Source organism: Pseudomonas sp. FW305-3-2-15-C-LB1, from assembly GCF_058787615.1.
The window spans coordinates 1-56,804 of the sequence record NZ_JBYSZX010000023.1; the positions used below are offsets into that span (position 1 = coordinate 1).

47 protein-coding genes and 2 pseudogenes (1 of these 49 running past the window's edge) are annotated in these 56,804 nt (G+C 62.8%); 26 read left to right on the forward strand and 23 right to left on the reverse strand.

From position 1 onward, the window contains the following. The first annotated feature begins 211 nt into the window (after positions 1 to 211). From AC3WP7_RS27780 to AC3WP7_RS27795, 4 genes are all read left to right on the forward strand, one after another. Positions 212 to 802, forward strand: coding sequence for an antibiotic biosynthesis monooxygenase (locus tag AC3WP7_RS27780; RefSeq protein ID WP_092245696.1), 591 nt, complete (start codon positions 212 to 214; stop codon positions 800 to 802). Continuing rightward, positions 799 to 2,637 (forward strand): amidohydrolase, encoded by a 1,839-nt coding sequence (locus AC3WP7_RS27785; protein ID WP_092245694.1) that lies wholly within the window; start codon positions 799 to 801, stop codon positions 2,635 to 2,637. The genes AC3WP7_RS27780 and AC3WP7_RS27785 overlap by 4 nt, the downstream gene beginning before the upstream one ends. Before the next feature lie 29 nt (positions 2,638 to 2,666). Continuing rightward, a complete protein-coding gene (ycaC, locus tag AC3WP7_RS27790) occupies positions 2,667 to 3,281 on the forward strand; it encodes an isochorismate family cysteine hydrolase YcaC (protein ID WP_071490108.1) in 615 nt (204 codons plus the stop codon). 192 nt (positions 3,282 to 3,473) lie between these two features. Then, a complete protein-coding gene (locus AC3WP7_RS27795) occupies positions 3,474 to 4,355 on the forward strand; it encodes a LysR family transcriptional regulator (protein ID WP_058425557.1) in 882 nt (293 codons plus the stop codon). Here the strand turns inward: AC3WP7_RS27795 and AC3WP7_RS27800 are convergent. Further along, entirely contained in the window at positions 4,342 to 5,379 is a 1,038-nt protein-coding gene (locus AC3WP7_RS27800; protein WP_102593299.1) for an AraC family transcriptional regulator, read from the reverse strand. The genes AC3WP7_RS27795 and AC3WP7_RS27800 overlap by 14 nt on opposite strands. 1 nt (position 5,380) lies before the next feature. Beyond that, positions 5,381 to 6,295, reverse strand: coding sequence for a GGDEF domain-containing protein (locus tag AC3WP7_RS27805; RefSeq protein WP_092245688.1), 915 nt, complete (start codon positions 6,293 to 6,295; stop codon positions 5,381 to 5,383). Positions 6,296 to 6,675: 380 nt separating this feature from the next. Here AC3WP7_RS27805 and AC3WP7_RS27810 point away from each other — a divergent pair, with 380 nt between their 5' ends. From AC3WP7_RS27810 to AC3WP7_RS27830, 5 genes are all read left to right on the forward strand, one after another. Then, positions 6,676 to 9,189 (forward strand): TonB-dependent receptor, encoded by a 2,514-nt coding sequence (locus tag AC3WP7_RS27810; protein ID WP_093126836.1) that lies wholly within the window; start codon positions 6,676 to 6,678, stop codon positions 9,187 to 9,189. 145 nt (positions 9,190 to 9,334) lie between these two features. Further along, complete coding sequence (locus AC3WP7_RS27815) at positions 9,335 to 11,197, forward strand: phytase (RefSeq protein ID WP_092245683.1); 1,863 nt, start codon at positions 9,335 to 9,337, stop codon at positions 11,195 to 11,197. 47 nt (positions 11,198 to 11,244) lie between these two features. After that, entirely contained in the window at positions 11,245 to 11,937 is a 693-nt protein-coding gene (gene tolQ / locus AC3WP7_RS27820; RefSeq protein WP_092245680.1) for a protein TolQ, read from the forward strand. A gap of 14 nt (positions 11,938 to 11,951) precedes the next feature. After that, positions 11,952 to 12,398 carry a protein TolR gene (gene tolR / locus AC3WP7_RS27825; RefSeq protein ID WP_102593218.1) on the forward strand — a complete coding sequence of 149 codons (447 nt, stop codon included), beginning with the start codon at positions 11,952 to 11,954 and terminating at the stop codon, positions 12,396 to 12,398. Next, complete coding sequence (locus AC3WP7_RS27830; protein WP_102593217.1) at positions 12,395 to 13,186, forward strand: energy transducer TonB; 792 nt, start codon at positions 12,395 to 12,397, stop codon at positions 13,184 to 13,186. The genes tolR and AC3WP7_RS27830 overlap by 4 nt, the downstream gene beginning before the upstream one ends. Positions 13,187 to 13,193: 7 nt before the next feature. Here the strand turns inward: AC3WP7_RS27830 and AC3WP7_RS27835 are convergent, their stop codons facing one another. The 8 genes from AC3WP7_RS27835 to AC3WP7_RS27870 form a co-directional block, all read right to left on the reverse strand. After that, positions 13,194 to 14,135, reverse strand: a complete 942-nt coding sequence (locus AC3WP7_RS27835; RefSeq protein ID WP_071490100.1) for a D-isomer specific 2-hydroxyacid dehydrogenase family protein — start codon at positions 14,133 to 14,135, stop codon at positions 13,194 to 13,196. Then, positions 14,132 to 15,310 (reverse strand): acyl-CoA dehydrogenase family protein, encoded by a 1,179-nt coding sequence (locus AC3WP7_RS27840; protein WP_102593216.1) that lies wholly within the window; start codon positions 15,308 to 15,310, stop codon positions 14,132 to 14,134. Before AC3WP7_RS27840 ends, AC3WP7_RS27835 begins: the two co-directional genes overlap by 4 nt. Beyond that, a complete protein-coding gene (locus AC3WP7_RS27845; RefSeq protein WP_102593215.1) occupies positions 15,307 to 16,656 on the reverse strand; it encodes an LLM class flavin-dependent oxidoreductase in 1,350 nt (449 codons plus the stop codon). Before AC3WP7_RS27845 ends, AC3WP7_RS27840 begins: the two co-directional genes overlap by 4 nt. 12 nt (positions 16,657 to 16,668) lie before the next feature. Then, positions 16,669 to 17,643 carry an ABC transporter substrate-binding protein gene (locus tag AC3WP7_RS27850; RefSeq protein WP_092245671.1) on the reverse strand — a complete coding sequence of 325 codons (975 nt, stop codon included), beginning with the start codon at positions 17,641 to 17,643 and terminating at the stop codon, positions 16,669 to 16,671. Positions 17,644 to 17,793: 150 nt separating this feature from the next. Next, positions 17,794 to 18,519, reverse strand: coding sequence for a hypothetical protein (locus AC3WP7_RS27855; RefSeq protein WP_093528677.1), 726 nt, complete (start codon positions 18,517 to 18,519; stop codon positions 17,794 to 17,796). A 9-nt stretch (positions 18,520 to 18,528) separates the two neighbouring features. After that, positions 18,529 to 19,410 carry a hypothetical protein gene (locus AC3WP7_RS27860; RefSeq protein WP_139216861.1) on the reverse strand — a complete coding sequence of 294 codons (882 nt, stop codon included), beginning with the start codon at positions 19,408 to 19,410 and terminating at the stop codon, positions 18,529 to 18,531. Between the two features lie 331 nt (positions 19,411 to 19,741). Continuing rightward, positions 19,742 to 21,325 carry a rhodanese-related sulfurtransferase gene (locus AC3WP7_RS27865; RefSeq protein WP_092245663.1) on the reverse strand — a complete coding sequence of 528 codons (1,584 nt, stop codon included), beginning with the start codon at positions 21,323 to 21,325 and terminating at the stop codon, positions 19,742 to 19,744. Then, positions 21,322 to 21,933, reverse strand: coding sequence for a cysteine dioxygenase family protein (locus AC3WP7_RS27870; RefSeq protein ID WP_092245660.1), 612 nt, complete (start codon positions 21,931 to 21,933; stop codon positions 21,322 to 21,324). Before AC3WP7_RS27870 ends, AC3WP7_RS27865 begins: the two co-directional genes overlap by 4 nt. 217 nt (positions 21,934 to 22,150) lie before the next feature. On the opposite strand from AC3WP7_RS27870, the gene AC3WP7_RS27875 reads away from it, so the two are divergent. Then, complete coding sequence (locus AC3WP7_RS27875; RefSeq protein WP_071490094.1) at positions 22,151 to 23,056, forward strand: LysR family transcriptional regulator; 906 nt, start codon at positions 22,151 to 22,153, stop codon at positions 23,054 to 23,056. Between the two features lie 107 nt (positions 23,057 to 23,163). After that, positions 23,164 to 23,961 carry a class II aldolase/adducin family protein gene (locus tag AC3WP7_RS27880; RefSeq protein WP_102593214.1) on the forward strand — a complete coding sequence of 266 codons (798 nt, stop codon included), beginning with the start codon at positions 23,164 to 23,166 and terminating at the stop codon, positions 23,959 to 23,961. Positions 23,962 to 24,074: 113 nt separating this feature from the next. Here AC3WP7_RS27880 and AC3WP7_RS27885 read toward each other — a convergent pair whose 3' ends face one another. From AC3WP7_RS27885 to AC3WP7_RS27895, 3 genes are all read right to left on the reverse strand, one after another. After that, positions 24,075 to 25,157: an LLM class flavin-dependent oxidoreductase gene (locus tag AC3WP7_RS27885; protein ID WP_092245654.1), complete on the reverse strand. Its 1,083-nt coding sequence runs from the start codon at positions 25,155 to 25,157 to the stop codon at positions 24,075 to 24,077. Positions 25,158 to 25,531: 374 nt separating this feature from the next. Continuing rightward, on the reverse strand, positions 25,532 to 25,840 hold the full coding sequence (locus tag AC3WP7_RS27890) for a hypothetical protein (protein ID WP_093513644.1): 309 nt from the start codon (positions 25,838 to 25,840) through the stop codon (positions 25,532 to 25,534). Positions 25,841 to 25,986: 146 nt separating this feature from the next. After that, positions 25,987 to 26,709 carry a pirin family protein gene (locus AC3WP7_RS27895; RefSeq protein ID WP_071490090.1) on the reverse strand — a complete coding sequence of 241 codons (723 nt, stop codon included), beginning with the start codon at positions 26,707 to 26,709 and terminating at the stop codon, positions 25,987 to 25,989. Between the two features lie 180 nt (positions 26,710 to 26,889). Between AC3WP7_RS27895 and AC3WP7_RS27900 the strand changes: the two genes are divergently transcribed. Continuing rightward, complete coding sequence (locus AC3WP7_RS27900; protein WP_093513641.1) at positions 26,890 to 27,840, forward strand: GlxA family transcriptional regulator; 951 nt, start codon at positions 26,890 to 26,892, stop codon at positions 27,838 to 27,840. Between the two features lie 149 nt (positions 27,841 to 27,989). Further along, positions 27,990 to 29,459 carry an ATP-binding protein gene (locus AC3WP7_RS27905; RefSeq protein WP_102592853.1) on the forward strand — a complete coding sequence of 490 codons (1,470 nt, stop codon included), beginning with the start codon at positions 27,990 to 27,992 and terminating at the stop codon, positions 29,457 to 29,459. Here AC3WP7_RS27905 and AC3WP7_RS27910 read toward each other — a convergent pair. Beyond that, positions 29,406 to 32,168: an ATP-binding protein gene (locus AC3WP7_RS27910; RefSeq protein ID WP_092245641.1), complete on the reverse strand. Its 2,763-nt coding sequence runs from the start codon at positions 32,166 to 32,168 to the stop codon at positions 29,406 to 29,408. The genes AC3WP7_RS27905 and AC3WP7_RS27910 overlap by 54 nt on opposite strands. A gap of 58 nt (positions 32,169 to 32,226) precedes the next feature. Next, on the reverse strand, positions 32,227 to 32,625 hold the full coding sequence (locus AC3WP7_RS27915) for a helix-turn-helix domain-containing protein (RefSeq protein ID WP_093126882.1): 399 nt from the start codon (positions 32,623 to 32,625) through the stop codon (positions 32,227 to 32,229). A 204-nt stretch (positions 32,626 to 32,829) separates the two neighbouring features. Here AC3WP7_RS27915 and AC3WP7_RS27920 point away from each other — a divergent pair, with 204 nt between their 5' ends. Further along, positions 32,830 to 33,738: a LysR family transcriptional regulator gene (locus tag AC3WP7_RS27920; protein WP_102592869.1), complete on the forward strand. Its 909-nt coding sequence runs from the start codon at positions 32,830 to 32,832 to the stop codon at positions 33,736 to 33,738. Positions 33,739 to 34,428: 690 nt separating this feature from the next. Further along, a complete protein-coding gene (locus tag AC3WP7_RS27925; RefSeq protein ID WP_092245633.1) occupies positions 34,429 to 34,866 on the forward strand; it encodes a carboxymuconolactone decarboxylase family protein in 438 nt (145 codons plus the stop codon). Between the two features lie 4 nt (positions 34,867 to 34,870). On the opposite strand, the gene AC3WP7_RS27930 is transcribed toward AC3WP7_RS27925, so the two are convergent. Next, positions 34,871 to 35,641 carry an AraC family transcriptional regulator gene (locus tag AC3WP7_RS27930; RefSeq protein ID WP_092245630.1) on the reverse strand — a complete coding sequence of 257 codons (771 nt, stop codon included), beginning with the start codon at positions 35,639 to 35,641 and terminating at the stop codon, positions 34,871 to 34,873. A gap of 99 nt (positions 35,642 to 35,740) precedes the next feature. Between AC3WP7_RS27930 and AC3WP7_RS27935 the strand changes: the two genes are divergently transcribed. Then, complete coding sequence (locus AC3WP7_RS27935; protein ID WP_102592855.1) at positions 35,741 to 36,871, forward strand: MFS transporter; 1,131 nt, start codon at positions 35,741 to 35,743, stop codon at positions 36,869 to 36,871. On the opposite strand, the gene AC3WP7_RS27940 is transcribed toward AC3WP7_RS27935, so the two are convergent. Beyond that, entirely contained in the window at positions 36,861 to 39,014 is a 2,154-nt protein-coding gene (locus AC3WP7_RS27940; protein ID WP_102592856.1) for a TonB-dependent siderophore receptor, read from the reverse strand. The genes AC3WP7_RS27935 and AC3WP7_RS27940 overlap by 11 nt on opposite strands. A 184-nt stretch (positions 39,015 to 39,198) precedes the next feature. Here AC3WP7_RS27940 and AC3WP7_RS27945 point away from each other — a divergent pair, with 184 nt between their 5' ends. After that, positions 39,199 to 39,978 carry an acetoin reductase gene (locus tag AC3WP7_RS27945; RefSeq protein WP_058425756.1) on the forward strand — a complete coding sequence of 260 codons (780 nt, stop codon included), beginning with the start codon at positions 39,199 to 39,201 and terminating at the stop codon, positions 39,976 to 39,978. Positions 39,979 to 40,046: 68 nt separating this feature from the next. On the opposite strand, the gene AC3WP7_RS27950 is transcribed toward AC3WP7_RS27945, so the two are convergent. Beyond that, positions 40,047 to 41,909, reverse strand: coding sequence for a sigma-54-dependent Fis family transcriptional regulator (locus AC3WP7_RS27950; protein ID WP_102592857.1), 1,863 nt, complete (start codon positions 41,907 to 41,909; stop codon positions 40,047 to 40,049). 298 nt (positions 41,910 to 42,207) lie between these two features. Here AC3WP7_RS27950 and AC3WP7_RS27955 point away from each other — a divergent pair, with 298 nt between their 5' ends. Genes AC3WP7_RS27955 through AC3WP7_RS27965 form a run of 3 tightly spaced genes read left to right on the forward strand, consistent with a single transcriptional unit; the run spans position 42,208 to position 45,331 of the window. After that, complete coding sequence (locus AC3WP7_RS27955) at positions 42,208 to 43,188, forward strand: thiamine pyrophosphate-dependent dehydrogenase E1 component subunit alpha (protein ID WP_078048017.1); 981 nt, start codon at positions 42,208 to 42,210, stop codon at positions 43,186 to 43,188. A 23-nt stretch (positions 43,189 to 43,211) separates the two neighbouring features. Next, entirely contained in the window at positions 43,212 to 44,231 is a 1,020-nt protein-coding gene (locus tag AC3WP7_RS27960; RefSeq protein WP_071490080.1) for an alpha-ketoacid dehydrogenase subunit beta, read from the forward strand. Next, entirely contained in the window at positions 44,228 to 45,331 is a 1,104-nt protein-coding gene (locus AC3WP7_RS27965) for an acetoin dehydrogenase dihydrolipoyllysine-residue acetyltransferase subunit (protein WP_102592858.1), read from the forward strand. Before AC3WP7_RS27960 ends, AC3WP7_RS27965 begins: the two co-directional genes overlap by 4 nt. Positions 45,332 to 45,447: 116 nt before the next feature. Here AC3WP7_RS27965 and AC3WP7_RS27970 read toward each other — a convergent pair whose 3' ends face one another. Continuing rightward, a complete protein-coding gene (locus tag AC3WP7_RS27970; RefSeq protein WP_093126920.1) occupies positions 45,448 to 46,335 on the reverse strand; it encodes a helix-turn-helix domain-containing protein in 888 nt (295 codons plus the stop codon). 139 nt (positions 46,336 to 46,474) lie between these two features. On the opposite strand from AC3WP7_RS27970, the gene AC3WP7_RS27975 reads away from it, so the two are divergent. From AC3WP7_RS27975 to AC3WP7_RS27985, 3 genes are read left to right on the forward strand one after another with little or no spacing between them, the layout of a single operon-like run. After that, positions 46,475 to 47,833, forward strand: coding sequence for a glutamine synthetase family protein (locus AC3WP7_RS27975; RefSeq protein WP_092245609.1), 1,359 nt, complete (start codon positions 46,475 to 46,477; stop codon positions 47,831 to 47,833). 23 nt (positions 47,834 to 47,856) lie between these two features. Further along, positions 47,857 to 48,945, forward strand: coding sequence for a polyamine ABC transporter substrate-binding protein (locus AC3WP7_RS27980; RefSeq protein WP_092245605.1), 1,089 nt, complete (start codon positions 47,857 to 47,859; stop codon positions 48,943 to 48,945). Beyond that, positions 48,942 to 50,243, forward strand: coding sequence for an NAD(P)/FAD-dependent oxidoreductase (locus tag AC3WP7_RS27985; protein ID WP_093513628.1), 1,302 nt, complete (start codon positions 48,942 to 48,944; stop codon positions 50,241 to 50,243). The genes AC3WP7_RS27980 and AC3WP7_RS27985 overlap by 4 nt, the downstream gene beginning before the upstream one ends. Positions 50,244 to 50,565: 322 nt before the next feature. On the opposite strand, the gene AC3WP7_RS27990 is transcribed toward AC3WP7_RS27985, so the two are convergent. Both AC3WP7_RS27990 and AC3WP7_RS27995 read right to left on the reverse strand, forming a co-directional pair. Further along, positions 50,566 to 51,834, reverse strand: a complete 1,269-nt coding sequence (locus AC3WP7_RS27990) for a hypothetical protein (protein WP_092245599.1) — start codon at positions 51,832 to 51,834, stop codon at positions 50,566 to 50,568. Between the two features lie 125 nt (positions 51,835 to 51,959). Further along, positions 51,960 to 52,799 (reverse strand): annotated as a pseudogene (locus tag AC3WP7_RS27995) (LysR family transcriptional regulator); the annotation flags it as partial. On the opposite strand from AC3WP7_RS27995, the pseudogene AC3WP7_RS28000 reads away from it, so the two are divergent. The 3 genes and pseudogenes from AC3WP7_RS28000 to AC3WP7_RS28010 form a co-directional block, all read left to right on the forward strand. Then, positions 52,796 to 53,533, forward strand: a pseudogene (locus tag AC3WP7_RS28000) (aldo/keto reductase); the annotation flags it as partial. The pseudogenes AC3WP7_RS27995 and AC3WP7_RS28000 overlap by 4 nt on opposite strands. Before the next feature lie 17 nt (positions 53,534 to 53,550). After that, positions 53,551 to 54,348, forward strand: coding sequence for an SDR family NAD(P)-dependent oxidoreductase (locus AC3WP7_RS28005; protein ID WP_093126935.1), 798 nt, complete (start codon positions 53,551 to 53,553; stop codon positions 54,346 to 54,348). 29 nt (positions 54,349 to 54,377) lie between these two features. Beyond that, positions 54,378 to 54,794, forward strand: coding sequence for an SRPBCC family protein (locus AC3WP7_RS28010; RefSeq protein ID WP_092245592.1), 417 nt, complete (start codon positions 54,378 to 54,380; stop codon positions 54,792 to 54,794). Positions 54,795 to 54,848: 54 nt separating this feature from the next. Here the strand turns inward: AC3WP7_RS28010 and AC3WP7_RS28015 are convergent, their stop codons facing one another. Beyond that, on the reverse strand, positions 54,849 to 56,243 hold the full coding sequence (locus AC3WP7_RS28015; RefSeq protein WP_071490070.1) for a sensor histidine kinase: 1,395 nt from the start codon (positions 56,241 to 56,243) through the stop codon (positions 54,849 to 54,851). Then, positions 56,221 to 56,804 carry the 3' portion of a response regulator transcription factor gene (locus AC3WP7_RS28020; protein ID WP_071490069.1) on the reverse strand. The gene runs 100 nt beyond the window's last position, so the window shows 584 of its 684 coding nt (coding positions 101–684); its start codon lies off the right edge, out of view; its stop codon occupies positions 56,221 to 56,223. The genes AC3WP7_RS28015 and AC3WP7_RS28020 overlap by 23 nt, the downstream gene beginning before the upstream one ends.

The window sequence follows — 56,804 nt, forward strand, 5'->3', positions numbered from 1 at the left end:
TGCCGAGTGTTGGGGCAAGAGCCTTTTGGTTACTTTTGGGCTCTTTTCAAAAGTGACCCGCCGTAAGGGCGGAACCAATATCCGCCATCACCCAAATAACGGATATGTACTCAGCACAACCCCCCCCAAACAGCACGTACATCCAATTTTCCCCACCCCATCCCCCCTCAAACTCCCTCATCGCTGAATCTTCACGGCAGAGGGATACCCCATGGACCCAACCACAAAACCAGGCCCCGACGAAGTCGTCACCCTGGTGGTCAAGCACCTCATCAAACCCGGCCTGGAGGCTGACTACGAAGCCTGGCTGCGCCGCATCGTGCGTATCGCCGGCGCCCGTGCCGGCCACCTCGGTGTCGACGTGGTACGCGGCAAACAGGGCAACCTGGCGCTGTTCACCTGTGTGTTGCGCTACCGTTCCACCGATGACCTGCAAACCTGGCTCGACTCCCCCGAGCGCAAAACCCTGATCGCCGAAGCCGCGCCCATGCTCGCCGACGGCGACAACACCGAAATCAATGGGGTCAACGAATTCTGGTTCAACCCCGAAACCCCAAACGCCGCCAAGCCGCCGCGCTGGAAGCAGGCGGTGGTCACCCTGTGCGTGATCCTGCCGCTGACCCTGCTGGTGCCGATCGTATGGGGCCCGGTGCTGCGCCTGCACCCGTTTCTCTCCAACTACGTGGTCGCCACGTTTCTGGTAACCGTGACCATCGTCGTGCTGGTGGTCTACCTGCTGATGCCGGCGGCCACCCGCCTGTTCGCTCCCTGGCTCGAAGCCTCTGTAAAGGAAACCCTATGAACGCCGACCTGATTCTGTTCAATGGCCAGTTCCACACCGTGGACCGTGAAAACCCGCGCGCCACGGCCGTCGCCATCCGTGAGGGGCGGTTTGTAGCCGTGGGCACCGACGGTGAAGCCATGGCCCTGCGCGGCAGTGGTACCCAGGTCATCGACCTCAAGGGCCGCACCGTCATCCCCGGCCTCAACGACTCGCACCTGCACCTGATCCGTGGCGGCTTGAACTACAACCTCGAGCTGCGCTGGGAAGGCGTGCCGTCCCTGGCCGATGCCCTGCGCATGCTCAAGGACCAGGCCGACCGCACGCCGACCCCGCAATGGGTGCGCGTGGTGGGGGGCTGGAACGAATTCCAGTTCGCCGAAAAACGCATGCCGACCCTGGAAGAGTTGAACCAGGCCGCGCCCGATACGCCGGTGTTCGTGCTGCACCTGTACGACCGCGCCTTGCTCAACCGCGCAGCGCTGCGTGTGGCCGGCTATACCAAGGACACGCCGAACCCGCCGGGTGGCGAGATCGTGCGTGACAGCAACGGCAACCCCACCGGCATGCTGGTGGCGCGGCCGAACGCGATGATTCTGTACTCGACCCTGGCCAAGGGCCCGAAACTGCCGTTGGAATACCAGGTCAACTCCACCCGCCAGTTCATGCGTGAACTCAATCGCCTGGGCCTCACCAGTGCCATCGACGCCGGCGGCGGCTTCCAGAACTACCCCGATGACTACGCAGTGATCGAGCAACTGGCCAAGGACCAACAGTTGACGGTGCGTATCGCCTACAACCTGTTCACCCAGAAGCCCAAGGAAGAACTCAGCGACTTCAAGAACTGGACCGGCAGCGTCACCCTGCACCAGGGCGACGACTACCTGCGCCACAACGGCGCTGGCGAAATGCTGGTGTTCTCGGCCGCCGACTTCGAAGATTTCCTGGAACCGCGTCCCGACCTGCCGCTGACCATGGAGCAGGAACTGGAGCCGGTGGTGCGCCACCTGGTTGAACAGCGCTGGCCGTTCCGTTTGCACGCCACCTATGACGAGTCCATCTCGCGCATGCTCGACGTGTTCGAGAAGGTCAACCGCGACATTCCGTTCAATGGCCTGCCGTGGTTTTTTGACCACGCCGAAACCATTACCCCGAGAAATATCGAGCGTGTACGTGCCCTGGGTGGCGGTATTGCGATCCAGGACCGCATGGCGTTCCAGGGCGAATATTTTGTCGAGCGCTACGGCGCCAAGGCCGCCGAAGCCACGCCACCGATCAAGCGCATGCTGGCCGAAGGCGTGCCGGTGGGCGCGGGCACCGATGCGACGCGGGTATCGAGCTACAACCCGTGGACCTCGCTGTACTGGATGGTCAGCGGCCGCACCGTCGGTGGCCTGGAACTGCATGCCGAAGGCCTGCCGCGCCTGACCGCGCTGGAACTGTTCACCCACGGCAGCGCCTGGTTCTCGTCCGAGCAGGGCAAGAAGGGCCAGATCAAGGTCGGGCAGTTGGCGGACGTGGCGGCGCTGTCGGCGGACTTCTTCAGTGTCGATGAGGAAGCCATCAAGTGGATCGAGTCGGTCCTGACCGTGGTCGGCGGCAAGGTGGTCTACGGTGCCGGTGACTTCGAAGACTTCGCACCCCCGCGCGTGCCGGTACTGCCGGATTGGTCGCCGGTGGTCAAGGTGCCAGGGCACTGGCGTCCAGGCTCGCCGTTGCAGGCGCAGGTGCACCAGTGCAGCGGCCCGTGCGGCGTGCATGCCCACAGCCACGAAAAAGCCCGCCATTCCAGCGTGCCGGTCAGCGACTTCCAGGGTTTCTGGGGTGCGTTCGGCTGCTCGTGTTTTGCGTTTTGATTACCCATCCCCCCGTAAGGAGTTGAACCATGGCTAGCCCTCGTTTGAACAAAGATGACGCCGTTGTACTGTTGGTCGACCACCAGACTGGCCTGATTTCCCTGGTGCAGGATTTCTCCCCCAACGAATTCAAGAACAACGTCCTGGCCTTGGCCGATGTGGCGAAGTTCTTCAACCTGCCGACCATCCTCACCACCAGCTTCGAAAGCGGCCCCAACGGCCCGCTGGTGCCAGAGCTCAAAGCCCTGTTCCCGGACGCGCCCTACATCGCCCGCCCTGGCCAGATCAATGCCTGGGACAACGAAGATTTCGTGAAGGCCGTCAAGGCGACTGGCCGCAAGCAGATCATCATTGCCGGTGTGGTGACGGACGTGTGCGTCGCGTTCCCGACCTTGTGCGCCCTGGAGGAAGGCTTTGAGGTGTTCGTGGTCACTGATGCGTCGGGCACCTTCAACGAAACCGTACAACAAGCCGCCTGGGCGCGCATGACTGCCGCTGGTGCGCAACTGGTGAACTGGTTTGCCGTGGCTTGCGAACTGCAGCGCGACTGGCGCAACGACATGGAAGGCCTGGCCAACCTGCTGTCGCCGCGTATTCCCAACTACCGCAACCTGATGAACAGCTACTCGGCGTTTACCAAGTAACTGGCTCTCAAGTCTGTAGGTGATCCCTGTGGGAGGGGCGGTGCGACGATTCGACTTGCCCCCGATAGCGGTGTGTCAGTCACACTGCCATCGGGGGCAAGTCGAATCGTCGCACCGCCCCTCCCACATTTGATTTGTGGTGTGGCGACATACCCGTTATAAAAACCACCAAATGTCCACCGAGAAGCGACAATGAACCCCTTCGAAGACATGCGCCTGTTCTGCCAGGTCATGGAATCCGGCAGCTTCACCGCCGCCGCCGAACAGTTGGGCCTGTCCAAGCAATTCGTCAGCCGCCGCCTGATCCAGCTGGAAGATCGCCTCGGCGTACGCCTGCTCAATCGCTCCACCCGCCGCCTGGATGTCACGCCACTCGGCCAGAGTTACTACGAATCCGCCTTGCGCCTGCTCAGTGAAGTCGAGCAAGTGGAGCAGGGCATTGCCGGCCAGAACAGCGAACCGCGCGGCACCATTCGCCTCAGCGCGCCGTTGTCGTTTGCCATGGCCCATCTGGGTTGTCTGTTGCCGTTGTTCCTGCAGCGCCATCCCCAGGTGGCGGTGGAGGTCGACCTGAGCGACCGCCCCGTGGACCTGATCGGCGAAGGCTACGACCTGGTCTTGCGCATCGGCACCCTGGAAGATTCCACCCTGATCGCTCGGCGTATCGCCAGCATCCCCCGGGTGTATTGCGCCAGCCCCGACTACCTGGCCTTGCGCGGCACCCCGCAGAAACCCGATGACCTCGCCGACCACGATTGCCTGCCCTACGGCCATGGCCGCCAGGTGCAGTGGCGCTTCAAGGGCAAGTTGCAGGCGCTGAGCGTGAGTGGGCGCATGCGCGTGAACAATGGCGACTTGCTGCGCGATACCGCCATCGCCGGCCTGGGCGTGACCTACCTGCCGACCTTTATCGTCGGCGAGGCGTTGAAGGATGGCCGCCTGGTCACGGTGCTGGATGAGTTCGCCCCCGAAGACCTGACACTGTCGGCGGTGTACCCCCAGCACCGGCAAAGCTCGCGGCCGGTGCAGGCGCTGGTGGAGTTCCTGCGCGAACGCCTGGCTAGCGGCTGTTGAACAGCTGGCGGATCAGGTTGGGCGTACTGCCGGTCCAGCGCTTGAACGAACGGCGAAAGTTCGCCGCATCGTTGAAGTTCAGGTACGCCGCCACTTCATCATTGCTGTAGCCCTTGACCTGGTACAGGTGCAGCGCCACCTGCTTGCGCACGCGGTCCACCTGCTGCTGAAAGCCGGTGTCATGCTTGTGCAACTTGCGCTTGAGGGTCGCCGGGCTCATGGCGAAGGCCTGCGCGGCCTGTTCCAGGCTGGGCGGTTGGCGTACCTGTTCGCGCAGGTAGTCGTAGAGGCAGTCGAGAAAGCTGCTGGCAAAGCCCAGCTGTTCGATCTGTTCGCGGGCCTGCTGGCGTGCGACCTGGCCGGCGGTGGCCGAGGCGCCCGGCCACGCGCGGGTGAGGTACTCGCGGGGGATGCTCAGCATATCCAGCGGCCGTTCGAAGCGCGTCTCTTCGCCCAGGTGCACCCAATACTGCTCGATGTAGCGCGGTTCGGCATGACTGAAACAGCACACCCACGGCAAGCGCTCGCCACTGAGCCACTGGCTCATGGCAACCAGCGAGGTCATGCCGGCTTCCAGTAAAAACCGCCAATGCTCGCCGGCGCCGCAACTGTCCCGCCAGTACAGGTAGGCATGGTGCGCATCCAGTTCCAGGTGCAAGGTGACCAGCGGGCTGAGCAGCACCTGTTGCTGGATCAGGATCTCCAGGGCCTGGTGCAGGTTCTGTGCATGGCCCAGGGCATGGCTGGCCGCGCCGTAATAACCGGGCAGGAGTCGCTGGCCGAACAGAAAGCTGCTGTCGTCGGCGTCGAGCAATTTGCGACTGTTGCCGATCAACCCGAAAAACTGCTGCGGGCTCAACCGCGCCGTGCCGGCCAGGATGTCCTCGTGAAACAGTCCCGTGCCGCGCAGCAGGCGATGGCTGTCGATGTCCCGGGACAAGGCCAGGTCGATCAGCGTGGCGGGTTGGCAGTGCCCTGGTATGAAGCGGCTGTCGGCTTCATACCAGCTGGTTTTCACGGCCATCTCAGGCGCTTTTCGCCAGGGGTTGCTTGGACCTGGCCAGGGCCAGGTTGAGGCGTTTGAGCAAGTCCTGGGGCGGCTCGTCCAGGGCCATGACCACGGCGGTGGTCGCTACCAGTTGCAGGCGTTCCCCGTGCAGCCGGGTCTTGTGTGCGAGGCCGCGCACCGCCTGCTGCAACTCCAGCGCCAGCTCCTTGGCCTGGCGCTCACCGGTGTTGGGCAGCAGCACCACAAAACGGTCGCCGGCCAGGCGGCACAGCAGGTCCTGGCGACGCAGGTTGAGCAACAGCAAATGGCTGAGGGCCTGCAACACCGCATCGCCTTCGGCATGCCCGTAGGCCTGGTTGATGGCGGCGAAGTGATCCAGGTCCAGGGCCAGCAGGGACAGTGGTTGCTGCTGGGTCTGGCTGTCTTGCAGGCTGTCGGCCAACTGGCGCTTGAGGTAGTCGGCGCCGGCCAGGGGCGTGAGTTTGTCGAACAGCCGATGCTCGCGGAACAACCGTTCGCGTTTCTCCATCTGTGCGCTGATCGCCAGTTGTTCGCGGTGCCAGTGGTAGATGCCGATGGTCAGCAGGATCATGCCCACCGGCATCGGCCCGGACTCCAGCCAGTGGTCCCAGGTGATGCTGTCGGGCAGGCGGATGAATTCGTCGAGGCTGTCGATCCACCAGGAGAAGAAGATGCATGACAGGCCCAGCGCCAGGTAGTTGGTCACGCGCCCGGCCGGTCGGCTTTTCAGCACCAGCCCCAGCCAGACCAGGGCGAGCAGGGCGGAACCGCCTTCGCCGAAGATATCCAGCCATGCCCACTCGCTGACGCTTTTCAACTCGCCGCAGGCCAGGTGCAGGATCAGCCCCAGGTTGGCCGCGATCAGCAGCAGGGAGAGTTTCCAGCGGTGGGGTTTGAGCACGGAAAACATGGCCGCGAGTCCTTGCAAGGTTCAGTCGTGGGCGCCAGCACAGCAGATGGATGTGACGGTTGCATGACGGTAGGGGAGGGTCGAATCAGCTCATCCCGCCGACAATGAAAAGCAGAAAATGTGGGAGGGGGCTTGCCCCCGATAGCGGTGCGTCAGTGAGAAACCAGGGGCTGACCCACCGCTATCGGGGGCAAGCCCCCTCCCACAGTTGATCTTCACAGGTCATTTCAGCTCATTCCAACTCAGGATCCTGCTCAAACCCCCGGTTTACGGGCCTTCCTACCACACCCTGTCACAGAACCGTCATCCCCCACCCCTAGCGTGCCCTCCCAGTTGCCGGGCCTCTTGCCTGGCGCCAACGGACTCTTGGGGAGGATTGCATGTACAAGCGCACCGGGCTCGTCAGCTTTACGCTAACTGCCTTGGCCCTGGCGATTGCCAGTGAGCGGCTCAACGCGGCCGAGGCGGCCAACACTGAGCACGTCGAAGTGGTCGGCCAGGCAGCGGCCATCGACCAGGCGCTCAAGGAGCAACGCAATTCCGACAGCATCAAGAGCGTGGTGCATGCCGACGGCGTGGCCCAGCTACCGGATGAAAACGTCGCCGAAGCGGCGCAGCGCTTGCCGGGTATCAGCGTGGAGCGCGACCAGGGCGAAGGGCGCTTCGTCAGCGTGCGTGGCCTGGGCCCGGACCTCAACAGCGTGACCATCAACGGCACCCTGGTGCCTGCCCCGGAGAGCGCCCGCCGCGCCGTGGCCCTCGACGTGCTGCCCGCGGAATTGGTGCAGTCGCTGTCGGTGATCAAGACCCTCACCCCGGACATGGACGCCAACTCCCTTGGCGGCACCGTCGATGTGCAAAGCCTGTCGGCCTTCGACCACAAGGGCCTGTTCTACACCGGCAGCACCGAGGCCAGCTACGACAAGAACACGAGCCAGACCAGCCCCAAATTCTCCGGCGCGGCCAGCAACCGTTTCAGCCTCGGCGACGGCATCGACAACTTCGGCGTCGCCGCCGCGCTGAGCTGGCAGAAGCGCGACTTCGGCTCGGACAACGTCGAGACCGGCGGCGCCTGGGACTTCACCGACGGCGCCCGGCTCAACGAGTTCGAACAGCGTGACTACGACATCAGCCGCGAACGGGCCGGTGGCGGCCTGAACTTCGATTACAAGCCCGACGACTTCAGCAGCTACTACCTGCGCACTCTCTACAGCCGCTACAAAGACACCGAAACCCGCAACTCCACCAGCCTCGAATTCGCCGACCCGCAGGCCCCCGGCCAACTGGGCGATGCCGAGGGCAAGCGCAAGCTGAAGAACCGCGAAGAGACCCAGGAAATCCAGTCCTACGTATTCGGCGGCGAACGCATGCTCGGCCTGTGGACCCTGAGCGGCCAGGCCGGCTTCAGCCAATCCAGCGAAGACAGCCCGGCGCACATCGCCGGTGCCACCTTTGACGGCGGCGACTTTGCCAACAGTGGTTTCCATGACAAGGACAAGCCACGCCCGATCATCGGCAGCGCCTTCTACGACGCGCGCAACTTCAGCCTCGACAAAGTCGACTGGGAAAAACAGAACACCCAGGACACCGAGAAAAACCTGCGTCTGGACCTGGCCCGCGACTACGACCTGAACGGCTATGCGTCCCAGGTCAAATTTGGCGGCAAGGTCAGCCGCCGTAACAAGGACAACGACCTGGAGGCCTGGGTCTACAAAGACTTCGACACCCTCGGCTTCACTGCCGACCAGCTCAATCTCAGCCAGTTCCAGAAGGGCACTGTCGACTACCGCCTGGGCAGCTACGGCCCCGGCATCAGCCCCAGCGCGATCAAGCAGCTGATAGGCGGCCTCAACCCGGCGGACTTCTACGACGAGACCGAATCCCGGGTCAACGACTTCACCATTCGCGAAGACATCAACGCCGGCTACCTGATGAACACCGTCGACATCGACGACTGGCGCTTCATCGCTGGCCTGCGCTACGAAGGCACCGAGTTCGAAGCCAAGGGCACCGGCGCCACCGATGGCGTGTTCACCCCGACCGACACCCAGCGTCGCTATCACCATTGGCTGCCGGGCCTGCATGCGCGCTACCAGATCGACAAGAACACCCAGGTGCGCGCGGCCTGGACCAAGTCCGTGGTCCGCCCGACCTTTGGCCAGTTGGCGCCGGGTTTTGTGATCGATGATGACGAAGCCACCTTCGGCAACCCGGACCTCAAGCCCCTGGAATCGAGCAACCTGGACCTGGGCATCGAGCACTTCATGGGCCGCGCCGGCACCGTCTCGGCGTTCGTGTTCTACAAGGACATCAAGAACTTCGTCTACAACACCGACCTGGCCGGCACCGGCGCCTGGACCAACTTCGCCGAGGCCCACACCTACGCCAACGGCGACAGCGCCAGGCTCTACGGCCTGGAGTTGGCCTACTCACAGAAATTCGACTGGCTGCCCGCGCCGTGGAACGGCCTGCTGATCGGCGCCAACACTACGTTCAGCCGCTCCAGCGCCGACATCGAAGGTTTCGACGGTGCCAGCGGCACGAACCGCAAGCGCCACATCAGCCTGCCCAACCAGTCCGACACCGTCGGCAACCTGATGCTCGGTTGGGAAGACGACACGCTCAGCCTGCGCCTGTCGGCCAACTACAAATCGGCCTACCTCTTTGAGCTGGCGTCGATCAACGACAAGGCCCACGACCTGCATGTGGACGCGCAGACCTTTGTCGACTTCAGCGCGCGCTACTCGCTGACCAAGAACCTGCAGGTCAGCTTCGAAGCGCAGAACCTCACCGATGAGTCGTACTTCGTCTACACCGGCCACCGCAGCTACAACGGCCAATACGAAGAGTACGGCACGACCTACAAGCTGGGCCTGACCTTCACCCACTTCTAACCCACACCTCCATTCCAATGTGGGAGGGGGCTTGCCCCCGATGGCTGTGGCCCAGCTGGCATCTGTGTTGACTGACACACTGCTATCGGGGGGCAAGCCCCCTCCCACATTGGATCTCCATTGTTTTTGACGGATTGAGCCGTACATGAAGATTTCCAAGCTGTACCTACTAATAGCCTTGACCCTCTGTGCGCCGGCAATGGCCACGGACCTGGCCCTGACCCCTTGGGCACCCAGCCTCAATGCCGAGGCCATGGCCGTGCTGAGCAGCACCGAGCGCCTCACCGCCAGCACCCGCAACGGCCTGCAACTGCTCGACGCCAAAGGCACCGAACTCGCCCGTTTCAACGGCAACTTCAGCAGCCTCGACACCCGCGCTGCCGGTACTCAGGTACTGGTCGCCAGCCTCGACAACGACCGCCAGCAAGCCGTGCTGATCAACCTTGACGCGTCCGCCAAAACCTTTGGCACACCGCTGTACCTGCCCGCTCGCGACTACCCGGTAAACGGCCTGTGTCTGTACCGCGACGGCGCCGCCCACCTGTTTGTGTTCCTGGTGGGTGAAGAGGGCAAGGGCGAGCAATGGCTGGTGGGCAATGGCGCCACACTGCTCAGCGAACCCCAGCGTGTACGCGGTCTGCCGTTGCCGCCGTCGGCGCAGTTCTGCCAGGTGGATGACACAACCCATCAGTTGGTGGTGAATGAACAAAACGTCGGCTGGTGGGCCTACCCGGCCCACCCGGAAGCCGAGGTCAAGCGCACGCCGGTAGCGCTGTTCGACAACCCCAGGCGTGAAGCGGGCGCCATGGCGCTGGTGCCGGGCGGGATGGTCGCCCTTGATCCGAAGACGGCCCAGTTGCACCTGTTCCAGCACACCGGCAAGCGCTGGGTCGAACAATCGAGCCTGACGCTGCCAGGCCTCAAGGAGCCGGAACAACTCAGCGTCAACGGTCAGCAACTGCTGGTGCGCGATGACGACAATGGCAAGCTTTACCAAGGCAGGCTCGACTGGAAAGCCAAACCCGTGACGGCTGGACCGGTACTGCCGGAAGTCGCCGCTGTACGCCAGACCGACCCGGTCGGTCGCCAGGGCGACGCGGCGGATGACCCGGCGATCTGGGTTCACCCGGCGCAACCGGAAAAAAGCCGTGTCCTCGGCACCAACAAGAAACAGGGACTGCTGGCCTACGACCTTGACGGCAAGCTGTTGCAGGAGCTGGCGGTGGGCCGTCTCAACAATGTCGACGTACGCCCCGACTTCAAGCTCGGCGCGCAGACTGTCGACCTGGCCGTGGCGAGCAATCGCGATCACAACAGCCTGAGCCTGTTCAGCATTGACCGCCAGAGCGGCGAACTGCGCGAAGCCGGTGAAGTGCCGACACCGCTCAAGGAGATCTACGGTATCTGCCTGTTCCAGCCCGCCAGTGGCGAGATCTACGCGATCGCCAACGGCAAGGACGGCACCTTCCTGCAATACCGCCTCAGCGCACCGGATGGTCGTGTGCAGGGCGAGTTGGTGCGCCAGTTCAAGGTCGACAGCCAGCCCGAGGGTTGCGTGGCCGATGACCAGCGCCAGCGCCTGTTTATCGGGGAAGAAGACGTCGGTGTCTGGGCGGTGGATGCGCGTGCCGACCAGCCGGCCACCCTCACCAGCGTGATCAAGGTCGGCCCGCAGCTGCACGCCGATGTCGAGGGCCTGGCGTTGTACCAGAGCGACAAGCGCGACTACCTGGTGATCTCCAGCCAGGGCAATGACAGCTACCTGGTGCTGGATGCCGAGCCGCCGTTCGCGACCCACGGTGCCTTCCGCGTCGGCCTGAATGCGCCGGCCGGGATCGATGGAGCCTCGGAAACCGATGGCCTGGAAGTCACCGCCCTCAACCTCGGCGGGCCGTGGAGCCAAGGCATGCTGGTGGTGCAGGACGGGCGCAAGCGCATGCCCGAGCAGGCCCAGAACTTCAAGTTGGTGCCGTGGGCCGAGGTGACTCGCGCGCTGAAGTTGCCCTGAGCCGTCATCACCCGGTCATCACTTTTTTATCGAATAGGAGCTTCACCATGCACGCGACGATGGAACATATGACGATCTGGGGCTTGATCAGCGACGCCAGCCTGTTGGTCAAGGCGGTGATGATCACCTTGCTGCTGGCCTCCTTGCTCAGTTGGTACCTGATCATCCAGCGCGGCAGTGTGCTGCGGCGCCTGGAGCGCCAGTTGAATGGCTTTGTGCAGCGCTTTCGTGCTGCGCCGGACTTGCAACCGCTGTACCGCGACACCGTGCAGGCGGGCGAGGGCGGTATTGCGCCGATCTTTATCGCCGGCGTTCAGGAATACCAGCACCTGCACAGCCATGACCCGGCGGTGCTGGACGGTGTCGAGCGCGCCGTGCAGGTGGCGATCACCGAGCAGGAAATCGAGTTGGAAAAAGGTCTGCAATTCCTCGCGACGGTGGGTTCGGTCAGCCCCTACATCGGCCTGTTCGGCACCGTATGGGGCATCATGAATTCGTTCATCGGCCTGTCCCAGGTGCAACAGGCCACGCTGTCGACGGTCGCGCCGGGCATCGCCGAAGCGCTGATCGCCACGGCTATCGGCCTGTTCGCGGCCATCCCGGCGGTGATCGCCTACAACCGCTTTGCGGCACGCGGCCAGACCTTGCTCACCCGTTACTACGCCTTCGGCAACGAACTGCAAGTACGCCTGCACCGCACGCTGCGCGGCACGTCGAGCCACCTGGCCGTGGCCGCCTGAACAGGAGCGATTTCATGTTAGCAAGGCCGCAACGCAAGCACGGGCCCAAGGCCGAGATGAACGTGGTGCCCTATATCGACGTGATGCTGGTGCTGCTGGTGATCTTCATGGTCACCGCACCGATGCTCACCCAGGGCGTGAAGATCGAGCTGCCCAAGGTCGCCGCCGAGGCACTGGCCACCGACACCCGCCAGCAGATCCTCACGCTGTCGGTGAAGGCCGATGGCGGCTACTACTGGAACCTCGGCGGTGAACTCGACACCCAGCACCAGACCGACAGCGCGGTGACCCTCGACGAAATGGGCGCCAAGGTCATGCAGGTGGTGGCGGCGCGCAGCGACACCCAGGTGTACATCCGCGCCGACGATAACGCCGGTTACGGCCGTGTGGTCGCGGCCATGGCGGTGTTGCAGAAGGGTGGGGTGAGCAACCTGGGGCTGGTGACCGAGGCCCCGCAATGACGGCGATGATCATGCACAGTCCGACGCTGACGATGCCTTCCCGGAGGCCTTCCGGATTCTGGCGAAACAGTTTGGCGGCCAGCCTGGCGGTGGCGCTGCATGTGGGGGTGTTGGCCGCATTGATGCTTGGCTGGTCCACGGAAGTACCGCCAGTGGAGGCCCCCAGGGTGATGCATACCCAACTGGTGATGCTGCCGGCGGCGACAGCTCCAGCTCCAGCTCCAGCTCCAGCTCCAGCTCCAGCGCCTGAACCGGTGGCCGTCACACCCCCGGAGCCCGTCGCGGTTCCCGTACCGGTAAAGCCCACGCTCGATCCGCAGATCCAGGCGCGCAAACTCGAAAAGGCCGCCCTGGCGCGCAAACGCGTCGAAGAAAAGCAGCAGGAGCAGCAACGGCTGGCCACTGAACAGCACAACCGTGAGCAGGCACAACAGCGTGCTGACCAGCAGCGCCTGGCCGCTGAAACAGCGCGGGCCGCGACACCGGCCGTGACACCGGTTGCGGCACCGGCGTTCGACAGCCGCCAGTATCAGCCCTTGAGCAAGGAAGCGCCGGACTACCCCGAGCGTGCCCTGGACAAAAACATCGAAGGCGATTGTTCGGTGGAGTACACCGTCAACACCCAGGGCCGCGTGGAAAACCCCCGGGTGCTGGACGGCTGCCACCCGCTGTTCATGCGGCCATCACTGGCGGCGGCGAATACCTTCCGTTACCAGCCCAGGATCGTCGATGGCAAGGCTGTTGCGGTGCCGGCGGTGCGCAATACCTTCCATTACCGCATCAAGTAAGCGGCGATCAATTGGCACGGTTGTACAGCTCAACATTGGCAGCATACCGCGCCAGGTTCGCCAGGAACGTGTCGGCGATTTCCTCCTTGCTGCGGGTGGAAATAGCCGAGGTGTGCGGCGACAGCCTTACCCGCGGATGGGTGTACAACGGATGCCCCAGCGGCAATGGCTCCGGCTCGGTCACGTCCAGCGACGCCAAACCAACCTGCCCATTGTCCAGCGCTTGCAGCAACGCCTCCTGATCCAGCAACCCACCCCGTGCGATGTTGATCAGGTGCAACCCCGGCCTGGCGCTGGCGAGGACGTCGCGGTTGATGATATGCCGCGTGGCCTCGGTCAGCGGCGCCGCCACCACCAGGTGATCGGCTCTGGCGAACAGGTCGTGGATGTCCCTGGCGGCTTCCACGCCTGCGCTGAACGGCGCCGGGCTTTGACGCAGCGCCACCACCCTGATGCCCAGGGCCAGGGCCTTCTGCGCCAGGCGTTCGCCAATCGCTCCAAACCCCAGGATGCCCAGTGTGGTGCCCTTGAGCGGGCGCAGCGGGGTGAAGTGCCACTGGTCATCCTTGACCCAGATGGCCGGCAGGTGCTTGGACGCGGCAAAGATCGCCGCCAGGGCGAATTCGGCCAGGTTGTCGGCGGCGCTGCCACGCGATGTCGTCACCGGAGGGCCGTTGAACAGCCACTGCGGGTAGAAGTCGATGCCCGACGACACCAGGTGCACCCACTGTGCGCCATAGGGCCAACCGGGTGGCGGAGTGTCCGGGGCGGTATAGCCGCGCACGTTGATCGGGCGCAGCAGCAGGATATTCGCCTGGGGCGGCAGGTCGCTGGGTACCCCGACGGGCACCCCGATCACCTGGGCTTCGGGATGGATCGACGCCAGGCGCTGGCGGATCACCTCGTTGTAATCCTCGTCCAGCTGGCTGGCGATAATCACCTGGCTCATGTGCGCTCCTTGTGGCGTTGGGCGAAGGCGGCCTTGCCGACACCTTGTAATACCGCGTCGTTCTGTGGGGTATGCACGCGGCTGCACAACACGTCGCGGTAGTGCCGTTGCAGCGGGCTATGGCGCGACAGGCCAGGGTTGCCCGAGGCTTCGATGGCCAGCTCCACGGCGCGGATCGCGTTGTTCGTTACCAGGTACTTCAATTGCGCGGCGTTGGCGGCCGGGGTGTGGCCCTCGGCAGCAGCGTCGAGCAGGCTGCGATTGGCAAACAGCAGGGTGTCGATATGGCCAACGGTTTCCTGGAAGCGTGGCAGGGTCGACAGCGCCGCACCGAGGTTGGACGGTTGGCGCTCCTCCAGCCAGTTCACCAGCCAGTCCCGGGCGGCCTGGGCCACGGCGTCGTACACCGAGGACAACAACACTGACATCCACAGGAAGCCCTCGGGGTCCAACTCTGGCGCCGGCGCACTCCAGGGGCTGACGCTGACAGCGTGGTCCAGCGGCACCAGCACGTTGTCGAGCACCACTTCATGGCTACAGGTGGCGCGCATGCCCAGGTGGTCCCAGGTGTCGATGATGCTCACGCCGGGGCTGGCCTTGGGCACCAGCCAGGCGCCCACCAGCGGGTCGGCGTCGTCACTGCGGGCCCACACGCTGAACCAGCTCAGGCCGTGGCTGCCGGTGGAGTAGATCTTGCGCCCGCTGATGCGCCAGCCCTCGGCGGTGCGCACGGCGGTGGTCGCCGGCAGCCCGCCACGGGCCGGGGTGCCGAGGTCGGGTTCGACGCGCAGGGCGTTGATCAAGGCGCCATTGCACACCGCGTCTACGGCCACTTGCCTGCGCAGGTGCGCGGGCCAGGTCTTGCTGTCTTGCAGGCGGGTGTGTTGCAGGTATTGCATCACCAGGATCAGCGCAGTGGACGGCTCGCCCTTGGCAATCGCACTGATCGCCTTGCGTGCCTGGGACAGGCTGGCCCCGCCGCCGCCCAGGGTCTTGGGCACGGTGAGGGCGAGCAGGCCGTGCTCGTGCAGCAACTTGAAGTTGGCGTGAGGGAAGGCGCCGCTCTCGTCGTAGAGATGGGCGGTGCTGGTCAGCTCGGTGGTGAGGCGTTCGAGCAAGGCGTCGAAGTGGGCGACTTCCACGGAGCGCAAGGAGGGCTGCGAGGATTGGCTCATGCCAGCGCCTCTTGCTGCGCTTCAACCTCGGCGGCGACGCTGTAGCGGTTCACCGGCACCTCCAGGCCCAGGTTGTCGCGCAGGGTCTGGCCGCTGTATTCGCTGCGCAGCAGGCCGCGTTGTTGCAACACCGGCGCCACCATTTCGGTGAAGTACTGCAAGCCATCCGGCAGCACCGAGTTGATGATGAAACCGTCACTGGCACCGCGCTCGAACCAGGTCTGGATCGCATCGGCGACCTGTTCCGGGGTGCCGACAAAATCACGTTTGGGCCGCGAGAAACGCAGGGCCACTTCGCGCAGGGTCAAGCCTTCGTCCCTGGCCAGTTGCTTGATGCGGTCGGAGCCGCCTTTCTGGCTGTTGGACCCCAGGTCCCCCAGTTCCGGGAACGGCGCGTCCAGCGGGTATTGGCTGAAATCGTGGTCATTGAACGGGCGGCCGAGGGCGACGATGGCATCTTCCACGGTGACCAGCTCCACGGCCTGCTGGTAGCGGCTTTCCACTTCGGCCTCGTCGCGGCCCACAATCGGGCGGATGCCCGGCAGGATCGACAGGCTTTGCGGATCGCGGCCAAAGCCCTTGGCGCGGCGTTTCAGGTCTTGGGAATAGGCCAGGCCTTCTTCGATGCTGTCCACGTGCACAAAGATCGCATCGGCGTTCTGCGCCGCGAAGTTGCGCCCGTCTTCCGAGGTGCCGGCCTGGAAAATCACCGGCTGGCCCTGGCGCGAACGCGCGATGTTCAGCGGGCCTTTCACCGAGAAGAAGTCGCCCTTGTGATTGAGTGCATGCAGCTTGCCTGGGGCGAAAAATTCGCCGGACTGTTTGTTGTAGGTGAAGGCATCGTCTTCCCAGGAGTCCCACAGGCCCTTGACGGTATCCAGGTGCTCCTTGGCGATGCGGTACCGCACGGCGTGGGGCGGGTGCTCGGCCTTGCCGAAGTTGTCGGCGGTGCCGCTGAGCCACGAGGTGACCACGTTCCAACCGGCGCGACCGCCGCTGATATGGTCCAGGGACGCGAACTGGCGCGCCACCTGGTAGGGCTCGGTGTAGCTGACGGTCACCGTGGCGACTAGGCCGATATGTGTGGTGATTGCGGCGAGTGCCGACAGGATCGTCAGTGGTTCGAAGCGATTGAGGTAATGCGGGCTGGACTTGGCGTGGATATGCAGGCTGTCGGCGATGAACACGAAGTCGAACTTGGCGGCTTCGGCCAATTCAGTCTGCTGCTTGTAGAAGCCGAAGCTGGTGCTGGCATTCGGTTGGGCCTGCGGGTGGCGCCATTCGCCCCAGCCGTGACCGACGCCATGGACCATGGTTCCCAGTTTCAAATGACGTGGCTTGCTCATGTGCTGCTCCTTTTAGCGCGAGGCTTGGTTGAAGGGGACACGCTTGGCGTTGAAGCTCTTGTCGAAGCCCTGCGATACGTCAATGTGCTTGAGCAGCAGGCCTTCCTGTTGATAGGTGTCGGCGGTCGCTTGCAGGCCGCTGATCACTGCGTCGTCGATCGTGACCGGGTTCAGCCGGGTGTCCTTGGCCACCGTCACATGCACGTCCAGCGGCAGGCCGGTGATCCTGGCCTGGGCGGCGGCGTATTCATCGGGGTGGGTGTTGGCCCAGGCATAGGCGCGGTCAACGCGGGCGACAAAGTCGTCGAGCTGCGGGCGCTTGTCGGCGATGGCCTGGCTGGTGGCGGCAAGGTACAGGTGGTTGCTCAGCAGTTTATTGCCACTGACCAGCACGCGTGCCTGGCTTTGCGAGGTCACTACGGTGGTGTATGGGTCCCAGGTGGCCCAGGCGTCGGCGGTGCCGTTATCCAGCACCAGGCGTGATTCGCTGGGCAGCAGGAAAATGAACTGCACGTCCCGGGTGGTCAGGCCGGCGGTGGCCAGGGCCTTGATCGCCAGGTAATGGCCGATGGAACCGCGCCCGGTGACGATCTTCTTGCCCTTGAGGTCGGCAACGGTCTTGATCGGTGAGTCCTTGGGCACGACCAGGGCGGTGGTGTTGCGCCCTTCGGAGTGGATGATGCTGACCACCTTGAGAGACGCACCGGCACCGAGGGCGAACACGTACGGCGCATCACCGAGGGCGCCGATGTCCACGGCACCGGCGTTGAGTGCTTCGCCCAACGGTGAGGCAGACGGGAATTCCGACCACTGGATTGTGTAAGGCACGTTCCGGGTTTCGCCGGAGGCTTCCAGCAGCGCCTTGATCGTCGATTTCTGGTTGGCCACCCGCAGCGGTTGCAGGTCGGCGGCAGCGGCGCTGCCGATCAGGCCAAGGGCGAGGGCGGTGCCCAGGAGCAGGCGTTTGAAAGGGAGGGTAATGACCATGGGATGCAGGCTCCAGGCAGATCAAGTCAGGGTTCGATTACCTCCGCCTGGAGAAGGGGTCGGTGAGTGATTTAACACTATTCCTATAAAAAACTGATGTGAAGTTCTTTTTGGTTATATCGTAATTATTGAAAAAGCTGATGACATTTATTATTTATTATTTTTATCATGCATTTTATATTCGGATTTTCGGGTGGCATACACTCGAAAATAAACGGCAATTCGCAGGCCTGCGGTGATGCGCTTGAGGCTGCAGTGGGGAACGGTCCCGAGGAGGAGAAAGATGTACCCGCATGGCCCAAGCACATTTTGAGCATGCGGATCGCCCACGAGGCAGGCATCGCTAATGGCGACAAGGTGTGCTGACAATGCGCAGCCCTCAGTACCGCTTGCCAGGAGCTGAGCGACCTGGTCCGCCTGTCTGGGCCAGATAGTCAGTGCTGCGTCGTCCGGGATCAGCACATCGTCCAGGTAGACCCCTATGATCGCGGTCGGCAGGTCTGGGTGTTGCGTCAACGCGCCCTGTTCAAGTCCGTCCAGATGAGGTGAGGTAGCCAGCCCTGCGGGTTCGCGCACGGCGATTTGCGGGCGGCCAAACGAGCGCTGTTCATCGAGATGGGGAAGCACCGGTCGTAGTCGTTCCTGTACCAGATGCTGTAATCGATTGAGTGGGGTTGTGTCGTGCAAGCCGCGCCGCCAAGCTTGACTGCTGATGTCCACCAGCTCGCGACAGGCTGTGGTGTAGGCGACTTCCCGTCGTTGGGCAGGCGTTGCGCCAAGGGAATAGTGCTCGACGATCTCTTGGCGCAGCGCCTGGACAACGTCGGCGGGTACGCGCTCACCCAGGACAGAAAACGGATTCGACCCGGTAGCCATAAGCGGCCCTCATTTTGTCGTTCCAGTGCCGATCTGGTTAACGAAAGTCATCAGCTGCCGGGTGAAGGTCTCGGCAGATAACCAGCTTTTATCCAGCGCACCGAGGTAATGGTAGGCGCTGCGAATCAATCCCGGTTGTGTGAGAAGGGCGGCCACTTCATCGAGGTGCTCGTAGAAGAGCGGATAGTCGATGCCGAGGTATTCTTCGAGAGCGGGATGTCGGTTGACTACGATAGGAGTATTGCGCGCGATGGCTTCAATGACGGTGTTGCTGGCGGAAACATCCAGGTATTCACAGAACACCAGGTTGTGGGCGAGCAAGCTATCGTAGGACGGATTGTCGAGCGGCTCGATCACCTGGACATCACCGATCAGCGGGCGGTGTCGGGTCGGTGACAGGTTGTCGATTCGTTGCAGGGCGTTGTGTACCCAGGGGCGATCTTGCAGTAGATGCACCTTTTTGTAGTCATCCGGTACGCGCAGCTGATAAATCGCCCGGCTGTTGCGGCAATACCAGCCCACTTGCACGAGGGTCTTGGTCGCCTGCTGTTCCCATTGGTTGATGGAAAACTGTTGGTCGGGAATTTCAGTGGGGTGCTTGAGTACCTTCACTGGAACGACCAGCTCCTTTGCCAGCCAATCGCCGAGGGTGGTACTCAACGTCACAGCGCCGGCCAGGTGCTTGAGGCTGTTGCGAAAGGTGGTTTTTTGAAAGATCACCGATGGCACGGCGCTGGGGTCGTACCAGTGGGGCACGTAGCGTGGGTGATGAAAAATTCCGATCCAGGGTTCGTGCCACTCCTGCGTGGAGCCTGGGTGTTGGAAGGTGCGCTCGACAAAGTCATCCAGCAGCATGCCGGCAGGTCGTTGGCATTGGCGAAGATGATCCATGACATGGCGCCAACCCGAGCGGTGACCGCAATGTTCGGGAGCACCCATCTGTTTCAGGTGCAGAGGTAGTTTGATACCGAGATCATTGTTCTGGATGCTGAAGAGCGCTGGGGTGTCCGCGCAGTGCAGGTGTGCGGCGGCGGGCTTTGCCTGTTCTGACCTGTTCATTGATCAATGCTCCATGCCAATCATCCTGTTTCGCTTCCTACACTAGTATCTCCCGATGGACTTGGAAAGGTGTGAGAGGGGGGGGCAGCCCCGGCCACAAGGGATCGCGTGCTCATTGGTCGCCGGGGTGACCTTGCACGCTCGAGGCTGCGCGGTGGGCGGGTCAGATCACATAGAAACCGTGGGTGCCGTCGCGTGCCAGCTGGTCGACCAGGCCGAATTCCCAGTCAAGATAGGCCTGCATGGCTTCCCTGGGGTTGTCGGTGCCTTCGTACGGGCGGCGGTAGCGGTCGATACGCGGCGAGGCCAGGTGGGTTTCGCCTTCTTCCAGCGGCAGTTGCGCATTGATCCAGCCGGCGGTGCCGTCCTGCAGCAGGAACACTGGCCTGCCGGTAAGGGCTTCGACTTCAGCCACCGCCAGGCGCGCCAGTTGGCTGCTGCCGCAGGTCAGCACGTAGCGCTGGGCGGCGGGCACCTTGGCCAGGGCCTGGGGCAGTTGCGCACGCAGTACCCACCAGGCTCCGGGAATATGGCGCTTCACATAGTTGGCGCTGGCGGTGAAATCCAGTACCACGGTGTCGCCGTGGGCCAGCCAGTCGGCGAGGGTCGAGGGGCTGATCGGTTCGGCCTGGGGCGGCACCGGCACCGGCGCGACCCAGGTACCTTGCTCGCTGAAGTGCTCCGCTTGCAGGTCATCCAGCACATGCACTTCCCAGCCCAGTTGGGCCAGCCAGGACGCAGACATGTTCGCGCGTACGCCGTCGTCATCCGCCAGCACCAGCCGCGCACCGCGCACGCTGGCAACGTGATCGGTTTCCTGCACCAGTTGCCCGCCCGGTGTGGAGCGCGCGCCTGGCAGGTGGCCGGCTTCGAATTCTTCCGGGGTGCGTACATCGAACAGGTAGGTGGTGCGTGTGGTGTCCTGCTGCCAGGTACGCAGGTCGCTCAGGGTGGCACGGCCCACGCGGGCCCTGTCGGCCACGCGGCGTGCATCGATGGCGGCGGCCAGGCGATGCTCCTCGCTGGTCGGCGCAAAACGTCGAGATTGGCCATGGGCAAGCTTCTGCCCGGCCAGGGTCCAGCCGATGGTGCCGTTGCGCAGGGCCGACACCGGGTTGGCCACGCCGGCATTGATCAGCGACTGAGTGCCGATAATGCTGCGGGTACGCCCGGCGCAGTTGACGATGATGCGGGTGGCCGGGTCCGGCGCCAGTTCGCGGGCGCGCAACACCAGTTCGGCCCCCGGCACGCTGATGCCGGTGGGAATGCTCATGGTCTGGTATTCGTCGAAACGCCGGGCGTCGAGCACCACGACGTCGGCCTGGCTGTCGAGCAGCGCCTGCACCTCTTCAGCGGCCAGGGACGGCGTATGGCGTTCGCTTTCCACCAGTTCGCCGAACGCCTTGCTCGGTACGTTGACGTCGATGAACAGCTCGCCACCGGCCTTGCGCCAACCGTCCAGGCCTCCTTCAAGCAGGCTGACCTGGGTGTAGCCCAAGGCAACCAGGCGTTCGGCAGCGCGGGCAGCCAGGCCTTCACCATTGTCATACACGGTGACCTGGGTATCACGCCGCGGAATGCGCGCATACACCTCCAGTTCCAGCTTGGACAGCGGGAGGTTCGCGGCAAACAGTGGATGGGATTCGGCGAACGGCGCTTCTTCGCGCACATCGATCAGGGCGACTTCTTCTTGGTCCAACAGGGCTTGGCGAATCCGCGCAAAGCTGCGGGTGGAGAGGGTGGTCATAGGGCAGGGCTCTTTTCTTTGGACAAATCCCAGATATTCGGGAGAAAGGCGTTGGAATAACCGGAGATAAACAGTTTCTCGCTGCCGTCGGGCTGGTACACCGCGCGGCGCACCGCACCGATATTGGCGCCGTACACATGGATACTGATGGACACCTGGTCGCTATGGGCGTTGCTCACCTGGTGGATGTCGCCGACCTTGGGCGACACCGCTTCAACCTGGCCCGGCACCAGCCGTATCGGCTTGCCTTCAGCCACCAGGCTGCCGTCAGGGGCGCGTTCAAACCCTTGGGAAAACTCTGAGCCGCGCAGCATGCCAATCAGGCCCCATACCCGGTGGTCATGGATCGGTGTGCTTTGCCCCGGCCCCCACACAAAGCTGACGATGCTGAAACGCTGGCGTGAATCGGCATGCAGCAGGAACTGCTGGTAGCGCTCGGGATCGGGTTGGGCGAATTCGTCGGGAAGCCAGTCGTCATGGCTGACCAGTTGCGCCAGCAGCTTGCCGCCACGGTGCAGCAGGTCGCCTTCGCGTGGATTACCGTCGATCAATTCCGCCAGGGCGCCTATGAAGGCTCTGAGTCTCTCGGGGTGTCGGGCCTGGGTCATGACAGTTCCATCGTGTGGTCGGTGGTGATGGGTTTATCTAAGCATAATGTTTATAGTTAATATGCTATTTTTTAATGATTAGCTTATAGCTGAAGGTAATTTAGAACTGGTCTGAATAGCGTTAGACGTTATCGATCACAGCGCGGGCTATCCAGGCGGCTTTCCTGCAACTATGCTTCGCACACATCTTAATGACTGTTCTCTATGTGCGGCCCAAATGAAAATTGACGATATCGATGCCTTTGTCGAAGTGATTCGTTGCCAGTCCATCAGCCACGCCGCCGAGTCGTTGCAACTGACCCAGCCGGCCATTACCCGTCGCGTGCAGAACTTCGAGCAGGCATTGGGGGTGGAGTTGTTCGACCGCAACACCAAGCCCCTCAAGCCCACGTTGATCGGCACCCGCGTCTACGAGCAGTGCCGGTTGATCCTGCGCGAGATGGACGCGCTGCGCGAATTGGTAGCCACCGATGCACCCCCCACTGGCCTGTTGCGCCTGGGCGTGCCGCAGACCATCGGCGACGTGGTGCTGCTGGATGCCCTCAAGCACCTGCGCACCGAATACCCCGACCTGCGTGCCCAGGTCGCTACGGGGTGGGGCAGCCAACTGGTGGGCAAGATCGAGCGCGGCGAGCTGGATGCGGCGGCGGCGTTGTTCCCGGCGGGCAAGATTTTCCCGGACAACATCGTCGGCGAGTCCATCGGCAAGATGGAACTGGTGGTGGTGTGCGCCAAGGCGCAGTTGCCGAAGAAACCGTGCAAGCTGGCGGATGTGTACCAGAACGGCTGGGTTCTCAACCCGGATGGTTGCGGCTTCCGCGCCGGTCTGCAGCGCACCTTGTCTGACCAGGGCCTGGCGTTGCGGGTCAACCTGGAAACCTTCGGCACCGAGCTGCAATTGGGCCTGGTGGCGGACGGCCTGGGCCTGGGTTTGGTGCCGCGACCGTTGCTGGAGCGCAGCGCCCATCGCGAACACCTGGCGGTGATGCCGCTCAAGGACTTCAAGCCGGTGATGGACCTGTGGCTGATCTATCCGCACTTCCTGGGCAACCTGCAGGGGCCGGTGGATGCGTTTGGCAAGCTGGTCGCTGCCTCGTTGCACAAGATCAAGGAGGCTGCATGATATGAAAAAAAATAATAATTAGCTTAGATTAAAATGTGCTTTTTATTATTTTTTTGCATCCCCTAGGCTTGCCTGGAAGTCCTTAAGGCCATCCAGGAAGTTTTGCCATGAGCAGCGTCACCTCGATTTCCAGCGTTTCCAGCAACACCGTCCGACAACGCGTCACGCCAGAAGAATGGGAAGTGCGCGTCAAGCTGGCCGCCGCCTATCGTCTGGCGGCCTTATACAAGTGGACCGACCACATCTATACCCACTTCTCCGCCCGCGTGCCGGGCCCGGAGGAGCATTTCCTGATCAATGCCTTTGGGCTGCTGTTCGATGAAATCAGTGCGTCCAACCTGGTCAAGGTCGACCTCGACGGCACTATCGTGGATGACCCGACGGGCCTGGGCATCAACTACGCCGGCTATGTGATCCACAGCGCCATCCATGGCGCGCGTCACGACCTGCAAGCCGTGCTGCACACCCACACCCGCGACGGCATTGCGGTATCGGCGCAAAAAGACGGCTTGCTGCCGATCTCCCAGCACTCTATCGGTTTTTCCGGGCGCGTGGCCTATCACGGTTATGAAGGGATTGCCCTCGACCTTGACGAGCGCGAGCGGTTGGTCGCCGACCTGGGCGACAAAAGTGTGATGATCCTGCGCAATCATGGGTTGTTGACCGCGGGCGTCAGCGTAGAGCATGCGTTTCAGCAACTGCAGCAACTGGAGCGGGCCTGCAATATCCAGATTGCAGCCCAGGCAGCGGGGAATGCGCAATTGATCTTCCCACCGCAGGAAGTGGTGGGCAAAGTCGAGCAACAGGCCAAGGCGCACGCCAGCGGCGAAGGTCCGGGCGTGGCGCGGCATTGGAATGCACTGATCCGGCAGTTGGAACGCAGTGATACCGACTACAAAAACTGATCTTAATGTGGGAGGGGGCTTGCCCCCGATAGCGGTGGATCAGTCATACATGTGGTGACTGACACCCTGCTATCGGGGGCAAGCCCCCTCCCACATTGGGTTTTGTGTTGTGCTCAGGCTACTTGTTGTGCCTGTTCGCGTTCTGCGATCAATTGGCGGGTGAGGGGGATCAGGCGCTTGCCGTAATCGATCGCATCATTGAGCGGGTCGAACCCGCGAATCAGGAACGTGGTGATCCCCAGGTCGTAGTAATCCACCAAGGCTTCCGCGACCTGCTCAGCGGTGCCCACCAGCGAGGTGGAATTGCCCTGTGCACCGAGCAACCCGGCAATCCCGGTCCACAAGCGCTTATCCAGCCGGGCACCTTGAGCCGCCGCGGCGAGCAGGCGGCGCGAGCCTTCGTTGGGCGGTTCACGCCGCACAAAGCCGTTTTTCTCGGCCAGCTCGGTCGCCTGCTGCAGGATGCGCTCGGCCCGGGCCCACGCCAGCTCTTCGGTCTCGGCGAGGATCGGCCGCAACGACAAGCTGAAACGGATCGTACGCCCATGCCTGGCTGCTTCGGCGCGTACCTGGGTCACGATCTCGCGCACCTGCTCGTAGGTTTCGCCCCACAGCGCATACACGTCGGCATGCTTGCCCGCCACTTCGATTGCGGCTTTGGACGAGCCGCCGAAATACAGCGGGATATGCGGCTGCTGCGGCGACTTCACCGTGGAGTGCGCACCTTCGACCTGATAGTAGGTGCCCTTGAAGTCGAAGGGCTGTTCGCTGGTCCATTCCTGGCGTACCACGCTCAGGTATTCGTCGGTGCGGGCGTAGCGTTCGTCCTTGCCGATATGGCTGCCATCGGCGCGCAGTTCGCGGTCGTCACCGCCGGTGATGATGTGCACCGCCGTACGCCCGCCGTTGAATACATCAAGGGTGGTGAATTGGCGCGCGGCCAGTGTGGGCTGGGCGAAACCGGGGCGATGGGCGATGAGAAATTGCAGCCTGGTGGTCACGCTGGCGGCGTGGGAGGCGATCAGCGTGCTGTCCGGGCTGTTGGAGTGGAAGGCCACCAGGGCACGGTCGAAACCGGCCTCTTCGTGGGCGCGGGCCACGCTCTCGACATAGTCGGGTTGCAGGGTAGGGCCGCTGCGCGGATGGATCTCGGAAGCGTGATGGCCGCCAATGTAGCCGATGAATTCGATGCTCATGGTCTGTCCTTGTCTTGGGTGTGATTACCACCTCCACCGGGCAGGGGGTCGGTTATTCGCGTCCAAAGTAGGGGCAGGGGCGGGGTCTGTAAAATGCCGATTGGTTCTAACCTAATTATTAAAATGTGGAATTATCCAACTGATTGGATATCAATTAATTGCATTTTTAATGTCCGGGCGAATTATCCACCGGTTTTGCATGCGCCAAGGCTGACCTTGGATAACGTTGTATTGTCCCCGGCACTGAAGGCCTGGATCTTAACGGGTCGGTGTCGCCTATTCGGTGGTCGCGCCGATCAGGTCCATCAAGCGCCCGCAGACGAAAAAAAACCGGCTGATCAGGCCGGTTTGGGGTTCCCGCAAACAGCGCGGGATTATGCGTTGTTGCCTTGCAGACGATCAGCACCGCCTTCGGCCAGGCCACGTTCCTGCAGGCGATCAGCACCACCTTCGGCTACGCGGTTACCTTGCAGACGGTCAGCACCACCTTCCGCGACACGGCGTTCCAGCAGGCGATCCGAACCACCTTCGGCAACACGGTTGCCTTGCAGGCGGTCGGCACCACCCTCGGCGACGCGGCTTTCAATCAGGCGATCCGAACCGCCTTCAGCCACGACCGGGTGGGCAAAAGCATTGGCAGCGAGTACCGAGAAAGCGAGGCTAAGCAAGATTTGGCGTTTCATGAGAGTGTGCTCCGAGTGTGTTGGTTGGGGTGTTGCCTGGTATGGGGTTGATGTTACGCGTTGCATTTTTCAAGAGAACTTCATTGGGCTGATGGTGACTATCGACGCCAGCGATGGCTCGTTTTTGCGAGCCATCGCTGGGCCGGTCATGGCATCTGCGGCAGTTCCTGCGGGCGCAGGTCGAACACCAGCACCTCGGCATCTTCACCGTGGCTCAAGCGGATCTGCCGCTCATCCCGCACCCGGGCGCCGTCGCCTTCGCGCAAGCGCTGGCCGTTGATTTCAACGCTGCCCCGGGCCACATGGAGGTACACATGGCGATCGGGCGGCAGGTCCAGGGTCGCGGTTTCATCACCGTTGAACAGCCCGGCATACACCCGTGCGTCCTGGCGCACGCTGAGGGAGCCATCGGCACCGTCCGGCGAGATGATCAACTGCAGGCGCCCACGCTTCTGGGCCTCGCTGAAGTGTTCCTGCTGGTAGCGTGGTTCGGCACCGGCCACGGCAGGCACGATCCAGATTTGCAGGAAGTGCACGCCACGGGTCTGGCTGTGGTTGAACTCGCTGTGGGCCACGCCGCTGCCGGCGCTCATCAGTTGCACATCGCCGGGGCGGATCACCGAGCCGGTGCCCAGGGTGTCCTTGTGTTCCAGGGCGCCTTCGAGCACATAAGAGAAGATCTCCATATCGCGGTGTGGGTGCTGGCCGAAGCCTTTGCCGGCGGCGACACGGTCATCGTTGATCACCAGCAGATCGGAAAACCCTTGTTCGTTCGGGTTCCAGTAGTTGGCGAACGAGAAGGTGTGGAACGACTTCAACCAACCGTGATTGGCGGCGCCGCGTTCGGAAGCTTTGCGAAGGGTCAGCATGGTCTTGTCCTCAAGTGAGAGCGGGCTGCGGCATGCAGGGCTCTTGCGTTGAGAAGAAGGTTAATGGTTACTGGAATATTCATTAAGAAGATGAAAACTGAATTACTGTCGCTTTAAAGTTGACAGTTTCAAGCGTGTCATAATGCCTGCCGTACTCCTTCCCGATGGACCTTTCCCGCTATGAAAACCGTGGCCATGGCGCTGTTTCCGGACTTTCTCCTGCTCGATATGGCAGGGCCGCTCGAGGTGTTTTCCATTGCCAACCGTTACCTGCCGGCGTCGGCGCACTACCAGATCCTCACCCTCGGCACCGAGCCCGGTCCATTGCGCGCCTCCAATGGCGTAGCCGTGCAGACTGACCTGCTGCTGGACCAGGCCCAGGATGCCTACGACCTGCTGCTGGTACCCGGCGGCCCCGGTGCCTATAACGAATGTCATCCGGCGCTGCTGCCGTGGCTGAGGGCCGCGGCTCCGCGGGCGCGGCGCTTCGGCTCGATCTGCACCGGGGCCTTTGTGCTGGGGCATGCCGGGCTGCTGGACGGTCACCGCGTGACCACGCACTGGCACTACACCGAGCGACTGATCAAGGCGTTTCCCAAGGCAATGGTCGAAACGGATCGCATCTACCTGCAGGACGGGCGCCTGATCACTTCGGGCGGCGTCACGGCCGGCATCGACCTGGCGCTGTCGGTGGTGGCCCAGGACCATGGCAAACAAGTCGCCGTGGACGTGGCCAAGGTGTTGCTGGTGGTGATGAAACGCCAGGGCGGCCAGGCGCAGTTCAGCCCGATGACGGCGGCGGTGGCACCGCAGGAAACCACGATTACCCGGGTACAGAACCATGTGCTGGCGCATCTGGACCAACCGTTCACCATCGAGTCCATGGCTGAGTTGGCCGGCATGAGCGCCCGCCATTTTGCGCGGCTGTTCGCCAAGGAAGTGCAGATGACGCCCATGGTCTTCCTGCAAGGCGCGCGCATCGACCGCGCCCGGCAATTGCTGGAAACCACCGACCTGCCGCTCAAGACCGTGGCTTTTCACGCAGGCTTCGGCAGCGTGCGGCATATGCGCTTTCTGTTCAGTGAAAAACTGGGCCTCAACCCGACCCAATACCGACAGCAGTTCAGTTAACGACAGAATGTCCGTCTCGCGCACCCGAATGTCCGTATCGCTCCCTGTGCCAGCATTGTCCTGTCACGGGTAGCTGGCAAGATAGCGTCAAGCCCACGGAAAAGGATGCGCAAACGCCCAGGGCCGGGTGTTTCAGCGCTATTGCACACATGAACAATCCTCAGGCGATTGACGCTGATGGCACGGTACGCTTCGGTGCCTATGTGTTTCACCGGCAGCAGCGGCTGGTCAGCAAATCGGGTTGGCCGGTGCCTGTGGGCGGGCGGGCGCTGGATATCCTCACGGCGCTGCTCGAGGCGCCCGGGCAGTTCATCAGCAAAGCCACCCTGATCGAGCGGGTCTGGCCGAACAGCGTGGTGGAAGAAAACAACCTGAGGGTGCACATCGCCGCACTGCGTCGCGTGCTCGATGGGCAGCAGTTCATTCTTAATGACCCTCTGCGCGGCTACTGTTTCGCAGCCCCGCTGCAGGGCGCGCTGCCCGCCGCGCTGCCTCGGCACAACCTGACGGCGCGGCTCAGTGCGGTGGTGGGCCGTGACGAGGTGTTGGGCGTGCTGGTTCGGCGTCTGTCCGGGCAACACCTGATGACCCTCACCGGGTGCGCCGGTGTCGGCAAAAGCACCCTGGCCCTGGCATTGGCACAGCGCGTGTTGCCGCGCTACCGGGACGGCGTGTGGTGGGTTGACCTGGCCACGGTGGAAGCACCGATGACCATGCTGCGCGACCTGGCTGCCGCGCTGCACCTGGAACCCTGCGCCCACGCCAGCGAGCTGTGCCGTCAATTGGCCTCGCGCCAACTGTTGCTGGTGCTCGACGGCGCAGACCTGCTGCTCGGCGCCTGCCGGCATCTGGTGCGTGTGCTGCGCGAAACCGCGCCTCAGGTCAGCGTGCTGGTGACCAGCCGTGAAAGCCTGCAAGTCCCCGGTGAATGGGTACAGCGTGTGCCGAGGCTGGCGATCCCGGCGCCGGCGGCCATGGGCAGTATCGAACAGGCGATGGCTTACCCGGCGGTGCAGTTATTTGTTGCGCGGGTGCGTGCCAGCCAGCAAGGGTTCGCGCTGCGCCTCCATGACCTGGCGCCGCTGCGAGACATCTGTCGGCGTCTGGACGGTATCCCACTGGCCTTGGAGTTGGCCGCCGCCCAAGTGGATGCACTCGGTGTGCGCGGTTTGCAGCAGCAGTTGCGCGCGGGCTTGCAGGTGCTGACCCGAGGCCGGCGCACCGCGGTGGAACGCCACCAATCCCTGATGGCGGCCCTGGACTGGACCTACCAGCGCCTGAGCCTGCCGGAGCGCTGGCTATTCCTGCAATTGGGTTTATTCAAGATGGCCGTGACCTTGCCCACCTTGAGTGAACTGGTCGCCGGGACCGAGTTGGAACACGCCGACCTGTCCTACCTGCTGGGGCGCTTGGTGGGTACGTCGCTGCTGACCCGAGAGCCGGGCCCAGGCAGCCCGCGTTACCGCCTGCTCAATTGCATGCGCAGCTACGCCCTGGCGCAACTGCGCGACCCGTTGCAGGTGGCGCGTTTGCAACAGGGCTACGGGCATTACCTAGGGCGGTTTTCAGGCCGGCCGTTTGTCCTGCAACTGGTCGAGCAGGCTGCGTACGCGGACTAGGTCCTGGGTGGCAAAGCCTTCGGTGAAGCGGGCGTAGATCGAACCCAGCAAATCGCGCGCCGCCTGTACGCGGCCTTGCGTCTGCCACAGGCTTGCCAACGAGGTTGCACTGCGTAATTCCCAGGCCAGCGCGCCTTGCTGGTGCGCCAGGCCCAGGGCTTCCAGCAACAGGGCTTCTGCCGCACGGCTGTCGGCCAGGCTTTCGGCGCGCACTCGCAGGATTTCCGGGGTGCACCAGCCGGCTGCGCCACTTCTGGCGCGCTCGAAGGCCGCGTCACTGACCTCGATTGCATTGAAGGTCACCAGGATATCCTCGACCAGGCCCAACCCCTGCACATCCGCGATGGGTAGCGTGCCCTCATAACAACGCGCCCAGGTGTGAAACAACTGCACCGAGTGCTTTTGCGCCTGCTGCAGCAGTTGATCCTGGTGTTCGTGGGCCATGGCGCTGTCGCCGTTGTAGCGAGCGATGACCACCCCGGCCAATGCCAGGGTGTAGCAGATCGACGTACCGTGATTGATTTGCAAGGCCAGCGCCAGCGCCTGGCTCGCCGTACGCCACGCACGCTCCGGATAACCGCGCAGCCACAGGATGCGTGCAAGGATGGTCAGCGAGGCGACGCTCTGGTCGTACTGCACGCCAAAGCCATGGGTAAAGCGGTTGAGATGGCCGCTCTGGGCCATGCGCTGGATCACTTGCTCGGCATTGTGCTGCGCGAGGGCCTGGTGACCGGCGAAGTGCTGCGCCAACACCCGCAGGCGCTGGGCACTGAGGGACAGCAAAGGCTCGGCACGGGGGCCGAGCTGGTCGAAGTGCAGGCTCTGCGCCAAGGCCTCCCGGTAGTTGCCGCAGCACAGGTTTACCGCCATGTGCCCCGATACCGCACGTAACTGGCCGGCCAGGTCCTTGCCGGCTTCCGCCAGGCGACGCGCGCAACTGAATGCTGCAATGGTCTGCGGCGTGCCGCCCTGGGTGTGATAGGAAAAACTGCCCAGCGCCAGCTGCAAGGCCATGTTCAAGCGCTGGCTCGGCGCATTCGATTGCCTCAGTCGCGCCAGGGCCTTGCCCACATACAAGCCATGTTCGCGCAGCAGCGACAGCTCCTGCCACAACGGCATCGCACTCACCGTCAGGCGAATGCCCAGCAAGTGCGCACCCTGGTCGCCCAGGCCCCAGTCGAGGGCGGCGCGGATGTCTTCGCGCAGCGGCGCATAACGGTCGATCCAGGTCTGGGTTGCGATCAGCTCCCAATCGTCCTGGGCCTGGTTCATCAGCGCCAGGCAGCGCTCGGCGTGGCGCTGGCGGGTAGCGTGGAGTTCCTGGGCGACGCTGAGTTTTTCCAGGGCATAGGTGCGGGTGATGTCCAACAGGCGGTAGACCATCTCGTCATCGCCGGCTTCCACATTGAGCAAGGACTTGGCGACCAACTGGGTGATCGAACCCAGCACTTCGTGTGGTGCAATCTGCTCCCCGGCAATCACCGCCGCTGCGCTGGCCAGGCTGAACCCACCGCGAAATACCGCCAGGCGACGCAGGCAGATCTGTTCGCAGGCGGTCAGTAGCGCAAAGCTCCAGTCCAGGGTGGCGCGCAGGGTTTGATGACGGGGCAGGGCGCTGCGCCGGCCTCGGGTGAGCAGGCGAAAGTTGTCTTCCATTTGCACCAGCAGTCCGGGCAGGCCGAAGCGTTCGATCTGCGCCGCCACGAGTTCGATAGCCAGGGGAATGCCGTCCAGGCGCTGGCAGATATCAATCGCCAGCGGCAGCTCGGCCTCGCTCAGTTCAAAGCTGTCCTGATGGGACATGGCCCGCTCGATCAACAATTGCAGGGCCGGGTAGCCCAGCGCCTGGGCGCGGTTGCCGGTGGCGGGCGGGCAGGCCAGGGGCTCCAGGCGTTGCACGTGTTCGCCCTCGGCGCGCAATGCCTCGCGGCTGGTGGCCAGGATGTGCAACCGGGGCGCGTGGCGCAGCAGGGTTTCACTGATCAGGGCGATGTCGTCGAGCACGTGTTCGCAATTATCGATCACCAGCAACAACTGGTGCTCCTGCAAGCGCCGCGCAAACGTGGGCAGGGCTTCGTGCTCAGCGTGGGTAAGGTCGAGCAGGGCGGCGAGGTTGGGCAGGATCATCGATGGCGCGCTCAGTGGCGCCAGGTCCAGCAAGCGGATGCCGTCGCGGTAGTGCCCGATCAGCAATTCCGCCACCCGCAGGGCCACCGTGGTCTTGCCGATGCCGCCGGCGCCGGTCAGGGTGATAAAGCGTTGCTCGGGCAGTTGCTGCACCAGGCTGTCGATCAGGGCCTGGCGACCGAGCATGCGCGTACGGCGCAGCGGCAAATTGTGGCACGGGCGTTGGGGGGCACCTTCGGTTGGCAGGGTCATCGGCTCGATGCTCAGTGGCGCAACAAAACTGTAGCCCCGCTGGGCTACGGTCACGATATAGCGCTGCCCGGCCTGGCCATCGCCCAATGCCTTGCGCAACGCCGCCATGTGCACCCGCAGGTTGCCGTCTTCCACCACGCTCCTGGGCCAGACGCGGGCGATCAGTTCCTGCTTGCTCACCACATTGCCGGCCTGTTCCAGCAGGATCAGCAGGATATCCACCGCACGTCGGCCCAGCCGCAACGGTCGACCGGCCTCCAGCACCAGGCGCTGGCGCGGGTGGATGCGGTAGGGGCCGAAATGCACGGCCTGGTCGCTGAGGTCGTTCATGGGTGGCCATGCTCGGAACGGGATGAGCGGCCAGCATAGGCCAGGCAGGCCAGGACCACTAGGCCGCGATCACTTGCGGTTTAGGGCGAGAGTGGTGATTTCGCCAGGTCATCGGGTTGACGCCTTCGCTACGGGTGAACATATGACAAAAGTGCGCCTGGTCGCAGAAGCCGCATTCCAGGCTGATTTGCGTCAGGCTCAAGGATGACTGGGCGATCAGTTCCTTGGCCCGCTGGATGCGCTGTTGGCGGATCCATTCCTGCGGCGACAGCCCGGTGGTGCACTTGAAGGCACGGGAAAAATGGCTGCGCGACAGGGCGCAGGCCTGGGCGATGTCGGCAATGGCCAGGCTTTCGCCGAGGTTGGCCAGGATCAGTTGCTTGGCGATGCGCTCGCGTCGGGGGCACAGGCCCCCGGTGGCGGACAAGCGAGGGGGGTATTGATCGAGTCGGGCCATGACAGATATCCGCAGTCGATGGGAGCGTTCCCGGTGGATGGATGCAGTGTAGACGTGGCCAATCTTGTTACCGGACCGTCCGGCTGACGAGTTAATCGTTGTTAATTTCGCCAGGTGCACACCAGGAAAAGACAGCACAGGCGTGCAATGTGGCCGGCGCCTGGCGTGGTTATCTGTGAGCTTGCCAACCGTGTGGATATCACCATGAATCGCAACGACCTGCGCCGCGTCGACATGAACCTGCTGGTGATTTTCGAGGCGTTGATGTTCGAGAAGAACCTGACCCGGGTCGCCGAAAAACTCTTCATGGGCCAACCGGCGGTGAGTGCGGCACTGGGACGCTTGCGCGATCTGTTCGACGACCCGTTGCTGCTGCGCAACGGGCGGGGCATGGAACCCACGCCACGCGCCGTGGCGATACTCAAGGAGTTGCAACCGGCCATGGACACCATTTCCGGCGCGGTCAGCCGTGCCAAGGATTTCGACCCTTCCACCAGTTGTGCAGTGTTTCGCATTGGCCTCTCGGACGACGCTGAATTTGGCCTGTTCCCACCGTTGCTCAGCCAACTGCGCGAAGAGGCACCGGGGATCATCGTGGTGGTGCGTCGGGCCAATTACCTGTTGATGTCGTCGCTGCTGGCCAGCGGCGAGATTTCGGTGGGGGTGAGCTACACCACGGAATTGCCGGCGAATGCCAAGCGCAAGAAACTGCGGGATATTCCGTGCAAGGTCTTGCGTGGGGATGACGCTGTTGAACCGTTGACCCTCGACGACTACTGCGAACGGCCCCATGCGATGGTGTCGTTTTCGGGGGATTTGAGCGGCAACATCGACCTGGACCTGGCGCGCATTGGTCGTACGCGCCGGGTGGTGCTGGCGGTGCCGCAGTTCAGCGGGTTGCGGGCGTTGCTTGCCGGTACGCAGATTATTGCGACGGTGCCGGATTATGCAGCTTGTGCGTTGACGGAGGGCACGTCGCTACGGGCGCAGGACCCGCCGTTTGCGATCGATGCGGCGGAGTTGTCGATGGTGTGGAGTGGCGTGCATGACAATGACCCGGCGGAGCGGTGGTTGAGGGGCAGGATTGGGGAGCATATGGCTCGGGTGGTTTGACTGAGTACATATCCGATGCTTCGGTAACGGCTACTTATGGTTCCGCTCTTACAGCGGCTCACTTTTGAAGAGCGCAAAAGTAAGCAAAACGCTCTTGCCCCAAGGTGTGCCCTCTCTCCGGCTTGAATCCGTGGGCCACGGATTCAAGCCTGCGTTCGGCCAGCGTGTTTGACGGGGCGATCCCAGATCAAAAGCAAGAGCGCGGCGGCCTTGGAGCCGACCGGATTGTATGGCCGGTACTCGGTCAAAGTGTGGGAGGGGGCTTGCCCCCGATGGCAGTGGGTCAGTCACTGATGAGTTGGCTGACACACCGCCATCGGGGGCAAGCCCCCTCCCACAGTTTGATCTTCATGTATCAGTTGAAGGGTGGTTTGCTCTGGCTCTGGCTTTTGATCTGCTTTTGATTTTGATGTTAGGCCCCCCAAATCACTGTCGGATTACGGGCACACCGAGCCTAGGCGAGGTGCCGAGTGTTGGGGCAAGAGCCTTTTGCTTACTTTGGGCTGGGCCGGCATTCCGGCTTTTCCAAAGTGAGCCGCTCTAAGGGCGGAACCATAAGCGGCCGTTACCTAAATAACGGATATGTACTCACAAAAATTGGTCACCCATTCTTACCCAGAATTGGCTATTCCTCCCCCAAGGCCCGATGACTAACCTAGCCATCAATCCCCACTGCCCTGGAGCATCACCATGCAACCCCGTACCGATTTCTACACCGCTTCCCCAGACGCCATGAAAGCCATGCTCGCCCTGGAAGCCGCCGTGGGCAAACTCTCCATCGAGCTGCCACTGCTGGAACTGATACGCCTGCGCGTCTCGCAGATCAACGGCTGCGCCTTCTGCCTCGACATGCACACCGCCGACGCCCGCAAAGGCGGCGAGACCGAACGTCGCCTGTACACCGTGTCAGCCTGGCGCGAAACGCCGTTCTTCACCCCGCGTGAACGCGCTGCATTGGCTTGGGCTGAAAGCCTTACCCTGATCAGCCACACCCACGCGCCCGACGAAGACTTCAACGCACTGGCCGCCGAATTCAGCGCCCAGGAGCAGGTCGACCTGAGCGTGGCAATCACCACCATCAACAGCTGGAACCGCCTGGCCGTTGGCTTTCGCAAGATGCCCAAATGAGGTCTCAACCTGATTTGAAATAACCGCGCGGCGTGGTGCCGGTCATGCCCTTGAAGAAGGCGATCAACACGCTGTCGCTGGCAAACCCCAGCTCAAAGGCGCAGTAGCCGAGGCTGCGCCCAGTGGCGAGCAACTCGATGACACGCATCAAGCGCCACTGCTGGCGCCATTGCTGATACCCCAGGCCGGTTTCTCGCAGGAAGATCCGGCCGATGGTCTTGGTGCTGGCGCCGATCTGCTTTTCCAGGTCTTGCAGCGTCGGCGGCAATCGCTCCAGATTGGCCAGCAAAGGCGCCAGACGTTTGTCCCTTGGCAAGGGCAGGAGCAGCGGTTGCTCGGCCGCCTCCTGAATTTCTTCCAGGCACAACGCCAGCAAATGCGCGTAGCGGCCTGTCTGCCAATGGGTCTCGAAAGGGGCCATGGCCATCGGTTCCAACACCGCCCGCAACAACCCGCTCACTTCGATCACTCGCACCTGTGCCGGCAACCGGGCCGCAATGGCCGGGCTTACATACAGCGAACGGTAATCGACGGTCTTGCTCATCACCGCACGGTGATGCACGCCGCAAGGGATCCACGCCGCACGGGTCGGCGGCAGCAGGCACAGTTGATTGTCCAGGGTAATGCGGGTGCAGCCCTGCTGGGTAAACAGCAGTTGACCGCGCTGGTGCTGGTGCAGGCCGGAGTCGTGGTCGCCGAGCAGGGCGGCGATGCCAATGACGGGCGCCGGGTACTGGTCCGGGTCGAATGATGCGTCGGCAGCGAGCCAGGCCATGGGTTGTCCGATTTGATGGGTAATTTGTCGAAGTCTGGATAATACCCCAAGCCAGTCTGCTTAGAATCCTCACGCTCTTTTCTCGTGAAGGATCTGTTCATGTCATCTAAATACTTGCTGGTACTGGCCGTGGCACTGCTGATGTTCCCGCAGTTGGCTCAAACCCTCTATAGCCCGGCCCTGGGTGATATTGGCCAAGCCTTCGCGGTCGGGCCTGAACGGGCCGGGCAGGCCCTGTCGGTGTACTTCCTGGCGTTTGCATTCGGCGTGGTGATATGGGGCCGCTTGTGTGATCGCTGGGGCCGGCGCCCGGTGATATTGGCCGGGCTGGGGTTGTATGTCGCCGCCATGCTGCTGGCCTTGACTGTGAGTACGTTCAACGGCTTGTTGTTGGCCCAGGCCATCGCCGCCTTTGGCGCGGCAGTCGGTTCGGTGGCGACGCAGACGCTGTTGCGCGACCGATTCCAGGGCGCACAGTTGGCCCAGGTGTTTTCCATAATGGGCATTGCCTTGGCTGCCAGCCCGGCAATTGGCCTGTTCACTGGTGCGACGTTGGTGCAGTACTTCGGCTATCGCGGCGTGCTCACAGGCCTGTTGCTGATGGCAGGGCTAGTGTGGACCACCTGCCTGTGGGCATTACCCGAGACGCGTCCCGCCTCCTTGGCGAACTCGCCGTTGGGCGAGACCGTGGGCCTGATGCTCAGGGACGCCGGAGTGTGGCGTTCCGTCGGCCTGGTGGCGGCGTTCAATATTGCGCTGTTCAGCTACTACAGCGTGGGGCCGTTTATCTTCGCGCGGCTGGGATTGTCCGCTGCCGAATTCGGCTACAGCGGTGTGTTGCTGGCGCTTGGATCAGGACTCGGGGCGTGGCTGAACAAAGGCTTACTCAAGCGTGGGCTCAATAGCGATCAGTTGGTGTTGGCCGCCGCCGTGCTGGCACTGCTGGGCGGCCTGTCAGTCCTGATGCTGCAACACAGTTGGCTATTCGTATGGTCGATGCTGCTGGTGGTGCTGGCATTCGGCATGGCGATTCCCAACGTGCTGGGGGCGGCGCTGGTGGCTTATCAAGACCGCCTGGGCACCGCCGCCGCGATATTTGGCTTGCTCTATTACCTGGTGATTGGCGCCGGGCTTACCCTGGTCGCCTGGGCACAGGACCTTGGCTGGAGCCTGTTGACCTGCGGCCTGACGGCATTGTGGCTAGCGGCGGCGCGGGTCTTCAGAAGTTGACCGAAGCACTCAGGCGCGCCGTCAATGGCGCGCCCTGGAACAGGTAGTCATCGCCCATGTACTCGCCCGCGTCGCGCCAGTAGCGCTTGTCGAACAGGTTGTCGACGCTCAGGCGGAACACCGTGTCATAGCCGCTCACCTGGGTGGTGTAGCGGCTGCCCACATTCACCACCGCGTAATCCCCCACTTGCACATTGCCGCTGCGGTTGGCGTACTTCTTGGCGCTGTATTGCACACCGCCTAGCACCGCCAGGCCGTTCACCCAGGGCAACGCATAATCGGCATAAACACTGGCGCGCAGCTTGGGCACGTTGATCGCCTGGTGGCCTTCGTAGTCCGCTGTGCCGCTGCCGGTCACTCGCGCACGAATCGCCGCCACGCTGGTTGCGATCTGCAGGCGTTCGGTGGCCCAGCCGTTGGCTGACAATTCCAGCCCGGTGTTCTTTTGCTCACCTTGCTGCACGTAGTCGAATTTGCCCGTGCCATCTGGCTTGGCGTACTGATAGGCCTGGCGGGTCTGGAACACGGCGGCGGCAAAGCTGATTCGGCGCCAGTCGTATTTCACCCCGGCTTCGATTTGGCGTGAGGTGGTGGGGGCGAGGGTTTCGTCGGCGTTGTTGGCGAACCACGGCGCGGTGCCGCCCAGGGACAGGCCTTTGCTGTAGCTGGTATAGAGCGAGATGTTCTCGACAGGTTTGTAGATCAACGAGGCCTGCGGCAAGAACACGTATTGCTGGGTGTGCCGGGCCTGGTTGCCGGTGACGCTGTCGAAGGCCTTCTCATCCAGGCGTACTTCGCGACCGCCCAGAATGGTTTGCCATTGCTCGTTGAAGCGGATGCGGTCGGTGACGAACAGGCCGTACTGGCGACTGTCGAGGTTGCGGTGGCTGTCGTTCAGTGGCTTTTCGGTCGGGGTAAACGTCGGGGCGTCCACGTTGATATTGGTGCTGCCGATGTATTCGTTGACCGACTTGCGCTTGTCGACTATCCGGCGAAAGGCGCTGGTGCCAAACGTCAGTTCATGACCCAGGCTGCCCGTGTTGAACAGCCCGGTCATGGCCGCCTGCACTTCGTCGTCGCGGCGGGTGTCGTCGGGGCTGCGGTAGTCGTAGGCGTCGTAGTCGCCGGTGGGGCTGAAGAAGGCGGTGCCGCAATCGGTCACATAGAAGCAACCATAGGCGAACGAACTGTAATCATCGATCACCACCTTGCTGCGCGCCGCGCTCACGCTGCCTTTCCACTGATCATTGAAGCGGTATTCAAACTTGCCGTTGAGATTCAGCGAATCAATGCCCACCTGCCTGGACCCGCTCTGGTGCCCCAGCAGTTTCTTCGGTGAGGCCCCGTGTGGCACCTCGGTGCCGCCCAGCAATTGGTAGCCCGGCACCGAGCGTTGTTGCTTGTCCTGGTACTCGGCGTCCAGTTGCAATACGGCATCGGGGCTGATGTTCCAGTCAAAGGCCAGGGACACAAAATCGCGCTGGCCATTGGCGTGTTCCACGTAGGAGTTGAGGTCTTCGTGGGCGACGTTGGCGCGCAGGCCGAATTGTTGCTCGCTGCCGAACCAGCCACCGACGTCGGTGGCGACATAGCCGCTGCCGCGATCATCGGTGGAGACGGTCACCGAGCGCACGTCTTCCGGGCGCTTGGTCACGTAGTTGATCACGCCGCTGGGCTCGGAAATCCCGCTCTGCAGGCCGGCCAGGCCCTTGAGCACTTCGACCTGCTGCTTGTTCTCCAGGGCAACGTTCTGCTCGCCGGTGATGGTGCGTCCATTGATTTTGTAGCTGCTCGCCGCATTCAGCGAAAAGCCGCGCACCACGAAGTTCTCGTAGTAGCCGATGGGCGCATAGCTGTCGCCCACCGAGGCGTCGTTGCGCAGTACTTCACTGAGCAGGCGTGCTTGCTGGTCCTTGATCAGTGCGGCGTTGATCACCGTGATCGAGGCCGGGGTGTCGAGCAGTGGCGCTTCGTCGACGCCGCTCACCGAGGCGGTGTCGCTGCGGTAGCTGGATGCATCCTGGCCCTGGACCTTTACCGCCGGCAGTTCAAGGTCTGCCGCCAGGCTGTGACCGATGCCGCCGCTGAGCAGCAGACCGAGGGCGAAACGTGAGGTGACGACGGGACGAAAACGCAAAACCATGGGGGCAGGGCCTTAAAGCGCGGGCGGGGGGCGCATAAGCTAGGCATAAGTGCGCACTTTTACAAGAATGATTCGCACCTTGAGACATCCCGTCTCAGGCCGCATGCCAATCCATGTGCACCTCGACAGCCCGCAGCGCACCTGCGATAGACAAGGCTTCCCTCATCAATTGCAGGAGAACGCCATGAGTATTGCTGGAAAAGTCGCGCTGGTGACCGGCGCCGGGCAGGGCATTGGCCGGGCCATCGCCTTGCGCCTGGCACAGGACGGTGCCGATATCGCCCTGGTGGACATCAATGGCGCCAAGCTCGAAGCCGTGGCCGCCGAAGTCGTCGCGCTGGGCCGCAAGGCCTCTGTGTTCGTCGCTGACGTGTCCAAGCGCGAACAGGTGGTGGCGGCGGTGGAGCATGCGCACCTGACCCTGGGTGGCTTCCACATCATCGTCAACAATGCCGGTGTGGCGCAGATCGATTCGCTGTTGGACGTCAGCCCGGAACAGGTCGAGCGCACCCTGGGCATCAACGTGCAGGGCGTGTTGTGGGGCATCCAGGCCGCCGGCAAGAAATTCAAGGCGCTCAAGCAGAAGGGCAAGATCATCAACGCCTGCTCCATCGCCGGCCATGAAGGTTTTGCGCTGCTGGGGGTGTACTCGGCCACCAAGTTTGCCGTACGTGCCTTGACCCAGGCGGCGGCCAAGGAGTTGGCGAGCGCCGGGATTACCGTAAACGCCTACTGTCCGGGCGTGGTGGGCACCGATATGTGGGTCGAGATCGACAAGCGCATGGCCGAGATCACCGGCGCCGAAGTCGGTGCAACCTACAAGAAGTATGTGGATGGCATCGCCTTGGGCCGGGCGCAGACGCCGGAGGATGTGGCAGGGCTGGTCGCGTACCTGGCCGGGCCGGATGCGGACTACATGACCGGGCAATCGCCGCTGATCGACGGTGGCCTTGTCTACCGCTGACATCTCAGATGTACCCAGTCCAATGTGGGAGGGGGCAAGCCCCCTCCCACAGTGTTGACCCCGTTGTATCAGCGGGTTTTGTTCGGCATGTCGATGCCCAGTTGGTTGACGCGGCGGTACAGGGTCGCCCTTGAGATTCCCAGCGCCTGCGCGGTCGGTAACGGCTTCCAGCGATGGCGAATCAGCGCATCCAGCACCACCTGGCGCTCGGGGCTCACGCTCGCTTCAACCATCTCCCGCACCCGCTCCCCACGCACTTCCACCGGCAAATCCGCCACCTGCACCGTCCCGCCCTCACACACCGCACAGGCATACGCCAGCACATGTCGCAGTTGCCGCACATTGCCCGGCCACGCGTACCCCAACAGCAACTCCAATGCCGCCTGGCCGATACCCACCGTGATACCGCTGTTGCGCGCTTCCTGTTCCAGCAAACGGTTGATCAGCGCCAGTTTGTCGGTGCGCTCGCGCAGCGGCGGCAGGCAGAAGCGCGCGCAGCCGAGGCGAAAGTACAGGTCCTCGCGAAAGCGGCCCTCATTGACCAACACCGACAAATCGCGGTGACTGGCGCAAATCACCTGGATATCGACGGTGCGGGTTTTCGCCGCGCCCAACGGTGCCACTTCACCTTCGGCCATCACCCTCAGCAGGCGCGTCTGCAGGGCCAGAGGCATGTCGCCGATTTCATCGAGGAACAAGGTGCCGCCATCGGCCTGCACCAGCAGCCCGGGCATGCCTTTGCTGGCGGCGCCGGTAAAGGCGCCGGCCACATAGCCGAACAGCTCGCTCTCAATCAGGTTTTCCGGAATCGCCGCGCAGTTCACCGCCACGAACGGCCCACCGCGCCGGGCGCTGCGCTCGTGCAGTTGGCGGGCGAAGACTTCCTTGCCGGCGCCGGTTTCGCCTTGCACCAGTACCGGCAGGTTGCGGTCCTTGACCCGCACGGCCAGGCGCAGGTGTTCTTCGACACGGGCATCCACCAAGGGCACCAGCGGCGCACGCGCCTGTTTGCGTCGGGGCGCGTTGACCCGCACGTGTAGCGCACCCGGTTCTCCCAGCCAATGCAGTTGCTGGGTGGACTGGTCGGTGACGGTGCGCAAGGCGTTCAGGTCGAACACCTCGCCAATGTGCGCCGGCACCTGGCCAAAGCGCCGGCGCAAGGCCTGGCGCGCCTTGCTGTTCAAGGCCTGCAGGCGGCCGTCCTGGTCCCAGGCCAGCAGCAGGTCGGGCTGGCTGTCCACATAACCCGGTGTGCTGTGGGCTTGCAGCACCCAGTGCTGCTGGGCGCTGTGCATGAAGAAGGCGTTCTCGATGGCCTCGGCACTGTGCGCCACCAACTGGCGTATCAGGTGCTGGCTGCGGCGGTCATCCGGCGATTTGAGCGCCGAGGCGTCCATCACTCCCAGCAGGTTGCCCTGGGGATCGAAGATCGGCGCGGCGGAGCAGGTCAGGCCGATGAAGGCTGCGCGGAAGTGGTCGCGTTTGTGCACCGTCACCGCCGATTGACTGGTGAGCACGGTGGCCACGCCGCAGGTGCCCTCTTCGGCTTCCGACCAGCAGGTGCCGAGGTACAGGCCGGCCTTGCGGCAATCGCTGCGGATCGAGGCGTCCACGCGGTGGTCGATGGTCTGGCCCTGGGCATCGGTGAGCATCACGCAGTAGTCGGCCTGGCGCACACGGTGATGCAGTTGCCCGACGGCTTCGCCGGCAATGCGCATGAACAGTTCGGCGCGTTCGCGGCATTCCTTGAGCAAGGGTTCGCTGAGGATGCGTGGCCCCTGCAGGGAGCCGGGGTCCAGGTGGTGTTGCTCCATGGAGCGCCGCCACGAATCGAAGATCAGCGACGGCACCGGCGCCTGGGGCAGGCGGTCGGCATTGCGGACCACGCGACTGACGCAGTCGACGTGCTCCCTGGAGTTCGCGGCGAGCATAAGGCCTCCGGTTCTCGGTCTTTGTTGTTATGCCCGCCATTAAGCGCGCATGCGTCGGGCGCGACAAGCGCGGCCTGACCAACAGCCCGGGCTGAGACGCAGCGTCTCAAACCGGCTGAGACGCCGCCTTCGAGTCGCAATGCCGCGTCTCATTCTGCGATCCAGGCCCGGTTGCGACAACCGCTCTGGATCAAGGTTATGCCAGGTTTTTTACGGCCTTGGCACAGGCTGTGCTGAAGGCCCTGTAGCTGACCACGATCAGCCTTTTGTGTGTCGAGACAACCTGGAGAACAACAAGATGTCCACTCACCTGTCCACCGATCAACTGCTGCATGCCTACACCGTGATGCGCACCATCCGTGATTTCGAAGAACGCCTGCACGTGGAATTCGCCACCGGCGAGATCCCCGGTTTCGTGCACCTCTACGCCGGCCAGGAAGCCAGTGCCGCCGGAGTCATGGCTCACCTCAACGATGAAGATTGCATCGCCTCCAACCACCGTGGCCACGGCCATTGCATCGCCAAGGGCGTGGATGTGTTCGGCATGATGGCCGAGATCTACGGCAAGAAAACCGGTGTGTGTGGCGGTAAAGGCGGCTCCATGCACATCGCCGACCAGGAGAAGGGCATGCTCGGCGCCAACGGCATTGTCGGCGCGGGTGCGCCGTTGGCGGCCGGTGCGGCGCTGGCCTCCAGGCTCAAGGGCAGCCAGGGCGTGGCCGTGGCGTTCTTTGGCGACGGTGGCTCCAACGAAGGTGCGGTGTTCGAAGCGATGAACCTGGCCTCGATCATGAAACTGCCGTGCCTGTTCGTTGCGGAAAACAACGGCTATGCCGAGGCCACCGGATCCGGTTGGTCGGTAGCGTGCAAGGACATCGCCGAGCGTGCCGTGGGGTTTGGCATGCCGGGGGTGATCGTCGATGGTAATGATTTCTTCGCCGTGCACGCAGCGCTTGGTGTTGCCGTGGAACGTGCGCGCAAGGGCGACGGGCCAACCTTGGTCGAAGTGAAATTGAGCCGCTTCTACGGCCATTTCGAAGGCGATGCACAAACCTATCGCGGCCCCGATGAAGTGAAGAACCTGCGGGAACACGCCGATTGCCTGGCGCTGTTCCGCCAGCGTTGCAGCACTGAAGGCTGGCTGGACGCGGCGCAATTCGAGCGCATCGATGGCGAGGTCGCCCAGCTCATCGACGACGCCGTGCGCCTGGCCAAGTCGGATCCCAAGCCCCAGGCCGCCGACCTGCTCAGCGATGTCTACGTCGCCTACCACTCATAACAACAATTCGTGGAGAGAATTTCATGGCTCGCAAAATCAGCTACCAGCAGGCAATCAACGAAGCCCTGGCCCAGGAAATGCGCCGCGACCAGAGCGTGTTCATCATCGGCCAGGATGTGTCCGGCGGCACCGGTTCCCCTGGCGAGCAGGACGCCTGGGGCGGTGTGCTTGGCGTGACCAAGGGACTGTACCCGGAGTTTCCCGACCGCGTGCTCGATGCGCCGCTGTCCGAAGTCGGCTATGTGGGTATGGCCGTCGGCGCCGCCACCCGTGGCATGCGCCCGGTGTGCGAACTGATGTTCGTCGACTTTATCGGCTGCTGCCTCGACCAGTTGCTCAACCAGGCCGCCAAGTTCCGCTACATGTTCGGCGGCAAGACCACCACGCCGCTGGTAGTGCGCGCCATGTACGGCGCCGGGCTGCGGGCGGCCGCCCAGCATTCGCAGATGCTCACCTCGATGTGGACCCACATTCCCGGCCTCAAGGTGGTGTGCCCGGCCACGCCCTATGACGCCAAGGGCATGTTGATCCAGGCGATCCGCGACAATGACCCGGTGATCTTCCTCGAGCACAAGATGCTCTACAGCCTGCAGGGCGAAGTGCCCGAAGAGCTGTACACCGTGCCTTTCGGTGAAGCCAATTTTGTCCGCGAGGGCAGGGATGTGACCCTGGTGACCTACGGGCGAATGGTGCACATCGCCCTGGAAGCCGCGACCAGCCTGGCGCGACAAGGCATCGATTGCGAGGTGCTGGACCTGCGCACCACCAGTCCGTTGGATGCAGACAGCATCCTCGAAAGCGTGGAAAAAACCGGGCGCCTGGTGGTGATCGACGAGTCCAACCCGCGCTGCTCGATTGCCACCGATATCAGTGCATTGGTCGCCCAGCAGGGTTTTTCTTTCCTGCGCGCGCCAATCGAAATGGTCACTGCGCCGCACACGCCGGTGCCGTTCTCCGATGCGCTGGAAGACCTGTACATCCCCAACGCCGCGAAGATCGAAGCCGCGGTGCTGAAGATCGCCGACAAGAGGAACGCCGCATGATCCATACCTTGACCATGCCCAAGTGGGGGCTGTCGATGACCGAGGGGCGCATCGATGTCTGGCTCAAGCAACCCGGCGACCGGGTGGAGAAGGGCGAAGAAGTGCTGGACGTGGAGACCGATAAGCTCTCCAGCAGTGTCGAGGCGCCGTTCAGTGGCGTCCTGCGCCGTGTGTTGGCACTGAGCGACGAAACCCTGCCGGTGGGTGCGTTGCTGGGGATTGTGGTGGAGGGCGAAGCCACCGAAGAGGAAGTCGATGCGGTGATCGACAGCTTCAATGCCGGGTTTGTCTCCAGCAGTGCCGAAACCGAAGCTTCGGGACCGAGTGCGCAGAAAGTCGAGATAGGCGGGCGTCTGTTGCGCTATCTCGAGCTGGGCGAGGGTGGCACGCCGTTGGTACTGATTCACGGATTCGGGGGGGATCTGAACAACTGGCTGTTCAACCAACCGGTATTGGCCGTCGAACGCCGGGTAATTGCCCTGGACCTGCCAGGGCATGGCGAGTCGGGCAAGCAACTGCGCAGCGGCGATGCCGAGGAGCTGAGCCTTGCGGTGCTGGCCTTGCTCGATCACCTCAGGCTCGACCGCGTACACCTGGCCGGGCATTCCATGGGCGGGCTGGTCGCACTGACCGTTGCCGACCAGGCGCCCGCGCGTGTTGCCTCATTGACTCTGATCGCCAGCGCCGGCCTCGGCCAGGAGATCAACGGCGATTACTTGCAAGGGTTTGCCGACGCCAGCAACCGCAATGCGCTCAAGCCGCCACTGACCCAACTGTTCAGCGACCCCACGCTGGTGACGCGGCAGATGCTGGAGGACATGCTCAAGTTCAAGCGCCTGGAAGGGGTGGACAAGGCGCTGCAGCAGCTCAATACCGCGTTGTTCGAGGGCGGACGACAGAAGCTGGACTTACGTCATCGCGTGGGCCGGCAGCCGAGCCTGGTGATCTGGGGCAGTGACGATGCGATCATCCCGGCCCGGCATGCCGAGGGGTTGGATGCCCAGGTGGAGATTCTGCCGGGGCAGGGGCATATGGTGCAGTTGGAGGCGGCGGAGCGGGTCAACCAACTGATGGCCGCCTTCCTCAAATCCCAACCTTGAAATGCAATCAACTGTGGGAGGGGGCTTGCCCCCGATAGCGGTGGTTCAGTCAATCTTTGTGGCGACTGACACACTGCAATCGGGGGCAAGCCCCCTCCCACCATTTGGATTGGATTTCAAACGGAACGCTTCAGGGTCTCGCTCGGCAGTTCTTTGAACAACGCCCGGTAGCTATTGGAAAACCGCCCCAAATGCCAGAACGACCAATTCATCGCCACCTCGGCCACGGTGGTCCCGGTTGAATTGAGCAACTCCCGCCGCGCCCCATTCAACCTGCGCAAGCGCAACCACTGCGCCGGGCTCATTCCGGTGTAGGTCTTGAACCCCTGTTGCAATTGGCGCAACGGCACCCCGGCAATCTGCGCCAGTTCCAGCAGGTTGACCGTTTCGTCCGGCGCGTCTGCTGCCCATTCGCCGATGCGCGCCATCAGCCGGCGTTCTTCGTTGCGGCGCTGCAAGGAGCTGCGGTCCAGGCACACGCAGGCGTTGTCGAGGATGAACAGGCAATCGTCGAGCAATTGCTGGATAAGCGCGGCGGGGTCGCTGACCGTGGACAAGCGTGTCAGCGTGCCACTGAGCCAACGGGCGAACAACGCGTTCTGCTGGCCGGTCAGCGGCGCCATGAACAAACCTTCCAGCGTCGCCACCTCCAACCCATGGCGCTGCACGAACTGCGGGCCGAACACCACCGCTACTTCACGATAGTTTTCCGGGGTGATCCAGGTGTTGCGGCTTTCGCCATTGAGCAGGTACAGCGCGTTGTCGCTGCCGTCGAAACAGAACGCCAGGGAGCCGGCGGGCGCATTGAAATGCTGTTCGACGCGGGTGTTCATGCTCTCTTCGTACACCTCCACGCCTTGCAGGTCGAGGTAGCGGATGCGCCCGGCAAAATGCCCCGGGGACATCTGTTGGTACTGCTGCACCCAGCCGGGTGTCGCACTGCATTGAGCGGCCACATCACCGGTGGTGAAGGCCTGTACGCGCAAAGCGGTTGCCTGTGTCATGGGAAGCCTGGGCGCACTCTATTGGTGCGTTGTGGTGCGTGCAAAGTGGATAGATGCCGGGGTGCGGCGGCCTCAAGATAGACCTCAATGCGCCAGGAGTACAAGCCGGTGCATGCACCCAACCCATGACGAGGTCCTTATGAACGCCCCCTTCGATCAGCTGTCCGCCTGGCTGAAAGAACACAAGATTACCGAAGTCGAATGCGTGATCAGTGATTTGACTGGCATCGCCCGCGGCAAGATTGCGCCCACCAATAAGTTCCTGCATGAGCGAGGCATGCGCCTGCCGGAAAGTGTGCTGCTGCAAACGGTAACCGGGGACTTTGTCGACGACGAGATCTACTACGACCTGCTCGACCCCGCCGACATCGACATGGTCTGTCGCCCGGTGGCCCACGCCACTTATGTGGTGCCATGGGCCATCGAGCCCACCGCGATCGTGATCCACGACACCTTCGACAAACAGGGCAACCCCATCGAGCTGTCGCCACGCAATGTGCTGAAGAAAGTCCTGCAGCTCTACACCGACAAAGGCTGGCAGCCGATTGTCGCGCCGGAAATGGAGTTCTACCTGACCCAGCGCTGCGAAGACCCGGACCTGCCGCTGAAAACCCCCATTGGCCGCTCCGGCCGCGCGGAGACAGGCCGCCAGTCGTTTTCCATCGACGCCGCCAACGAATTCGACCCGTTGTTCGAAGACGTCTACGACTGGTGCGAAGCCCAGGGCCTGGACCTCGATACGTTGATCCACGAGGACGGCCCGGCGCAGATGGAAATCAACTTCCGCCATGGCGACGCCCTCGACCTGGCCGACCAGATCACCGTGTTCAAGCGCACCCTGCGCGAGGCCGCGCTCAAGCACAACGTGGCTGCGACCTTCATGGCCAAACCGGTGGCCGACGAGCCGGGCAGCGCCATGCACCTGCACCAGAGTGTGGTCGACATAGCCACCGGCAAACCGGTGTTCGTCGACGCCGAAGGCAACAAGAGCCCGTTGTTCCTGCATCACATCGGGGGCCTGCAGAAGTACATCCCCAAGCTGCTGCCGATGTTCGCGCCCAACGTGAACTCGTTCCGCCGCTTCCTGCCGGACACTTCGGCGCCGGTCAATGTCGAGTGGGGCGAAGAAAACCGCACCGTCGGCCTGCGCGTGCCTACTTCCAGCGCGGACGCCATGCGCGTGGAAAACCGCCTGCCCGGCGCCGATGCCAATCCGTATCTGGCGATTGCGGCTAGTCTGCTGTGTGGCTACCTGGGCATGGTCGAGCAGATCGAACCGAGCGCAGCGGTGGAAGGCCGCGCCTACGAGCGTCGTAACCTGCGCCTGCCGTTCACCCTCGAGGATGCGCTGGCACGCATGGAGGACTGCGACACGGTCAAGCAGTACCTGGGCGATAAATTCGTGCGCGGCTACGTCGCGGTCAAACGCGCCGAGCACGAGAATTTCAAGCGGGTGATCAGTTCCTGGGAGCGTGAGTTCCTGCTGTTGAGCGTCTAAAAAACCAATAAAGGGGTGTCGATATGCGTCTAGTGAAACAGCTTCTCCCGCTGGCCCTGATGGCCGCGTTCAGCGCTGGCGGCCAGGCGGCGCCGACAGTCAGTATTTATAACTGGACCGACTATATCGGCGAGACCACCCTGGCCGACTTCCAGGCCAAGACCGGGATCAAGCCGATCTACGATGTGTTCGACTCCAACGAAACCCTGGAAGGCAAGTTGCTCGCCGGCCGCACCGGTTATGACGTGGTGGTGCCGTCGAATCACTTCCTGGCGCGCCAGGTCAAGGCCGGCGCGTTCCTCACGTTGGATCGTGCGCAATTGCCCAACTTCAGGAACCTCGACCCCAAGCTGCTCGCGCTGCTGGAGAAAAACGATCCGGGTAACGCGCATTCGGTGCCGTACCTGTGGGGCACCAATGGCATCGGCTACAACGTCGACAAGGTCAAGCAGGTGCTGGGCATCGACCACATCGATTCATGGGCGGTGCTGTTCGAACCGGAGAACATCAAGAAGCTCAACCAGTGCGGCGTGGCCTTCCTCGATTCGGCAGATGAGCTGTTCCCGGCGATCCTCAACTACATGGGCAAGGACCCGCGCAGCGAGAACCCGCAGGACTACAAGCAGGCCGAGGCCAAGCTGCTGACGCTGCGGCCGTACATCACCTACTTCCATTCCTCCAAGTACATCTCGGACCTGGCCAACGGTGATATCTGCGTGGCGTTCGGGTATTCCGGCGACGTGTTCCAGGCCGCCAACCGCGCCAGGGAGGCCAAGAACGGCGTGAACATCGCCTATTCGATTCCCAAGGAAGGTTCCAACCTGTGGTTCGACCTGCTGGCGATTCCCGCCGATGCGAGCAACCCCAAGGAAGCTCATGCGTTTATCAATTACCTGCTCGATCCTGAGGTGATCGCCAAGGTCAGCGCCTCGGTGGGCTATGCCAACGCCAACCCGGCGGCCAAGGCGTTCATGGCCCCGGAACTGGTGAACAACCCCGAGGTGTACCCGCCGCAGGCGGTGCTCGACAAACTCTACATTTCGACCACGCCGACCCCGGCGACCATGCGCCTGATGACCCGCGCCTGGAGCAAAGTGAAGACCAACAAATGATGCAGTCAACCGACCACGCCCGGTCTTACTACCGGGCTACGGCCAACGCCATGCCCGAGCGCCCCGCACTGGGCGGCGACCTGACCGCCGATGTGTGCGTGATCGGCGGCGGCTTCACCGGCGTCAACACCGCCATCGAGCTGGCGCAACGCGGGCTCTCGGTGATCCTGCTGGAAGCCCGGCGCATCGGCTGGGGCGCCAGCGGGCGCAACGGCGGGCAACTGATTCGCGGCATCGGCCATGACGTGTCGGGGTTTGCCAAGTACGTGGGCGAGGAGGGCGTGCGTTACCTGGAGCGTGCCGGTATCGAGTCGGTGGCGCTGGTGGGTGAGCGCATTCGCGAACACGGCATTGACTGCGACCTGCGCTGGGGCTTTTGTGAATTGGCGAACACGCCCGCGCAGTTCGCCGCGTTCAAGGGCGAGCAGGCGCACCTGGCAGCGCTCGGGTATGCCCACGAAACCCGCCTGGTGGGTCCGCAGGATATGCAGCAAGTGGTGGGCTCGTCGGTGTATGCCGGCGGCCTGGTGGACATGGGCTCCGGGCACCTTCACCCGTTGAATCTGGTGCTGGGTGAAGCGCAGTTGGCCGAGTCTCTTGGAGTGCGGATCTTCGAGCACACTGAGGTGCTTGAACTGATCCACGGCGACACGGTGCAAGTGCGCTGCTCAGGCGGCACGGTACGCGCCGACCACCTGGTGCTGGCCTGCAATGCCCATCTGGAGGAACTGGAACCGCGCCTGAGCGGCAAGGTGCTCCCGGCGGGCAGCTACATCATCGCCACCGAGCCGTTGTCGGAAGATGTGGCCAACCAGTTGATCCCGCAGAACCTGGCGCTGTGCGACCAGAAAGTCGGCCTGGATTACTACCGATTGTCCGCTGACCGCCGCCTGTTATTCGGCGGCGCCTGTCATTACTCCGGCCGCGATCCGGTGGACATCGCCGCTTATATGCAGCCGAAAATGCTCAAGGTGTTCCCGCAACTGGCCCAGACCACCATTGAGTTTCAGTGGGGCGGCAAGATCGGTATTACCGCCAACCGCTTTCCGCAGGTGGGGCGGTTGAAGCAGTACCCTAATGTGTTTTATGCCCAGGGCTATTCCGGGCATGGGTTGAACGTGACGCACTGGTGTGCGAGGCTGCTGGCCGAAGGTATTCATGGCGGACACAGCACGGGCCTGGATATTTTCAGCCAAGTGCCGCATATGACCTTTCCGGGGGGGAAGGCATTGCGGTCACCGTTGTTGGCGTTGGGGATGATGTGGTTTCGGTTGCGGGAGCAGTTCTCCTGGAATTGAGGGGGCATTTTTCATTGGATTCGCCGGACTTATGGATGTTGTTTGTTAGTGTATAGCGAGTTCCCTGGCAATTTAGTAAAAGAACCCAGAAATCGCGGCAGTGCCGTCAGATTTTCAGCTATTACATCACTGTCTCTGATAGCGCCCTTATGGACGTACCTATTATTCAAAAAAAATCTATTTTTTTCCGGGCTATAGAGTGGTGCTGCAGTCACACCCGTAACCACGCTGACTCCAAAGCAGATCGATGCCGCAAGGCACAGCTCACGGGTATTGAGCCTGAATGTTGTCCATAGGACCTGAATAACGCTTTTTCTTGGCTTCATGGCAACTTGGCCCCCACCGCAGTGAAGTTGAAGGTGGCGCCGGTCGCCGACCCGACTACATAGGTGCCTGCGGGTGAAATAGCGTTCAAGTAGCTCGCCAGCCCGCCTGAAATGGGCGATATGGGGACTGTTCCCAGCAATGGAGTCCAATAGCAGCCGGTTGGGTATTCGCTGCTGTTCACGCAATTCAGGGCGACGGTGTCGTTATCGGCAAAGGCAGCCACTTGAACCACATCGCTACCAGGTAGCGGGGGAATGGACTGCACGCTGAAGGAATTTGTGGGGTCGTTCCAGTAAAGAGGTCTCTGAAATCCCGTAGGGTCATTGCCATAGGCCAATACATGCCCAAGGTTGTTGATTGCCACCGCGTGGTTTTGCGCGTTCAAGGGCATCGTCAACAGTAAAGGCGTGCTGCTTGCGGTACTCCAGAATGCGGTTTGTTGGGTGTCGGCGGCGGTTCCTGGAAACGTGCAGGTGCCAACGAATTGACCCTGGTCATTCATGTCGACCCCCTCGCAGTCAAGTGCACCCGCTGGTAGCGACGCCGGTGTTAACACGTACTGATTGCTGCCTGTACTCCAAGTGGCCAGGGTGAGAACAGGCTTGCCACTTGGTCCTGGGCAATTCAAGAGAATGCGCGGCCAACCATTGGTCAAGGTTTCCGTCAAGTCGACGCCATAACAGTTGTCGCCCCAGTCTGATACGCGTTGGGGAGTAGTGCTGCCTGCGCTATAAACCACCACAGTTGCGTCAATATCCGCACTCAGGCTCACCGCTAGGACGGCTCCATTGCGGTTCTGTGCAGTGGGTGCTGTTTGCGTATCAGCAGGGCGCACTTGAATCAGCAACAACCACCTGGCCGGTAGCGGAGCCAGGGTGATCGGCGTGATACCTGGTGTCGCTGCATTCCACAACACGGCGAAAAACAGATTATTGGCATTGGCACAATTGCCTACCACCCAACCACCATTGTTGGAAATAGCGCTCACCTCACAAGGTTTCCGTGAGGACAACGGCGCCAGGGCTTGCTGGGGACCTGCCAGTGTCGACGAGTACCATGGGATGGCATTGGCACTGGGGGTGGCCGAATTGCATTTTCCGACAGTTTGTTCACTGTCGTTTACCCAAACCGTCTCACATTGCGGCCCGGCCGGAAAAGCTGAAGGCACGTAGGTCGCCGCACTGGCACTCAATCCATACCCGCAAAGCAACACACCCACACTCAACACCATCGGTGCAATCAGTTGTCTCAACAAACGTTGCATAATCCGGACCTCCCTGGCTGACAGAATGACCCTCTGGGGGTGAACCCCACAGTCCCTGATCACCAGTAAACGCCCGGTTCGATGGACGCACAACTGTCACTTCTGACAGGTACAGGACGAGTTGCTTAAGCCTCGGTCAACACCTTCCTGAACGTCTCCACCAACGGCCGCAAATTGACCCGATGCCACGCCGCCCACAGCGGCGTGGTGTAGCTCAGCCACGGCAACTCCCGCAACACCACACCGGGTGGTGCATTGCGACTCAGGCCTTTTTGTACCATCGCCACGCCCAGCCCTGAAGCCACCAAACCCAACGCGGTAAAGGGTTCACCGGCTTCCATTGGGATCTGCGGGGTGAAGCCGGCGCGGATGCAGGCGGCGACAAAGTCGTCGGCGGGGTTGGCGCCGGGTTTGCGCTGCACGCCGATCCACTCCTGGTCGGCCAGGTGTTCGGGCAACAGTTCACTCAGGTGTGCGAGGGGATGGTGCTCGGGCAACGCCAGCAGCATCGGCTCGTCCAACACTTGCAGTGCGATCAGGTCCGGATCATCCGCAGCCGGCGGTTCGCCAACCAGGGCGATATCCAGGCTGCGTTGGCGCAGGCCTTCGAGTTGTTCGAGGGACGGCAGGTTATACAGCTTGATGTGCACGTTCGGCCGGTCGTCGCGCAGTACCCGCAGCGCGTTGGGCAGCACACTGGCATGCATGGCGTTTTCGATATAGCCGATGCACAGGCCACCTTCTTCACCGCGGCCCAGGCGCTTGCCCAGTGATTCCAGGCGGTTGGCGTGGGTCAGCAGCGCCTTGGTTTCTGCCAGGAACGTCTGGCCGTCACGGGTCAGGCGGATGCGTTGCTGGCTGCGTTCGAACAGGGTCAGGCCCAGGCGTTCTTCGAGCTGGGCGATCTGCCGGCTCAGCGGCGATTGGGAGATGTGCAGGCGTTCGGCGGCGCGGCCGACGTGTTCGCGACCTCGGCGAAAAAAGCGGTGTGTTCGAACACGGTCGCCCGAACAAGATGCTCAACGACTACAGCGCCGATGCCACACTGCGTTCGATTGAAGACAGCCTGACTCGCTTGAAAACCGATCGGCTGGACATCGTGTGGATCCATGACATCGCCCAGGACTTCTACGGCGACCAGTGGCTGGAGTATTTCAACCAGGCCCGCACCGGTGCCTTCAAAGTGCTGACCCGTCTGCGCGAAGAGGGTGTGATCAAGGCCTGGGGCCTGGGCGTGAACCGCGTCGAGCCGTGCGAACTGACCCTGGACCTTACCGAAGCCCAGCCCGACGGCTTTTTGCTGGCCGGCCGCTACACGCTGCTGGACCACGACCGCGCCCTGCAACGCCTGATGGATGCGGCCCTGGCACAGAGCGTCGAGATCGTCGTCGGTGGCCCCTACAGCTCCGGCGTCCTCGCCGGTGGCGCGCACTTCGAGTATCAGCCAGCGAGCCCGGCGATTATCCACAACGTCGAGCAGATCAAGGCGATTGCCCAGGGGGTCGGCGTGAGCGTGAAAGCCGCCGCGCTGCAATTCTCCCTAGCCCATCCGGCGGTGGCCGCAGTGATTCCAGGTGCCAGTCGTCCGGGGCGGATTGCCGAAGACGTCGCGGCGTTGTCTGAACAGATCCCGGCAGCCTTCTGGCAGGCCCTGCGCGAGGCCCGACTGGTTTCGGACCGTGCGCCCCTGCCGCTTTAAATTCAGGAGTTCAACCGATGAAAATTGATGTGAGCGGTAAAGTAGCGATTGTCAGCGGCAGTACCGCCGGCATAGGCCTGGGAATCAGCCAGGCGCTTGCAGCCTCTGGCGCCACGGTGGTGGTGATCGGACGTGAAGCCGGCAAGGTCGACGATGCACTGGCGAGCATCCGTCAGGCTGTCCCGGGCGCAGACCTGCGTGGGCTGGTGGCTGACCTTGGCACCGCAGAGGGCGCAGAGAAACTGTTTGCCGCCGAACCGTGTGCCGACATCCTGGTCAACAACCTGGGCATCTTCAACGATGTGGATTTTTTCGAGGCCCCGGACAGCGAATGGACACGTTTCTATGAGGTCAATGTGATCTCCGGCGTGCGCCTGGCGCGGCATTATGTGCCGGGCATGGTCGGGCAGGGCTGGGGTCGGGTGATCTTCGTGTCGTCGGAGTCTGGCGTGGCGACACCGGCGGACATGATCAATTACGGCGTGACCAAAAGCGCCAACCTGGCGGTGTCCCATGGCCTGGCCAAGCGCCTGGCGGGCACGGGAGTGACGGTGAACGCCGTGCTGCCCGGCCCGACCTTTACCGACGGCCTGGAGCAGATGCTCAAGGAAGCCACACAAAAATCCGGGCGCAGTGCGCGGGATGAGGCGGATGTGTTTGTGCGCAATGCGCGGCCGACGTCGATCATCCAGCGGGCGGCGAATGTGGATGAAGTCGCCAACCTGGTGGCGTACATTGCTTCACCGCTTTCTTCTGCGACCACAGGGGCTGCATTGCGCGTCGACGGTGGTGTGGTCGACAGCATGGCGATCTGAGTTGTTTTTCATTTTCTGGAGTATTTATCGTGGCAACAGCGTCTTCTGTGATTGAAATCCCGGTGTCGGCCGATCAGGTCTGGCAATTGGTCGGCGGCTTCGACGGCCTGCCGGACTGGTTGCCGTTTATTGTCAAAAGCGAGGCGGGCGATGGCGGCCGTGTGCGTCACCTGCAAACGGCGGATGGCGCAGTGGTCGTCGAGCGTTTGCAGCGCTTTGATAACGTCGGGCGTACCTACAGCTATACCATCGAGCAGTCGCCGTTTCCGGTGAGTGCGTACCTGGCGACGTTGCAGGTCGAGGCGCTGGGCGAGGCGTCAGCGAAAGTGACCTGGTCAGGTGTGTTCACGCCGGTGGCGGGGACTACGGATGCGGCGGTGGAGGAATTGTTTGCCGGTGTCTACAGCGGTGGCCTTGAGGCCCTGCGCGCCAACTTCCCGGCCTGATCCAGTCCAATGTGGGAAGGGCAAGTCCCCTCCCATATTGGGACACCAGTGGTCTCAGGCCTCGGGCATCAGTTGCTGGCGGCACTCCAGGACTAACCGGGCGCCGCCTTGTTCGCTCGTACCCACGTCCAACTTGAACCCATGCAAGTTGATGATCGCCGCCACAATCGACAGGCCCAAGCCGAACCCGCCTTGCTGGTCGCTTTCATCCACCCGATAGAAACGCTGGAATACCGCATCCCGCTCCGCCGCCGGTATGCCCGGCCCGGAGTCGTGCACTTCGATGCGCGTGCTGCCCGCATCATTGACCCCGCGCAGGATCACCGTGCCGCCCGGTGGGGAGAACTTGATCGAGTTGCTCAGCAGGTTGGCCAGGGCTTCGAACAACAGGGCGCGGTCGCCGGTGATCCACGGCAGGGACTCCGGGGTTTCGAGCTTCAGTTGCAGCTCGCCTTCCTCGGCCAGGGGCAGGTAGAAGTCGTGCAATTCGCGCAGTAGCGGCAACGGGTCCATGACCAGGAAACCTGAGCGACGCTGATGGTCTTCCAGCTCGGAGATACGCAACAGCCCGCGAAAACGCGCCATCAGGGTGTCGGTCTCGGCAATCGCGTCGTCCAGTTTCACCGCGTAGCCAGACTCTGCTTCGGCCTCCTGTTTGATGCGATACAGCTGCGCACGCAGGCGCGTCAGCGGGGTGCGCAGGTCATGGGCGATGTTGTCGCACACGCCCTTGACCTCGTTCATCAGCTTCTCGATACGGTCGAGCATGGCGTTGACGATGGCCGCGAGCATGTCCAGTTCGTCACGTCGGTTGGACAGTGGCAGGCGGTGAGTCAGGTCGCCGGCGACGATGGCTTCGGCACTGGCCTGGATCCCACGGATTCGCCGCAACGGGCGGCGGCGCAACAGGTGCCAGCCGGCGGCGCCCGGAATAATTGTCAGGGACAGTGCCCAGAGCAGGGCGTGCCAGATGATGCGGGTCACACCGAACAGTGAGCCGTTGGCCCGCACCAGCACCAGCCAGCGGCCGTCTTCGGTGTGGGTGGCCACGGCATCGCAGCTGTCCTTGGGCAACTTGGGGTCGTCGGACTCGACACAATTGACCAGGGCGTGGATCTTGCCGTCCAGGGGCAGGTCCGGCGGCACCGCGCGGATCGGCCCGCTCAAGGGGCGGAATTGCTCATCGAACAGGCCGTAGGCATCCACACCCTTCATGTCGAAGGTCATGCTGGTGGTCAGGGCTTCCACCAGTTCTTCGCCGTCGAAGCGCTGGAACAGGTGCTGGCGTTGCATCAGGGAGTGGCGCGACAGGTCGCCCAGGTAACCGGACACCTCGTAATACAGCACCCCCATGAGGATGCAGCTCCAGGCCACGAACAGCGAGCTGTACAGCGCCAGCAAACGGCTGCTGGAAGAGCGCCAGCCCTTAGAGGGGTTCAGCAATGACATAACCGGAGCCTCGCACCGTGCGGATCAGCGGCGGGAGGCCCGGTGGGTCGATCTTTTTGCGCAGACGGCCGATGTGCACGTCGATAAGGTTGGTACCCGGGTCGAAGTGATAGCCCCAGACTTCCTCGAAGATCATCATTCGCGACAGGATCTGCCCGGTGTTGCGCATCAGGAATTCCAGTAGCTTGTATTCGGTGGGCAGCAGGCTCAGGGGTTGATCGGCGCGGCTGGCTTCGCGGCTGATCAGGTTCAGTTCCAGATCGGCCACGCGCAGGGCGGTTTCGAATTCCTGGACCGTGCTTTTGCGCCGCAGCAGCACTTCGACGCGCGCCGCCATTTCATCCGAGGCGAACGGTTTGGTGAGGTAGTCATCACCGCCGGCACGCAGGCCACGCACACGTTCGTCCACATCGGAGAGGGCGCTGATCATCAGGATCGGCGTGGAGACGCCGATGGTGCGCAGGGTGGTGACGATGGCCAGGCCATCGAGTTCCGGCAGCATGCGGTCGAGGGTGATCAGGTCGTAATCGCCGCTCACGGCGCGGACCAGGCCTTCGCGGC

Coding starts and splice junctions, on each gene's coding strand:
- AC3WP7_RS27890 (WP_093513644.1), bottom strand. CDS start 25,840: ATGAAACGCCAAATCTTGCTTAGCCTCGCTTTCTCGGTACTCGCTGCC.
- tolQ (WP_092245680.1), top strand. CDS start 11,245: ATGCACGCGACGATGGAACATATGACGATCTGGGGCTTGATCAGCGAC.
- AC3WP7_RS27885 (WP_092245654.1), bottom strand. CDS start 25,157: ATGAGCATCGAATTCATCGGCTACATTGGCGGCCATCACGCTTCCGAG.
- AC3WP7_RS27940 (WP_102592856.1), bottom strand. CDS start 39,014: ATGGTTTTGCGTTTTCGTCCCGTCGTCACCTCACGTTTCGCCCTCGGT.
- tolR (WP_102593218.1), top strand. CDS start 11,952: ATGTTAGCAAGGCCGCAACGCAAGCACGGGCCCAAGGCCGAGATGAAC.
- AC3WP7_RS27950 (WP_102592857.1), bottom strand. CDS start 41,909: ATGCTCGCCGCGAACTCCAGGGAGCACGTCGACTGCGTCAGTCGCGTG.
- AC3WP7_RS27850 (WP_092245671.1), bottom strand. CDS start 17,643: ATGGTCATTACCCTCCCTTTCAAACGCCTGCTCCTGGGCACCGCCCTC.
- AC3WP7_RS27810 (WP_093126836.1), top strand. CDS start 6,676: ATGTACAAGCGCACCGGGCTCGTCAGCTTTACGCTAACTGCCTTGGCC.
- AC3WP7_RS27865 (WP_092245663.1), bottom strand. CDS start 21,325: ATGACCACCCTCTCCACCCGCAGCTTTGCGCGGATTCGCCAAGCCCTG.
- AC3WP7_RS27975 (WP_092245609.1), top strand. CDS start 46,475: ATGAACGCCCCCTTCGATCAGCTGTCCGCCTGGCTGAAAGAACACAAG.
- AC3WP7_RS27980 (WP_092245605.1), top strand. CDS start 47,857: ATGCGTCTAGTGAAACAGCTTCTCCCGCTGGCCCTGATGGCCGCGTTC.
- AC3WP7_RS27965 (WP_102592858.1), top strand. CDS start 44,228: ATGATCCATACCTTGACCATGCCCAAGTGGGGGCTGTCGATGACCGAG.
- AC3WP7_RS27855 (WP_093528677.1), bottom strand. CDS start 18,519: ATGGCTACCGGGTCGAATCCGTTTTCTGTCCTGGGTGAGCGCGTACCC.
- AC3WP7_RS27955 (WP_078048017.1), top strand. CDS start 42,208: ATGTCCACTCACCTGTCCACCGATCAACTGCTGCATGCCTACACCGTG.
- AC3WP7_RS27905 (WP_102592853.1), top strand. CDS start 27,990: ATGAACAATCCTCAGGCGATTGACGCTGATGGCACGGTACGCTTCGGT.
- AC3WP7_RS27785 (WP_092245694.1), top strand. CDS start 799: ATGAACGCCGACCTGATTCTGTTCAATGGCCAGTTCCACACCGTGGAC.
- AC3WP7_RS27970 (WP_093126920.1), bottom strand. CDS start 46,335: ATGACACAGGCAACCGCTTTGCGCGTACAGGCCTTCACCACCGGTGAT.
- AC3WP7_RS28005 (WP_093126935.1), top strand. CDS start 53,551: ATGAAAATTGATGTGAGCGGTAAAGTAGCGATTGTCAGCGGCAGTACC.
- AC3WP7_RS27915 (WP_093126882.1), bottom strand. CDS start 32,625: ATGGCCCGACTCGATCAATACCCCCCTCGCTTGTCCGCCACCGGGGGC.
- AC3WP7_RS27860 (WP_139216861.1), bottom strand. CDS start 19,410: ATGGATCATCTTCGCCAATGCCAACGACCTGCCGGCATGCTGCTGGAT.
- AC3WP7_RS27835 (WP_071490100.1), bottom strand. CDS start 14,135: ATGAGCCAGGTGATTATCGCCAGCCAGCTGGACGAGGATTACAACGAG.
- AC3WP7_RS27845 (WP_102593215.1), bottom strand. CDS start 16,656: ATGAGCAAGCCACGTCATTTGAAACTGGGAACCATGGTCCATGGCGTC.
- AC3WP7_RS28015 (WP_071490070.1), bottom strand. CDS start 56,243: ATGTCATTGCTGAACCCCTCTAAGGGCTGGCGCTCTTCCAGCAGCCGT.
- AC3WP7_RS27800 (WP_102593299.1), bottom strand. CDS start 5,379: ATGGCCGTGAAAACCAGCTGGTATGAAGCCGACAGCCGCTTCATACCA.
- AC3WP7_RS27830 (WP_102593217.1), top strand. CDS start 12,395: ATGACGGCGATGATCATGCACAGTCCGACGCTGACGATGCCTTCCCGG.
- AC3WP7_RS27910 (WP_092245641.1), bottom strand. CDS start 32,168: ATGAACGACCTCAGCGACCAGGCCGTGCATTTCGGCCCCTACCGCATC.
- AC3WP7_RS27815 (WP_092245683.1), top strand. CDS start 9,335: ATGAAGATTTCCAAGCTGTACCTACTAATAGCCTTGACCCTCTGTGCG.
- ycaC (WP_071490108.1), top strand. CDS start 2,667: ATGGCTAGCCCTCGTTTGAACAAAGATGACGCCGTTGTACTGTTGGTC.
- AC3WP7_RS27805 (WP_092245688.1), bottom strand. CDS start 6,295: ATGTTTTCCGTGCTCAAACCCCACCGCTGGAAACTCTCCCTGCTGCTG.
- AC3WP7_RS27895 (WP_071490090.1), bottom strand. CDS start 26,709: ATGCTGACCCTTCGCAAAGCTTCCGAACGCGGCGCCGCCAATCACGGT.
- AC3WP7_RS27935 (WP_102592855.1), top strand. CDS start 35,741: ATGTCATCTAAATACTTGCTGGTACTGGCCGTGGCACTGCTGATGTTC.
- AC3WP7_RS27985 (WP_093513628.1), top strand. CDS start 48,942: ATGATGCAGTCAACCGACCACGCCCGGTCTTACTACCGGGCTACGGCC.
- AC3WP7_RS27795 (WP_058425557.1), top strand. CDS start 3,474: ATGAACCCCTTCGAAGACATGCGCCTGTTCTGCCAGGTCATGGAATCC.
- AC3WP7_RS27990 (WP_092245599.1), bottom strand. CDS start 51,834: ATGCAACGTTTGTTGAGACAACTGATTGCACCGATGGTGTTGAGTGTG.
- AC3WP7_RS27870 (WP_092245660.1), bottom strand. CDS start 21,933: ATGACCCAGGCCCGACACCCCGAGAGACTCAGAGCCTTCATAGGCGCC.
- AC3WP7_RS27925 (WP_092245633.1), top strand. CDS start 34,429: ATGCAACCCCGTACCGATTTCTACACCGCTTCCCCAGACGCCATGAAA.
- AC3WP7_RS27875 (WP_071490094.1), top strand. CDS start 22,151: ATGAAAATTGACGATATCGATGCCTTTGTCGAAGTGATTCGTTGCCAG.
- AC3WP7_RS27900 (WP_093513641.1), top strand. CDS start 26,890: ATGAAAACCGTGGCCATGGCGCTGTTTCCGGACTTTCTCCTGCTCGAT.
- AC3WP7_RS27840 (WP_102593216.1), bottom strand. CDS start 15,310: ATGAGCCAATCCTCGCAGCCCTCCTTGCGCTCCGTGGAAGTCGCCCAC.
- AC3WP7_RS27780 (WP_092245696.1), top strand. CDS start 212: ATGGACCCAACCACAAAACCAGGCCCCGACGAAGTCGTCACCCTGGTG.
- AC3WP7_RS27945 (WP_058425756.1), top strand. CDS start 39,199: ATGAGTATTGCTGGAAAAGTCGCGCTGGTGACCGGCGCCGGGCAGGGC.
- AC3WP7_RS27960 (WP_071490080.1), top strand. CDS start 43,212: ATGGCTCGCAAAATCAGCTACCAGCAGGCAATCAACGAAGCCCTGGCC.
- AC3WP7_RS27930 (WP_092245630.1), bottom strand. CDS start 35,641: ATGGCCTGGCTCGCTGCCGACGCATCATTCGACCCGGACCAGTACCCG.
- AC3WP7_RS27920 (WP_102592869.1), top strand. CDS start 32,830: ATGAATCGCAACGACCTGCGCCGCGTCGACATGAACCTGCTGGTGATT.
- AC3WP7_RS27880 (WP_102593214.1), top strand. CDS start 23,164: ATGAGCAGCGTCACCTCGATTTCCAGCGTTTCCAGCAACACCGTCCGA.